Annotated in this window: 51 protein-coding genes (1 of these 51 running past the window's edge); 27 read left to right on the forward strand and 24 right to left on the reverse strand. The window is 43.0% G+C overall.

Features of this window, described 5'->3' with window-relative positions; all coding sequences use genetic code 11:
• Together H6G83_RS15180 and H6G83_RS15185 are read left to right on the forward strand one after the other, a co-directional pair.
• Window positions 1-183 (forward strand): transposase (locus H6G83_RS15180; protein WP_190473691.1); only part of this gene is annotated, 183 nt, incomplete at its 5' end.
• Between the two features lie 898 nt (window positions 184-1,081).
• Window positions 1,082-2,455 (forward strand): NAD(P)/FAD-dependent oxidoreductase, encoded by a 1,374-nt coding sequence (locus tag H6G83_RS15185; protein WP_190473692.1) that lies wholly within the window; start codon window positions 1,082-1,084, stop codon window positions 2,453-2,455.
• Between the two features lie 367 nt (window positions 2,456-2,822).
• On the opposite strand, the gene H6G83_RS15190 is transcribed toward H6G83_RS15185, so the two are convergent.
• Window positions 2,823-4,967 (reverse strand): amylo-alpha-1,6-glucosidase, encoded by a 2,145-nt coding sequence (locus tag H6G83_RS15190; RefSeq protein ID WP_190473693.1) that lies wholly within the window; start codon window positions 4,965-4,967, stop codon window positions 2,823-2,825.
• A gap of 198 nt (window positions 4,968-5,165) precedes the next feature.
• Between H6G83_RS15190 and H6G83_RS15195 the strand changes: the two genes are divergently transcribed.
• The 5 genes from H6G83_RS15195 to H6G83_RS15215 all read left to right on the forward strand — a co-directional run bounded on the left by H6G83_RS15195 (window position 5,166) and on the right by H6G83_RS15215 (window position 9,654).
• Window positions 5,166-5,777 (forward strand): peroxiredoxin, encoded by a 612-nt coding sequence (locus tag H6G83_RS15195; RefSeq protein WP_190473694.1) that lies wholly within the window; start codon window positions 5,166-5,168, stop codon window positions 5,775-5,777.
• A 394-nt stretch (window positions 5,778-6,171) separates the two neighbouring features.
• Entirely contained in the window at window positions 6,172-6,717 is a 546-nt protein-coding gene (locus H6G83_RS15200) for a peroxiredoxin family protein (RefSeq protein ID WP_190473695.1), read from the forward strand.
• A gap of 404 nt (window positions 6,718-7,121) precedes the next feature.
• Window positions 7,122-7,889 (forward strand): class I SAM-dependent methyltransferase, encoded by a 768-nt coding sequence (locus H6G83_RS15205; RefSeq protein WP_199328450.1) that lies wholly within the window; start codon window positions 7,122-7,124, stop codon window positions 7,887-7,889.
• Window positions 7,890-8,115: 226 nt separating this feature from the next.
• Window positions 8,116-8,625, forward strand: a complete 510-nt coding sequence (locus H6G83_RS15210; protein WP_190473696.1) for a hypothetical protein — start codon at window positions 8,116-8,118, stop codon at window positions 8,623-8,625.
• Between the two features lie 606 nt (window positions 8,626-9,231).
• Window positions 9,232-9,654, forward strand: a complete 423-nt coding sequence (locus H6G83_RS15215; RefSeq protein ID WP_190473697.1) for a hypothetical protein — start codon at window positions 9,232-9,234, stop codon at window positions 9,652-9,654.
• Window positions 9,655-10,190: 536 nt separating this feature from the next.
• Here the strand turns inward: H6G83_RS15215 and H6G83_RS15220 are convergent.
• Window positions 10,191-11,552 (reverse strand): NAD(P)/FAD-dependent oxidoreductase, encoded by a 1,362-nt coding sequence (locus tag H6G83_RS15220; RefSeq protein WP_190473698.1) that lies wholly within the window; start codon window positions 11,550-11,552, stop codon window positions 10,191-10,193.
• A gap of 473 nt (window positions 11,553-12,025) precedes the next feature.
• On the opposite strand from H6G83_RS15220, the gene H6G83_RS15225 reads away from it, so the two are divergent.
• From H6G83_RS15225 to H6G83_RS15235, 3 genes are all read left to right on the forward strand, one after another.
• Complete coding sequence (locus H6G83_RS15225) at window positions 12,026-12,775, forward strand: hypothetical protein (protein ID WP_190473699.1); 750 nt, start codon at window positions 12,026-12,028, stop codon at window positions 12,773-12,775.
• A 558-nt stretch (window positions 12,776-13,333) separates the two neighbouring features.
• Window positions 13,334-17,026, forward strand: coding sequence for a chromosome segregation protein SMC (gene smc, locus H6G83_RS15230; RefSeq protein ID WP_190473700.1), 3,693 nt, complete (start codon window positions 13,334-13,336; stop codon window positions 17,024-17,026).
• A gap of 58 nt (window positions 17,027-17,084) precedes the next feature.
• On the forward strand, window positions 17,085-18,065 hold the full coding sequence (locus H6G83_RS15235) for a PRC-barrel domain-containing protein (RefSeq protein ID WP_190473701.1): 981 nt from the start codon (window positions 17,085-17,087) through the stop codon (window positions 18,063-18,065).
• 152 nt (window positions 18,066-18,217) lie between these two features.
• Here H6G83_RS15235 and H6G83_RS15240 read toward each other — a convergent pair whose 3' ends face one another.
• Window positions 18,218-19,354, reverse strand: coding sequence for an AIR synthase related protein (locus H6G83_RS15240; RefSeq protein ID WP_190473702.1), 1,137 nt, complete (start codon window positions 19,352-19,354; stop codon window positions 18,218-18,220).
• Between the two features lie 154 nt (window positions 19,355-19,508).
• Window positions 19,509-21,665 (reverse strand): NAD(P)/FAD-dependent oxidoreductase, encoded by a 2,157-nt coding sequence (locus tag H6G83_RS15245; RefSeq protein WP_190473703.1) that lies wholly within the window; start codon window positions 21,663-21,665, stop codon window positions 19,509-19,511.
• A gap of 162 nt (window positions 21,666-21,827) precedes the next feature.
• Here H6G83_RS15245 and H6G83_RS15250 point away from each other — a divergent pair, with 162 nt between their 5' ends.
• The gene (locus H6G83_RS15250; protein ID WP_190473704.1) at window positions 21,828-22,061 is read left to right on the forward strand and encodes a hypothetical protein; all 234 of its coding nucleotides are present in this window, start codon (window positions 21,828-21,830) and stop codon (window positions 22,059-22,061) included.
• A 65-nt stretch (window positions 22,062-22,126) separates the two neighbouring features.
• Here the strand turns inward: H6G83_RS15250 and cimA are convergent, their stop codons facing one another.
• Window positions 22,127-23,872 carry a citramalate synthase gene (cimA, locus tag H6G83_RS15255; RefSeq protein WP_190473705.1) on the reverse strand — a complete coding sequence of 582 codons (1,746 nt, stop codon included), beginning with the start codon at window positions 23,870-23,872 and terminating at the stop codon, window positions 22,127-22,129.
• 75 nt (window positions 23,873-23,947) lie between these two features.
• On the opposite strand from cimA, the gene H6G83_RS15260 reads away from it, so the two are divergent.
• The 6 genes from H6G83_RS15260 (at window position 23,948) to H6G83_RS15285 (ending at window position 31,302) form a co-directional block, all read left to right on the forward strand.
• A complete protein-coding gene (locus tag H6G83_RS15260; RefSeq protein ID WP_190473706.1) occupies window positions 23,948-24,280 on the forward strand; it encodes a 2Fe-2S iron-sulfur cluster-binding protein in 333 nt (110 codons plus the stop codon).
• 28 nt (window positions 24,281-24,308) lie between these two features.
• A complete protein-coding gene (locus tag H6G83_RS15265) occupies window positions 24,309-24,800 on the forward strand; it encodes a hypothetical protein (protein ID WP_190473707.1) in 492 nt (163 codons plus the stop codon).
• A 170-nt stretch (window positions 24,801-24,970) separates the two neighbouring features.
• Complete coding sequence (gene thiO, locus H6G83_RS15270) at window positions 24,971-26,932, forward strand: glycine oxidase ThiO (protein ID WP_190473709.1); 1,962 nt, start codon at window positions 24,971-24,973, stop codon at window positions 26,930-26,932.
• Between the two features lie 272 nt (window positions 26,933-27,204).
• Window positions 27,205-27,384 carry a photosystem II assembly protein Psb34 gene (gene psb34 / locus H6G83_RS15275; protein ID WP_190473711.1) on the forward strand — a complete coding sequence of 60 codons (180 nt, stop codon included), beginning with the start codon at window positions 27,205-27,207 and terminating at the stop codon, window positions 27,382-27,384.
• Window positions 27,385-27,689: 305 nt separating this feature from the next.
• Window positions 27,690-29,894, forward strand: a complete 2,205-nt coding sequence (locus H6G83_RS15280) for a tetratricopeptide repeat protein (RefSeq protein ID WP_313936212.1) — start codon at window positions 27,690-27,692, stop codon at window positions 29,892-29,894.
• A gap of 382 nt (window positions 29,895-30,276) precedes the next feature.
• A complete protein-coding gene (locus H6G83_RS15285) occupies window positions 30,277-31,302 on the forward strand; it encodes a zinc-dependent alcohol dehydrogenase (RefSeq protein WP_190473713.1) in 1,026 nt (341 codons plus the stop codon).
• A 42-nt stretch (window positions 31,303-31,344) separates the two neighbouring features.
• On the opposite strand, the gene H6G83_RS35940 is transcribed toward H6G83_RS15285, so the two are convergent.
• The 8 genes from H6G83_RS35940 to rimP all read right to left on the reverse strand — a co-directional run bounded on the left by H6G83_RS35940 (window position 31,345) and on the right by rimP (window position 38,654).
• A complete protein-coding gene (locus H6G83_RS35940; protein WP_277876348.1) occupies window positions 31,345-31,470 on the reverse strand; it encodes a hypothetical protein in 126 nt (41 codons plus the stop codon).
• A 203-nt stretch (window positions 31,471-31,673) separates the two neighbouring features.
• Window positions 31,674-31,871 carry a hypothetical protein gene (locus tag H6G83_RS15290; protein ID WP_190473715.1) on the reverse strand — a complete coding sequence of 66 codons (198 nt, stop codon included), beginning with the start codon at window positions 31,869-31,871 and terminating at the stop codon, window positions 31,674-31,676.
• A 6-nt stretch (window positions 31,872-31,877) separates the two neighbouring features.
• A complete protein-coding gene (locus H6G83_RS15295) occupies window positions 31,878-32,489 on the reverse strand; it encodes a low-complexity tail membrane protein (protein WP_190473717.1) in 612 nt (203 codons plus the stop codon).
• 218 nt (window positions 32,490-32,707) lie between these two features.
• Window positions 32,708-35,842 (reverse strand): translation initiation factor IF-2, encoded by a 3,135-nt coding sequence (gene infB / locus H6G83_RS15300; protein WP_190473719.1) that lies wholly within the window; start codon window positions 35,840-35,842, stop codon window positions 32,708-32,710.
• A 138-nt stretch (window positions 35,843-35,980) separates the two neighbouring features.
• A complete protein-coding gene (locus tag H6G83_RS15305; RefSeq protein WP_206758994.1) occupies window positions 35,981-36,220 on the reverse strand; it encodes a hypothetical protein in 240 nt (79 codons plus the stop codon).
• Window positions 36,221-36,330: 110 nt separating this feature from the next.
• Window positions 36,331-36,597: a YlxR family protein gene (locus H6G83_RS15310; RefSeq protein ID WP_190473724.1), complete on the reverse strand. Its 267-nt coding sequence runs from the start codon at window positions 36,595-36,597 to the stop codon at window positions 36,331-36,333.
• Window positions 36,598-36,742: 145 nt separating this feature from the next.
• On the reverse strand, window positions 36,743-38,032 hold the full coding sequence (gene nusA, locus H6G83_RS15315) for a transcription termination factor NusA (protein ID WP_190473726.1): 1,290 nt from the start codon (window positions 38,030-38,032) through the stop codon (window positions 36,743-36,745).
• Window positions 38,033-38,192: 160 nt separating this feature from the next.
• Window positions 38,193-38,654, reverse strand: a complete 462-nt coding sequence (rimP, locus tag H6G83_RS15320; RefSeq protein WP_190473728.1) for a ribosome maturation factor RimP — start codon at window positions 38,652-38,654, stop codon at window positions 38,193-38,195.
• A gap of 136 nt (window positions 38,655-38,790) precedes the next feature.
• Between rimP and H6G83_RS15325 the strand changes: the two genes are divergently transcribed.
• The gene (locus H6G83_RS15325; protein ID WP_190473730.1) at window positions 38,791-38,946 is read left to right on the forward strand and encodes a hypothetical protein; all 156 of its coding nucleotides are present in this window, start codon (window positions 38,791-38,793) and stop codon (window positions 38,944-38,946) included.
• Between the two features lie 119 nt (window positions 38,947-39,065).
• Here the strand turns inward: H6G83_RS15325 and H6G83_RS15330 are convergent, their stop codons facing one another.
• Window positions 39,066-40,487, reverse strand: a complete 1,422-nt coding sequence (locus H6G83_RS15330; RefSeq protein ID WP_190473732.1) for a hypothetical protein — start codon at window positions 40,485-40,487, stop codon at window positions 39,066-39,068.
• Window positions 40,488-40,584: 97 nt separating this feature from the next.
• Here H6G83_RS15330 and H6G83_RS34975 point away from each other — a divergent pair, with 97 nt between their 5' ends.
• Both H6G83_RS34975 and H6G83_RS15335 read left to right on the forward strand, forming a co-directional pair.
• Window positions 40,585-40,728 carry a hypothetical protein gene (locus H6G83_RS34975; RefSeq protein WP_206758992.1) on the forward strand — a complete coding sequence of 48 codons (144 nt, stop codon included), beginning with the start codon at window positions 40,585-40,587 and terminating at the stop codon, window positions 40,726-40,728.
• 273 nt (window positions 40,729-41,001) lie between these two features.
• Entirely contained in the window at window positions 41,002-41,739 is a 738-nt protein-coding gene (locus H6G83_RS15335; protein WP_190473734.1) for a peptidoglycan-binding domain-containing protein, read from the forward strand.
• Between the two features lie 29 nt (window positions 41,740-41,768).
• Here H6G83_RS15335 and H6G83_RS15340 read toward each other — a convergent pair whose 3' ends face one another.
• The gene (locus tag H6G83_RS15340; protein WP_190473736.1) at window positions 41,769-42,665 is read right to left on the reverse strand and encodes an SDH family Clp fold serine proteinase; all 897 of its coding nucleotides are present in this window, start codon (window positions 42,663-42,665) and stop codon (window positions 41,769-41,771) included.
• Window positions 42,666-42,702: 37 nt separating this feature from the next.
• Between H6G83_RS15340 and H6G83_RS15345 the strand changes: the two genes are divergently transcribed.
• Window positions 42,703-42,885 carry a hypothetical protein gene (locus H6G83_RS15345; RefSeq protein ID WP_190473901.1) on the forward strand — a complete coding sequence of 61 codons (183 nt, stop codon included), beginning with the start codon at window positions 42,703-42,705 and terminating at the stop codon, window positions 42,883-42,885.
• A gap of 27 nt (window positions 42,886-42,912) precedes the next feature.
• On the opposite strand, the gene H6G83_RS15350 is transcribed toward H6G83_RS15345, so the two are convergent.
• The 3 genes from H6G83_RS15350 to H6G83_RS15360 all read right to left on the reverse strand — a co-directional run bounded on the left by H6G83_RS15350 (window position 42,913) and on the right by H6G83_RS15360 (window position 44,485).
• Complete coding sequence (locus H6G83_RS15350) at window positions 42,913-43,731, reverse strand: Uma2 family endonuclease (RefSeq protein WP_190473738.1); 819 nt, start codon at window positions 43,729-43,731, stop codon at window positions 42,913-42,915.
• 72 nt (window positions 43,732-43,803) lie between these two features.
• Complete coding sequence (locus H6G83_RS15355) at window positions 43,804-44,253, reverse strand: HNH endonuclease (RefSeq protein ID WP_190473740.1); 450 nt, start codon at window positions 44,251-44,253, stop codon at window positions 43,804-43,806.
• Window positions 44,246-44,485 (reverse strand): hypothetical protein, encoded by a 240-nt coding sequence (locus H6G83_RS15360; RefSeq protein ID WP_190473743.1) that lies wholly within the window; start codon window positions 44,483-44,485, stop codon window positions 44,246-44,248. The genes H6G83_RS15355 and H6G83_RS15360 overlap by 8 nt, the downstream gene beginning before the upstream one ends.
• Before the next feature lie 327 nt (window positions 44,486-44,812).
• On the opposite strand from H6G83_RS15360, the gene H6G83_RS15365 reads away from it, so the two are divergent.
• Window positions 44,813-45,286, forward strand: a complete 474-nt coding sequence (locus H6G83_RS15365) for a hypothetical protein (RefSeq protein ID WP_190473744.1) — start codon at window positions 44,813-44,815, stop codon at window positions 45,284-45,286.
• A 640-nt stretch (window positions 45,287-45,926) separates the two neighbouring features.
• On the opposite strand, the gene H6G83_RS15370 is transcribed toward H6G83_RS15365, so the two are convergent.
• The 3 genes from H6G83_RS15370 to radA form a co-directional block, all read right to left on the reverse strand.
• Window positions 45,927-46,115, reverse strand: coding sequence for a hypothetical protein (locus H6G83_RS15370; RefSeq protein ID WP_190473903.1), 189 nt, complete (start codon window positions 46,113-46,115; stop codon window positions 45,927-45,929).
• A 686-nt stretch (window positions 46,116-46,801) separates the two neighbouring features.
• Window positions 46,802-47,620 (reverse strand): Uma2 family endonuclease, encoded by an 819-nt coding sequence (locus H6G83_RS15375; protein ID WP_190473746.1) that lies wholly within the window; start codon window positions 47,618-47,620, stop codon window positions 46,802-46,804.
• A 97-nt stretch (window positions 47,621-47,717) separates the two neighbouring features.
• Window positions 47,718-49,244, reverse strand: a complete 1,527-nt coding sequence (radA, locus tag H6G83_RS15380) for a DNA repair protein RadA (protein ID WP_190473748.1) — start codon at window positions 49,242-49,244, stop codon at window positions 47,718-47,720.
• 177 nt (window positions 49,245-49,421) lie between these two features.
• Between radA and rpaB the strand changes: the two genes are divergently transcribed.
• Both rpaB and H6G83_RS15390 read left to right on the forward strand, forming a co-directional pair.
• On the forward strand, window positions 49,422-50,150 hold the full coding sequence (gene rpaB, locus H6G83_RS15385; protein WP_067774651.1) for a response regulator transcription factor RpaB: 729 nt from the start codon (window positions 49,422-49,424) through the stop codon (window positions 50,148-50,150).
• A 111-nt stretch (window positions 50,151-50,261) separates the two neighbouring features.
• On the forward strand, window positions 50,262-50,903 hold the full coding sequence (locus H6G83_RS15390; protein WP_190473764.1) for a cofactor assembly of complex C subunit B: 642 nt from the start codon (window positions 50,262-50,264) through the stop codon (window positions 50,901-50,903).
• Between the two features lie 100 nt (window positions 50,904-51,003).
• On the opposite strand, the gene H6G83_RS15395 is transcribed toward H6G83_RS15390, so the two are convergent.
• A complete protein-coding gene (locus H6G83_RS15395) occupies window positions 51,004-52,383 on the reverse strand; it encodes a phytase (RefSeq protein WP_199328452.1) in 1,380 nt (459 codons plus the stop codon).
• Between the two features lie 70 nt (window positions 52,384-52,453).
• Between H6G83_RS15395 and H6G83_RS15400 the strand changes: the two genes are divergently transcribed.
• From H6G83_RS15400 to H6G83_RS15410, 3 genes are all read left to right on the forward strand, one after another.
• Complete coding sequence (locus H6G83_RS15400) at window positions 52,454-52,762, forward strand: XisI protein (RefSeq protein ID WP_190473893.1); 309 nt, start codon at window positions 52,454-52,456, stop codon at window positions 52,760-52,762.
• Window positions 52,763-52,801: 39 nt separating this feature from the next.
• Window positions 52,802-53,320, forward strand: a complete 519-nt coding sequence (locus H6G83_RS15405) for a DUF456 domain-containing protein (protein WP_190473766.1) — start codon at window positions 52,802-52,804, stop codon at window positions 53,318-53,320.
• Between the two features lie 334 nt (window positions 53,321-53,654).
• A complete protein-coding gene (locus H6G83_RS15410; RefSeq protein WP_190473767.1) occupies window positions 53,655-54,518 on the forward strand; it encodes an exosortase-dependent surface protein XDP2 in 864 nt (287 codons plus the stop codon).
• Between the two features lie 442 nt (window positions 54,519-54,960).
• Here H6G83_RS15410 and H6G83_RS15415 read toward each other — a convergent pair whose 3' ends face one another.
• Both H6G83_RS15415 and H6G83_RS15420 read right to left on the reverse strand, forming a co-directional pair.
• Window positions 54,961-55,623, reverse strand: a complete 663-nt coding sequence (locus tag H6G83_RS15415) for a hypothetical protein (protein WP_190473769.1) — start codon at window positions 55,621-55,623, stop codon at window positions 54,961-54,963.
• 482 nt (window positions 55,624-56,105) lie between these two features.
• On the reverse strand, window positions 56,106-57,671 hold the 3' portion of the coding sequence (locus tag H6G83_RS15420) for a pre-peptidase C-terminal domain-containing protein (protein WP_199328453.1). Its footprint extends 900 nt past the window's final position; only the last 1,566 of its 2,466 coding nucleotides appear in the window; the start codon falls outside the window, past its right edge; its stop codon occupies window positions 56,106-56,108.

Raw genomic sequence — 57,671 nt, forward strand, 5'->3', positions numbered from 1 at the left:
TTGTCTATCTCTCAAATTGTTAACGCTTTGAAAGGTGTTTCCAGTCGTAGATATGGACAAGCTGGATATAAAAAACCCCACAAAGAGGCTTTATGGAGTCCTAGTTATTTTGCCGTGTCCGTAGGAGGTGCGCCTTTAGATATCTTAAAGGAGTACATCAGAAATCAACAAAAGCCGTCGTAGAACGACGGGGCTTGTATCCCATTCTTTTGGTCATTATCAATAATAGGACTTACGCAAGTGTCATATTCAAACTAACTGTAGTGGCGTGACCGGACTAATTTTGTGCATTAGCTAACAATCTAACATCTTGTTCATCTGCGTTTATCTGCGTTCATCTGCGTTCGATTTTTCCCCATCTAATGCACTATTTTAGTCCGGTCGCGCTACTATCGTGGCAAGGCTAAAATGTGGCAATAGATTTAATAATATTAACCGCCGATACACGCCGATAAACGCCGATAATAAAGAATTTAGATTTTTCGCTAATGCACAAGTTTAGTCTTGTCACGCCACTACTAGCGCGACCGGGCTAAAATATTGCATTAGATTTAGAGAAAATTGAACGCAGATGAACGCAGATGATCAGATTATATATTGTTGGCTAATGCACAAATTTAGTCCGGTTACGCTACTACTAACTGCATACAAGCTAAAAATTTGTGGAATAGGTATCTTACCTCATATGGGTAAAATGCTTATTCCACAATTATTTTTAGCTTATAAATAACATTATGGTTCTTAATATATTGTGAGTGAATACTCAAAATTTTATAAACTGATTTGTTAGTTATTAATACTCAATAAAAATAAGTTTTTCTAAAAAAAAATAAGAGCGCATTTGTCAAGTATGTTAAAGATGAAAACAAATAAAATGCTGATTATGTAAGGCTTTGAGGATTGTAAATAAATATTTTGGTAACGCATGTATTTAGTAAAAAAGGGCTGAAATCCTCAAATTTGTAACTCTGACTACTTTGATAATTTTCTGAATTGTTCTGAACAAACGGCAACTAACATCAAGATTTTGTTACTTATTTATTAAGAATAGTTACAAAGCTCTTAACACAAGGAAATATTTATGAAAGTAGCTTCACTTGAGAATATTCCACCCCATCAGGTTGTCATCATTGGTGGAGGCTTTGGTGGACTATATACAGCTAAGGGATTAGCTAACGCCCATAATGTAAATGTTACTCTGATCGATAAACGTAACTTCCATTTATTTCAACCACTTTTATATCAAGTTGCTACAGGTGCGCTATCAGCTACAGATATTTCCGCTCCATTGCGTTCTGTCCTCAGCAAGAGCAAGAATACACAAGTGTTGCTAGGCGAAGTCAAAGATATTGATTCAGCAACACAACAAGTAGTTATGGGTGATAAAACAATACCCTATGATACATTAATTGTAGCTACAGGTGCAAAGCATTCTTATTTTGGTAAGGATGACTGGCAAGAAGTAGCGCCTGGCTTGAAAACTGTAGAAGATGCAATTGAAATGCGTCGCCGGATATTCACAGCATTTGAAGCAGCAGAACAAGAAACAGACCCCGAAAAACGCCGTGCTTTGTTGACCTTTGTGATTGTCGGTGGCGGCCCCACTGGTGTAGAATTAGCAGGTGCGATCGCCGAATTAGCATACAAAACTCTACAAGAAGATTTCCGTCATATCGACACCTCAGAAACCAGAATTTTACTACTGCAAGGTGCAGACCGTATTCTTCCCGCACTTGCACCAGAGTTATCCCAAGAAGCAGAAACATCCTTAAAGCAGTTTGGTGTGGAAGTACATACCAAAACCAGGGTGACAAACATTGAAAACGATATCGTTACCCTCAAACAAGGCGATGAGTTCAAAGAAATTGCCGCCAAAACTATATTATGGGCAGCAGGTGTGCAAGCATCACCAATGGCCAAAGTTTTAGCCCAAAGAACTGGTGTAGAATGCGATCGCTCTGGACGAGTTATCGTTGAACCAGACTTAACTATTAAGGGATATGAAAATATCTTTGTTATTGGCGACTTAGCTAACTTCTCTCACCAAAACGGTCAACCCCTCCCTGGAGTAGCACCCGTAGCCAAGCAAGAAGGCGAATATGTCGCGACATTAATCAAAAAACGCCTACGCGGTAAAACTTTGCCAGCCTTCAAATATACTGATTACGGCAACCTAGCCATGATTGGACAAAATTCAGCCGTTGTAGACTTGGGCTTTCTCAAACTGACAGGCTTCTCTGCATGGGTGTTCTGGCTACTAATTCACATCTATTTCTTAATTGAGTTTGATCACAAACTATTAGTCATGATGCAGTGGGCTTGGAATTACCTTACCCGCAAACGTAGCGCTAGATTAATTACAGGTGAAGAATCTTTAGCATTGGCTAATGTTGAGGATGCTAATAGTAACAGCAATTACACACAAACTAACAATAGACAGCCAATCAATGTTTAAGTTGGCTTAAATACTTATCATATCGTTGGGGTTGGTAATGGGTAATTGGTAATTGGTAATGGTAAGCTGAAAAACACTTGGCTTGCATCTTACAATTAAATTAAACTCTTGTGAGGTGGGCATCTTGCCCGCCCTTGTGTATCTTCCTCAGATGAAATGTGTGGTAAGTCATTACATTAAATAGGTAGTTTGTAGGGGCGTACAATTAATATTTGTACGCCCCTATTTATATTAGTTATCAGAGAGTTATAACAAGATAATGCCGATGCAATGCCCACCCTACTGTTGCTATCTTTTGGAGAATTAGTATTAGGAATACCGATATAACAAATTTTTAAACCTATTCCCAATCCCCAATCCCCAATCCCTACAAATGTCGAATCACTTCAGCGACCGACCAAGCTTGTGCAACTGCGCCTCTGGCTCGGTGGGGAGGGTCGCCATCAAAGATTTCGGAAATAGAACCAAGACAAGCATCGTTAAGAAAGTGGTCTAATAAAGGTTGCCAATCAAAAGGTAGTGGTTGCTGTGGGTAAAAACGTTGCCAAGCACGGATGAAAGGCCCAATTAACCAAGTCCAAACTGTACCTTGGTGATAAGCGCGATCGCGTTTTTCGGGATTACCTTCATATTTACCGATATATTCGGGGTCGGCGGGGTCAAGGCTACGCAAACCATAGGGAGTGAGCAAGCGGTAAGTCGCCAAGTCTAATATTTGCTGTCCCTGTTGCCCGGAAAACCCGCAATGGTGTAAAGATAGGGCTAAAACTGCATTGGGGCGAATTTGGGCGTTGCGGCGATCGTCTAAATCAATAGTGTCGTACAAATAACCCAGCTGAGAATTCCAGAACTTTTGCAAAGAACTTTTCACCTGTTGCGCTTGTTGAGCATAACGCCGCCCCTGTTTTGCCAGACGCTCTGCATCACCTAAATCAAGCTGGCTCAAACGTTCAGCCCATTGACTCAGCCAACATAAAGCAGAATACCACAGAGCGTTAATTTCTACTGGTTTACCCGGACGGGGAGTTATCGGTTCTCCCCCTATGACTGCATCCATCCAAGTCAGCGCCACACCGCGAGCATCCCAACCCACTAATCCATCATTAGCATCAACCTGAATGTTATAGCGTGTACCGCCAAAATATGCCTTGTAAATTTGCTGTACAGTTGGAAACTGCTCCGCCAGAAATTCCCAATCTTGGGTAGCTTCCAAATACAGCCCTAAAGTTTCAATCCACCATAGAGCCGCATCAATACTGTTGTAATAAGGCTCACTTTCCACATCCGGGAAAGCATTAGGGATTAAACCGTGGCGACAATAACGCCCAAAGGTCTGCAATAACCCTTTTGCTAATCCAAAACGCTGTGGTACTAAGGCTAAACCCGGTAAAGCAATTAAAGTATCACGCCCCCAATCATTGAACCAGTGATAACCAGCTATCACCGTAGGGCCAGCAATGGAATCACGATAAACAACAAATTGATCCCCTGCTTTGAGTAGTTGCTGGTAGATTGGGGACTGGGGGGATGAGGGGGATGAGGGAGAAAAGGTGTATGAGAACTCTTCCCCATCTCCCCCTACTTCCCCATCTCCCCCCACTTCCTCATCTTCCCCATCTCCCCCAGTCCCCAGTCCCCACCCAAACACCTGAGCCAGCCTTTCTTGCTCTGCTTCCAGGGCTTCTGTGAAGGTGTCGCTGGTGAGGGAATCTGTTGGTTCCACAGGAAAACCCATGCTTGCTTCTAAGGTGACTGTATCTCCAGGTTGGAGTGTCACTGTTAAATAACCAGGGCTATGGAGGTCTTCGCGATCGCCTAATCCCCTTTGTGTCTCTTCTGGTAAGCCATAATGCCAGTACCAAACAGCATTTGCTTGATATTCTCCTTGTGACCACCGCAACTGCCAAGGTGTCCCAAAGCGCCCAGAAAACATTGCTTGCAAGCAAATTTGTTGATCACCCAGAACTTGAGAAAATTGTATATCTGAACTGTGTGTTTGTTGATGGTGAAAATTGCGATCGGCAATTAACAATCGCAGCCTTAATACAGCCGTCTCTCTACCTTCATAACGATATTGAATTAACAACCGATGACAAAATTGTGATTCCTGAGTGCTGAGTAAGAATTTCTTCCCCTGCTCCCCTGCTCCCCTGCTCCCCAGTCCCCAGTCCCCAGCCCCATAGGGCATAACAAGTTGCCGACTTAATTGCCAATCTCCCTCACCCCAAATCCATTTGGGAACTGGGTTAATATCAAAGGAACGTAAGAGCTTATAACCTGTTGGTGTAATCTCACCTGAACCCCAGATATTGGTTCCCAAAGCCACCACTTTACCTGATATTTCCAAGCTAGCTTCCAGGTGCGACAGCAGCAGGGTACGTTCACTAGGTGGATGTGTGGCAGCAAATAGCCAACCGTGGTAGGTTCTGGTACGGATATCCGAAACTGTACCACTGGCAAAACTGCCTAAGCCATTGGTCAGTAACCATTCTCTTGTATCTAAATCATCCATTGGCTACTCAAAATCGTTATGACTATGATATAGTCGTAACAGATCGTAATTAAACTGTGAGACAGCCCTAAAGGACTGCGTACTCCGTAGGGCTGCTCGTAGAGTCCCCGATAGGGTGAAAGCGTGGATGGGTAGTTTATTCCTAACCCAAACTCCAACACCAAGTAAAACGATATAAGTTGAAGGAGAATTAAGTTAATGTCCATCACTTACGGAATAGAAGGCAGCCTCCGCGTTGGTCAACAGGCTCCCGATTTTACAGCAACTGCTGTGGTTGATCAGGAATTTAAGACAATTAAGCTTTCCGACTATCGTGGTAAGTATGTTGTCTTATTCTTCTACCCCCTAGACTTTACCTTTGTTTGCCCCACTGAGATCACAGCATTTAGCGATCGCTACGAAGAATTTAAGAAAATTAACACCGAAATTCTCGGTGTTTCCGTTGATAGCGAATTCTCCCACCTAGCTTGGATACAAACCGATCGCAAGTCTGGTGGTGTTGGCGACCTAAATTATCCCCTAGTTTCCGATATTAAGAAAGAGGTCAGCGCCGCTTACAACGTACTAGACCCAGCAGCAGGTATTGCTTTACGTGGTCTATTCATCATCGACAAAGATGGTGTCATCCAGCACGCTACCATCAATAACCTAGCTTTTGGTCGCAGCGTTGATGAAACATTGCGTACATTACAAGCAATTCAATATGTTCAGTCTCACCCAGATGAAGTTTGCCCTGCTGGTTGGCAACCTGGCGAAAAAACCATGACTCCCGACCCTGTGAAGTCCAAAGTTTACTTCGCTGCTGTGTAGAAGTTATCAGTTATCAGTTATCAGTTAACAGTTATCAGTTAACATCACCTGATAACTGATACAGCTACTAAGCACTATCTAATCAATTCGATTATTGAGAATACTTTTAACTTCTACCCTGCTGACAAAGGTCAAAGTAGGGCATTATCCATACCACATATAAATACAGATAGACACAAATATAAAATCGGTGTTTATTTGGTTGTTTATCTGTGGCATTATTTTTGTTTTTCTTTAATTTATAATTAGTTTATGTCCTAATCTATCTGATAACTACTATAAAATTCCTACTTGATTTTTGAAACATACGTAGGGTGGGCAATGCCCACCATATCATCGTTTTGGTGGGCATTGCCCACCCTACAGTTACTATTGATAATTTAGGAATAAAAATATGCTGACATCAACAAATTTTACTGGCTTATTTAATGAAAGATTCTTTCGTAATTTCGTGCCTATTCCCGCTAGCAATGAATTAAGACTAGATGTAGGAACCCCAGATTTTCAATTACCAGATATTACCAACGGCACAGTAGTTAAGTTATCAAATTATCGAGGTAAACAGCCTGTACTGTTAGCTTTTACCCGGATTTTTACTGAAAAACAATATTGTCCTTTTTGCTTTCCTCATATTAAAGCTTTAAACGAAAACTATGAACAATTTACCAATCGCGGTATAGAAGTTTTATTAGTTACGAGTACTGACGAAAGGCAAAGTCAAATAGTTGTGAGAGATTTGGGTTTAAAAATGCCGTTGTTGAGTGACCCTAGTTGTAGAGTATTTCGTACTTATCAAGTAGGTCAAGCATTAGGCGCACCTTTACCAGCCCAGTTTGTATTAGATAAAAACGGCAGACTCACTTACAAGCATTTGTTTTCATTTCTTGATCACAATGCTAGCGTGGAGAAGTTGTTGGCAGAATTTGCTTTACATAATTAGAAGTATTACATCTAAAGATAACAAAGTTCACAAACAGACAATAGTTTAATTGAAAAATTCTTTGATTATTTGTAGGGCGCTGCACTGCCCACCTTATGATATTTCTATTTGGGAAATGATACTTTTCTTACTCCAGTGAGAGGTAAGAATAATTAAACGCAGATAAACGCAGATAAACGCAGATAAATTTTTACCTCAGCAAACTAGGAAACGCTATATATCAATCTCTACATAATCGATATAGCGAAACCTCATATATAGACGCATACTTGGTTTTGGAAATAGACGTAACCCACCATATCATGGCTTTGGCGATGCACTCCCTACCCTACATATACTGAGATTTTTCAGAAATAAAATCGGATTCCTATAGAATTGGTATTAAATGAATTATAAATAATCTTATGACCGCTAAAAACTCTTGGAATGCCAGCTTATATCAAGATAAACATAGTTTTGTATGGCAATATGGCGAAGATTTATTGCAATTACTCAATCCCCAAGCGGGAGAATTTATCTTAGATTTGGGTTGTGGTACTGGACAACTGACAGAGAAAATTGCCGAGTTTGGTGCTGAGGTGTTAGGAGTTGATAGTTCAGTCACAATGATTGAAAAGGCTAGACAGAACTATCCTCATTTGCGTTTTGAAGTAGCTGATGCGCGGAACTTGCAGGTAGAGAAACCGTTAGATGCGGTATTTTCTAATGCTGTGCTGCATTGGGTGAAAGAACCGTCAGCTGCGATCGCCTGCATACATCAAGCCCTAAAATCAGGAGGGCGTTTCGTGGCTGAGTTCGGTGGAAAAGGTAACGTACAACAAATCTTTGAAGCTTTATGTAACGCTTTAGCCGCCATTGATATTCCCCATCCCCAAACACTAAGTCCCTGGTATTTTCCTAGTATTGGTGAATACGCTAATCTACTAGAGGCACAAGGCTTTGATGTCATCTATGCAGTATTATTCGACCGTCCCACACCTCTAGCTGAAAGTGAAATCGGTATGGCAAACTGGATTAAGATGTTCGCCAGTAATTTTTTAGTAGGGTTATCTTCTGACCAACAAGTACAAGTGATACGTGAAGTAGAAAAATCTTTACAAGCAAAACTCTATCACCAAGGAACTTGGACAGCAGATTATCGACGAATACGTATAGTGGCTACTAAAATTTAATCACAGGTAGTCATAAATCAATATACTTTACTCTCTCTAATATCAAGTTCGGCTAATTACTTATAATATAATTGCTTTGGTCGGTAATGGGTAATAGGTAATTGGTAATCGGAGAAAACAATTACCAATTACCCATTACCAATGACCAACCTTGACGATATGATAAGTATTTAAGCGAACATGATATAACCCCTAGCCTCTACCCTCTAGACTCTTTATTTAAGTTATGCTTAGATACAAATTTTCCTTATTACTAACCATAACTCTCAGCATTATTCCTTTTTTTCCGATTTCCTCGTCACTCGCCCAAACATCAGCAATTCCCCAACCTTCAGAAGCACCTTTAGAATTAGATTTATTAACAAAGCCAAAGGAATTGGTCAATACAGCTAATACTATTAATTTATCAGGATTAAGTACTCCTAGCTTATGGTGGGCAAAAGATATTTCTGAAAACAAACTGTTAGATAATTGGATAGCTTATCCAGCAACTGAAAATGAATCCCGACGAGTAGATTTAATTGTAAATCAGCAAATTTGGAGCTTGTTAGACTACTTAGAACGTTATAACTTTATCAATCGCCTGGGTAGTACTGCTAGAAGGGATGGTTATAACGTCAGAGTGTTTAACTATCAAAAAGAGTTACTAGGAACCTATACCTGTAGCTTTAATTATAGTCCTGCTAACTGTAATATCCAGTTAAATACTCAATATAAGTTACGCCGCTATCAATAGCAAATTATTAGACAATAAAAGTTACAGCAGTTTCGCTATTCGTGAAATACTGTAGAGACGTTATATGTAACGCCTCTACATGGTTTTGGGTTTTACGCTTGTACCTCATTTACCCAAAATATGCTGTATATCAAATTGAAAAAAGAATGCCACAGATAATCGATATGTTGCAAACATTTTCTGCATCCGTATCAGATTACGTGATACTCGGCTGATTTTTCTAACCTCTCTTCTACAAAAAGAGAGGTTTCATTTCTAACTCCCCTTCTCTACTAGGGCTTATTCCGCTAAATTGCAGACATAAACGCAGTTGTTATGTCTAAAAAGTTAGTTGGAAATACTTGATTTATATTATTTCTTCATCAACAATAGAATCAGCCTCTAGAAAATAGTAGGCCATCTTGGTAATAACCTAACCTTATCCAATGTCCTTAGTCCGCGCAAGCGGACTTTATTTATTAAGCTGGTGCTTATCAGTTGTTAATTGTTCTGAACAAATAAAGTTATCAAATACAGGGTAAAAAAATAGGTGATAGATGCTTTTAGCAATTACCTATGTCTACATCTATCGCTACATTGTATTTGGCAGAATAGGTGATATTCACAATGAGTAATATAGGTAAAAAAAGACTAGAAACAGTATTAGCGATCGCCACATATTCCATTGGTAGCGGTACAGCTACAGCCGCGCCAACTCCAGGGGGAGAAATATCCAAGCAAATAGTATTAACTGCTTCTGATGGTTTGATGTATACGAGTATTTGGAAGATTTATTTTGAAGAAGATTTATTAAATAAAGAAATGTTAGAAATATTAGCAGAAATAGGTTTAATTACAGCCAGTGCAGCCGGAACAACTTATGTAGTTAGCAAAGTTAGTACAGCAATTATCAAAGAGATGACAAATTGGACTGGGCCTTTGGGATGGGGAGTGACAGCTGCGATCGCTCTTTCCCTAAGTGGTTTATTTGGTGTAGCCTGGGCGTTATACTGTGATCATCTGTATTGCCAAAGAGAAAAATTAGCCTAAGCAGGCATATTTAAGCTGTATGTAGTAATTGCGATCGCACTAGAGTTACTCATAAAATTGATATGAGGTTACATACCAGAATCAATCATGAATATCCAACTTCAACCGGAAATAGAAAAATAGAAATATTGATGCGGGAGAGCGTTTTGTTGATGAATTTGAAAAGAAATGCAAATATTTAGCTAATTTCCCCAATATGGGACGTAGCTACAGCAACATTAAACCAGAATTGCGATGCAATATTTTAGTCTAGACACGCTACTACGCCAACGCCAACGCCTTTTAGCAAAGGGAGGTTGGGAGGGAGAGGTTCATCGAACTCACGTTAAAAATAATTGTGGAATAAGCATTTTACCCATATGAGGTACGATACCTATTCCACAAGTTTTTAGCTTGTATGCAGTTAGTAGGGTGCGTCAGTATGAGTATTTTTTTGGTATGGCTAGGGTTTCTCTCACTGACGCACCCTACATTTTGGATATTTTTGATAAAGGCTAGAGATGAGAAAAATTTCCCTGTACCCTGTCCCTTATTCCCTAAGCATTTACTGGTAGCCTGTTTTCTGTCGGCTGGTAATGACCGTTATTGTTAACAGTATTCACTACGGGAGAAACATCTCTACCTGTAATCAATCGAGCGCCACGATTACGGGTAACATAATTCCATGCCCACTGAATCATGACGACTAACTTATTGTTAAACTCGATGAGGAAGTAGATATGAATTACTAGCCAGAACAACCAAGCAAAGAAGCCTTTCAACTTCATGAAACCTAAGTCAACAACGGCTGCATTTTGCCCAATCATGGCTAAACTACCATAATCGTTGTATTTAAATGCTGGCAGAGTTTGACCTTGTAGACGTTTCTGCACTAATTTGGCGACGTATTCGCCTTCTTGTTTGGCGACTGGTGCGACACCGGGGAGGGGTTTACCGTTTTGGTGAGAGAAGTTGGCTAAGTCTCCCACGACGAAAATATTGTTATGTCCCTTAATACTCAAGTCTGATTCAACGATAACTCGTCCTGCGCGATCGCATTCTACCCCAGTTTTTTCAGCTAAGACCTTACCCATTGCCGAGGCTTTGACACCTGCTGCCCATAATACAGTCTTTGAAGCAATTTCTTTGACTTCATCGCCTTGTTTGATGCTAACGATATCATTCTCAATATTCGTGACGAAGGTTTTTGTTTGGACTTTCACACCCAACTGTTTCAAAGATGCTTCGGCTTCTTGGGATAATTCTGGCGCAAAGGGTGGGAGGACTCGTTCTAAACCTTCGAGGAGGATGACTTGCGCTTCTGTGGTGTCGATGTTGCGGAAATCTTCTTTGAGGGTTTTGTAGGCTAATTCGGCGATCGCACCAGCTAATTCTACCCCAGTAGGGCCGCCACCCACAATCACAAAAGTTAACCAAGCACGGCGTTTTTCGGGGTCTGTTTCTTTTTCTGCTGCTTCAAACGCCGAAAAGATGCGGCGACGCATTTCAATTGCATCTTCTACAGTTTTCAACCCAGGCGCAAACTCTTCCCAGTTATCCTTACCAAAATAGGAATGCTTTGCACCTGTGGCGACAATTAAGGTATCGTAGGGGATTTTTTCATCTCCCATCACCACTTGTTGGCTTGCTGGGTCAATATCGCTCACTTCTCCCAGCAAAACCTTTGTATTCTTGCTCTTACTCAATACTGCACGCAGAGGCGAGGAAATATCCGATGGTGACAGCGTACCTGTAGCAACTTGGTAAAGTAGTGGTTGAAATAGGTGAAAATTCCGTTTATCAATCAGAGTCACATCTACTTTAGCTTTCGCCAGTGACTTTGCTGCATACAAGCCACCAAAACCGCCGCCGATAATTACGACCTTGTGGGGTGGGGTGTTCTCAAGTGCTTCAACCATAAGAATTATTTCCTTGCGTTACGGGTGCTGTAACTATTCTTAACAAATTTGTATCAAAAATGTCACAATTATTTCTGTTTATTTTGAACATATAAAAAATTGATTAAAGTTGACGAAAATACAGATATAAAGTATTATATGCTACTTAAGGCTACATAGATGAATTGCAAATACTTTTCCATCAATGTAGATGGCAAGGTAAATTAGGATCATTGTTTCGTAAAATTCATATATGTATATTCATCAGAAACTTGGCAAATTATTCAATTATATGAAATTAATAAAAATATACTCTTTTATAAGTATTAACTCAGCCTTGGAAATACATATAAACAATAAATACGGCTATTTTCATATAATACTCATATTCTTTATTTACCTTATAAAATGTATCCCTAATCAGAAAATCAATAATTTAGACTCGGTTCTATACAGTCAATATCTACGATATGAACAAATTCGGGAGGGTCGTTATGAAATTTAAGATAGGAATTTATTTATTTTGTTTAATTTCTTGTTTACCTATTACTATAGATAAAGCTCTTTCAGAGGAAGCAAACACAGATATTTGCATAAAATTGCCTAGAAGCATTTTATGTGAACTCAAACAATCGCAGGAACGTAGCCGCCTAGAGCTTGAAAGAAGACAGCAGGAAATCCAAGAGTCGCAAAAGCAAAAACAAGAAGAAGAAATGAAAAAATTTCTTCTAAGCTTTAAAGATAAATACGGCTACAACCCCCTACTTTATACCATTAAATCTAATATATTCGGAAATACGTTGACCATATTTAGTAGTGGTGGATGGGTGCGGATGACAGTTGATAGTGAATCAGGAGATGTTTACGTTCTTTATACAGAAGCTAATAGAAACTTTTGGACAGGAGGAACAAACTGGTTTGATAAAAAAACTCTCAACCTAACTTTTACTCTTGATCAAAAAGCCTGTGAAAAGTTTTCTCCTGAAAAAATGTGTACATTTTCCGGTACTGATAAAGTCAATCTAGGTAACTTCTCAAAGGATCACGAATTGGTTAAGTATGGAACATGGATGATAACCTATTTAACAGAAGACGAGAAAAAGACACTGGAATTTAGGATACCTCTAAATAAAAAGCCAGAAAGAAGTAATGATGAATTTGAACCTCAGCAATTTAGAAAAGTATATTGCAATCAATTTCCTACGAGTTTAAGCTGTTTATATTTAGAATCAGCTTCTAAATAAGTTGAATTAGTTAAAAGCTTACTTGTGGAAGATAAATAAATTAAAAAAATAGAGAATAATTAAATTCATCATCACTGATATTTGATTATTCTCTATATTCCTGTAATTTCAACCATTATCCTAGTAATTGCTTAAATGTTTAGTAGGCATCGGTGGGATACAACAATATTGCCAAGACTACAAGCATTGGCAGAAAACCACCTTTCACATTCATTTCTGCTTCCGATACTTCTCGAATATTTATTGTATGTTTCATCATTGACGCTAATTAAGAACATAAATAGTTTAATTTTGGTCTGCTTGTCTGTTCATTTCCAACGAGAAACTTGTTTATAAGGTGCATCCACTAAATTTTTTCAGTTATCTGTTGATTACTTCCATTATCTACTGTACATTTGTACTATTAGCAGATAACCATATCAACAAATGCTCTTAGATACTTTGTGGTAAGGGTTCATACTCTAACTGACACATTCTGAAAATATTCGTGCTAACCTGTTGCTAAATTTTGATAAATTGATACACTTGTTCTTCATTAACTGAGTTAACTAGCACTGCATGGTGCATATCAAGCGCGTAGAACTTACCAACTTCAAATCCTTCGGCGGTACTACAGCAGTCCCGTTATTGCCGGGGTTCACTGTCATATCTGGGCCTAATGGTTCGGGGAAGTCTAATATTTTGGATGCGCTGCTGTTTTGTTTGGGGTTGGCTAGTTCTAAGGGGATGCGTGCCGATCGCCTGCCCGATTTGGTTAATAATAATCAAACGGCGAAAAGTCGTTCGGCGGTGGAAGCTATTGTGACTGTGACGTTTGATTTGTCGGAGGAAGTTTCACGCAAAGGCGCAAAAACGCAAAGGGAGGAAGGAGAGGAAGATTCCCAGTCCCCAGTCCCCAGTACCCCTCCGGGTATGCCTTCGGCACGCCAAGGGCGAACGCAGTCGCCTACGGAGGGAAACCCTCCTGCAGCGCTGTCTCACCAGTCCCCGACCGAATGGAGTGTAACTCGCAAGTTGCGGGTGACGCATCAGGGGAGTTATACGTCGAATTACTATATCAATGGGATTTCGGCGACGCAGACGGAATTACATGAGGAGTTGGAGAAGTTAAGAATTTACCCTGAAGGTTATAATGTGGTGTTACAGGGGGATGTCACCAGTATTATTTCCATGAAGGGGAAGGAACGGCGGGAAATTATTGATGAGTTGGCGGGTGTGGCGGCTTTTGACCGCAAGATTCATCAAGCTAAGGGAACTCTGGATGAGGTTAAGGAAAAGGAAGATAGTTGTCGGATTATTGAGAATGAGTTAACTTTACAACGCGATCGCCTCTCCCAAGACCGGGCGAAGGCGGAAAAGTATCAGAAGTTACGCACGGAGTATTTAGAAAAGCAATCTTGGGAAGCGGTGTTGTCTTGGCGTTCTCTGCAAGCGCAGCAGGAGAAGTTAGCCACCCAAATTCAAGCAGGCGATCGCAATTATGCGGAACTCACAACCCAGCTTACCAGTTTAAATACTGAAATTGCTGAGAAAACTGCCCAGTTGGAAGAACTCAACGCCCATGTGAAAGCGATGGGGGAGGAGGAACTGTTGGCGGTACAGTCTACTTTGGCGACGCAGGAGGCGGAACGGAAGCAACTGCAGCGTCAGCAAAGCGAGTTAGAAGCGGCTGTTCAAGCCACTGCTAGGCGGTTGGCGCAGACTGGGGAAGATATTCACAAGCATCAGCAGGCGTTGGGGGAAATTGCCCAAGCTCAGGAGTTAGAGCGCCAATCTATCGTATACTGTCAGCAGCAACGGGATGAAGCCCAACAAGCTTTGGAAAATTCCCGCGAAGCCGCCGCCGAAATCGCCTCAGCTTCGGAAGCTTGGGTACAGCAGCAAACAGCTTTGAACCGTCAAATTGAAACTGTATTGCAAACCCTGGAACCGCAACGGACGGAACAGGCGCAGTTAAGGGAAAGGAATAATCAACTGCAGCAGTTAATTGAGGAGCAAACGCAGTTAATCGCCAGTTTAGAACCACAATTAGCACAAAAGCAGGCTGATTGTACTGGTTTAGAAACACAATTTAATACATCTAGCGAACCCATCCAAGAGTTAGCGCAAAATCTCGCAGCCACAGAACAGGAATTACAAATTCAGCAAGACACCCAAAAGCGGCTTCTGCAAGAACAACGAGATAAGCAACGTCAACTAGATAAAATTGACGCACAAGCACAAGCGCAGCAAGAGGTACAGGGAACTCAAGCCAGTAAGGTAATTATCCAGTCGGGTTTGCCTGGGGTGTGCGGCTTGGTGGTACATTTGGGAAGGGTGGAACCCCGGTTTCAGTTGGCGTTGGAAATTGCGGCTGGGGCGCGGTTGGGACATATTGTGGTGGAGGATGATGGAGTCGCCGCCGCCGGAATTGAATTGTTGAAACAAAAGCGGGCGGGGAGAGCGACGTTTTTACCGTTAAATAAGATTCAGGCTCCTAAATTTACCCAAGATGCCACATTGCGTTTAGCTAGTGGTTATATTAACTATGCTGTAAATTTGGTCGATTGCGATCGCCGTTACAAAGATATCTTCAATTACGTTTTCGGGAATACGGTAGTTTTCGCCAATTTGGAAACGGCGCGGAAAAATCTCGGCTTATATCGCATCGTTACCTTGGATGGGGAATTACTAGAAACCAGTGGCGCTATGACTGGGGGTAGTAGTAACCAGCGTTCAGCGTTGCGGTTCGGGAATACGGAAACCGCCGAGTCAGAGGAAGCGGTTGCATTGAAGCAGCGTTTGGCGGATATAGATCGGATTTTAGACCGTTGTGGTGATGCGATCGCTAATTTAACCATCAAAAGCAAACAACTGTCGCAAGAACTAACAGAAGCGCGTCAAGCAAGGCGGGAACAGCAGTTACAGTTGGAACAGTTGCAGAAGGATATTAAGAGTTTAACAAGTCAGTTAGAAGCGACGCGATCGCAACTCACCCACAACACCGAAAAATTTACCACCGCCCAGTCACGCCTAGAAGTTTTGGATAAAGAATTACCAGGACAAGAAACTCAATTACAACAACTACGTCAAACCCTAGCCGAGTTAGAAGCCTCCCAAACTCCCAGTGAATGGCAACAAATTCAGGCGACAATTAAAACCCAAGAACAACAACTCCAACAACGGGAAACCGCCTTAAGGGAAGCCGAACAACGCCTGAAAAATCTAGAAAATCAACAACAACGCCTCCAAGAACGCATCCAAGAAGGCGAACAACGCATTACCCAATATCAACAAGAACAACAAACCCAACAAAATCAATTATCTTCCCTCAGCAGTCAGCATTCAGCACTGGCGACGCAAATCTCGGAAACTCGTACTAAACTAACCGAACTGGAAAAACATTTGGGTGAGGAGAAACAAAAACGCGACGCTATTGAACAGGAATTGCGATCGCACCTGCTACGTCAGCAACAATTAGAATGGGAAATTCAAAAGTTAGAAGAATCCCAACTCAAGCGCCGAGAAGATTTAACAGTTTTGCAAACTCAGTTACAAGAATTAGTACCTGAGTTACCTAACCCATTACCGGAAGTACCAGATAAGGTAGACTTGGAAGAATTGCAGAAAGAATTGCGATCGCTTGCCAAACGTCTCCAAGCAATGGAACCTGTGAATATGCTGGCGTTGGAAGAATACGAACGCACGCAAAAGCGCCTAGAAGAATTATCGCAAAAATTGGAGACATTAGAAGGAGAACGCACCGAATTATTGTTAAGAATTGAAAACTTCACCACCTTGCGGCAAATAGCCTTTAAAGAAGCCTTTGACGCAGTAAACGAAAACTTTCAATCAATCTTCGCCACCCTGTCCGACGGCGACGGCTACCTGCAACTAGATGATCCCGAAGACCCCTTTAATAGCGGCTTAAATTTAGTCGCCCACCCCAAAGGAAAACCAGTACAAAGACTCGCCTCCATGTCTGGGGGTGAAAAATCCCTCACCGCCTTAAGTTTCATTTTTGCCCTACAACGCTATCGCCCCTCACCCTTTTACGCCTTTGATGAAGTAGATATGTTTCTTGATGGAGCAAACGTTGAAAGATTGTCAAGAATGATTAAGCAACAAGCCCAGCAAGCCCAATTTATAGTTGTTAGTTTGCGTCGTCCGATGATAGAATCAGCCGAACGCACAATAGGCGTTACTCAAGCACGAGGAGCTTATACCCAAGTTTTGGGAATTAAGTTATCATCCTCGAATACATCTGCTTGAGTTTTTGTTAATAATAGTGTATAGATAAACCGGATTCGAGATCAGGACTCCGTATAGAATGACCTCTGAACAGATAATTAGACGTTCCGACATATTAAATACCCAGGTGATCACCCGCGACAATGGCAAACGGTTAGGCATCGTGAGTCAAATCTGGGTGGACATTGATCAAAGAGAGGTTGTGGCTCTTGGTTTGCGAGACAGCCTGATCTCCATCTCTGGTCTGCCCCGCTATATGTACCTTAGCAGCATCCACCAATATGGCGATGTGATCCTGGTTGATAACGAAGATGTCATCGAAGATATCGAAGTCGAAGCCTTCAGTAACCTGATGAACTGGGAAGTCATCACCGAAACAGGTGAAGTTTTAGGTAGAGTCCGGGGGTTTAAGTTTGAGGCGGAATCAGGTAAACTGACAGCTATAGTTATAGCCTCCTTGGGACTACCCCAAATTCCCGACCAGTTTTTAAGCACCTACGAAATATCCATAGAAGAAGTAGTCAGCACAGGCCCCAACAGATTAATTGTCTTTGAAGGAGCCGAAGAACGGGTAAATCAGTTAACAGTGGGTGTATTGGAACGTCTGGGTATCGGTAAAGCACCTTGGGAAAGGGACGCAGATGAAGAATATGGTTATTCTGCACCCCGCGCCGTTGCACCTTCAAATCAACTACCCAGTGGTGTACCCTTACAACCACCCAAGCCCAAAGTCCGTACCCCTGAACCCGTAGCTGAGGAAGAATGGACTGAAGACTACATCGAAGAAGAAAGACCACAGCGCCAAGTCATGAAAGCGCGTCAATACGAATCTATACAATACGAAGAAGACGAAGAAGACAACTGGAGCGAAGCCACAGGTAAAGACAGGTATCAACAGCCTCCCGCCCAACCCTATAAAGCCCCGTCCTACAGCAACGACTACGACGACTACGATGATGATGTAGAAAGTGATGCTTGGGACGACGCACCACCGCAACCTGTGAATATTCCTAAAAAGGTCAAAGAAAGACAGCCAGAATACGAGGAAGAAGGATATTGATCAGTGGTAATTGGTAATTGGTAATTGGTAATTGGCCCTCTCCTTATTTGTAGGGGAGGGTTAATTTAATTCTAAATTTTCTTGTGGGATGGGCATCTTGCCCGTCCTGGTCTTTGGGCGGGCAGGATGCCCACCCCACAAGATGTATGATTTTATGTACCTTTGGCGATACCAAAAGCTTCGCCTTTGAAGGTAATACCAAATGGTGCTACCACAACTTCACGGGTGGGGGATGCTTCAACTTTACCAGCGATCGCAGCAGTCAATCCCTTTTCTTTCGCCAACTGCACAATTCTCTCGCCATCCTCCTCAGTTTCTGTATAAAATGCAAACCCTGCACCGTAGTTAAATACAGACAGCATCATTTCCTTTCCCCCTTCCAGATGGTTTTCTACAAATTGAAAGATTTCTGGCACAGGTAACAATTTTTCAATCACATACCGTAATGGTTTAGCAGACCGCATCAATTTCTGCCAACCATGACCAGTAATATTTTCCATCGCCGTGGGACGAATACCCTCACGTAAAACAGCCTGCACCAGTGGCGTGTAGAGGTGTGATGCAGCATTCATTGCTTCCCACAACTCCTGACCACTGGGTAACTTTGTTCTATACCCATCAGGAAGCGACTCGGCTAATTTCCGCACCGGGGTAAAGCCGTTTTCATGCAGTCCAGTACTTTCCACCAAAACGATCGCATTCCCCGCCGCCAGTCTTGTACCATCAATAGGAGGCACACCAGGAGGCATGACACCAAATACAGAACCCGCAATATCCAACCGTCCCGGAATCATTTTAGTTTTGAGTTGGGGCGTTTCCCCGGAAATGTAAACGCATCCGATACGCCTGCATCCCTCAACTACGCCATCGAGAAACCCATCAAGAAAGGCGGGCGTAAATACGGTTTCTGGGGTGCTTGAGGGCAGATATAGCCCCAGAAGTACAGTTTGCATCCCCGAAGAGGCGGCATCGTTTGTTAAACAGGAGAGTATTTTGATACCAATATTCCACCAAAAGCGCCGCAATTCTTCTTGGGAAAGGTCATCAGGACGAGCATCATCAGCCGTACCCAGCCCTTCAGGGACAAGACTAATAAAAAGTTCAGGGTTTCCCGTCTGTAGGTAGGGAGCGAGGTTGAAACTAAAGGCGTTAGCACTCCCCCCCAGCCCAGCAGCCGGGACACCACCGTAAGATGGGGCAAATTGTAATGTACGTTTTGCCGCCTCAATAAAGCGTCGCTTGGCAGCATCGAGAGTATCATAATCGACTTGATCAACGGCTTGAGTCATTTAGGTAGTGTTCCTTGTTTGGGGACTGGGGACTGGGGACTGGGGACTGGGGGGAGATGGGGGAGATGGGGGAGATGAGGGAGTAGGGGGAGATAAGGAAGAATAACTATTGACAACTGTCACCTGTCACCTGTTCCCTGTCACCTGTTCCCTGTCAACTGTCAACTGTCAACTGCCTAATTACCCCGGTATCAGAATTGAGTTCGGTGAATTGTTGGCGCGATCGCGGTCTGCCTGTGGTGATAGCGTAGTTAATAGCTAATAGTCGTAACCATAGGGCGGGGTTGTGTGTTTCTAGCCAAGGTTTAATCTTTACTAGCAAGTGGGGGAACCATGCACTCAGTAAAGCGTTAACTAAGGCGTGGCGACCGAAGTTCAAATAATTGCCTACCCATCTGATAAAATCTTTAGGGCCTGCTAGTTCCCATATCCACCACACTAAGGCAGGGTTTTTCCTCGCGGCTTTCAGTGCTAGGCGGTTAAAGGTTAACCAGTCACATCTATCTTTTATGAAATTATCGGCTACTTCCGGGGGTTCATCTGCAAGTAAGCCAAAAAATGTGTTCAACATACAGTTGATGCGCTGGGGAGGTAAGAATTTCCCGGTGGGAACCATCATCCCTTTAGAAAAGAGCCAAGTGATAGATACGTTGCTTTGATAGGCGCGAATTAAGTTCAGGTGATGGAACTTTAACAAATCATGCTTGAGGGCTACATCTAATAGAGTTGTTAGCCGTTCTAGGTTACGTACCAAAGAACCGAAACCAGTAAATACTAGGGGTGATTGTAAGGATGCAGCATCACCGATCGCAATTAATCTATCAAAGGCTACGGTGCGATCGCTACTACTCACACTAAAATGCCCCGGAATATACCCAAATGTCGGCTTTTTCCACACCAACTTATCCATATCGCAACGGCGATACTCTGGCAAAATTGTGAAAAAGTCCTCGTACATCTCCAGCAAAGAACCTGGGTTTTGGGCGTTGACTTCGTGGTAGTGAAACAAATATATGGTCAGTTCTTCCCCCGCACCGGGAAACAATTCCCAAATTAACTGCCTACCGCGCGAGATATCACCATGACTATATAGTACGTCTCCATACTGAGAATCCCACACCCCAGGCTCAAATCCTCCATCTACCACTGCGCCCACTGTGGGACAAACACTATCAAAAGCACGACCACCGTTTAATTGCCAAGCAATAGGAGAAGCGGTTCCCATTGCATCTACTAACAGCCGTCCACTTACTTGCTTTTCTTGTTGCGTAGGCAAATACTTGACTGTGACAACAACTTGTGCATCATCGACATCAGCACGAATAAATTCTGTCTCATCCCAAATTTCCCCGCCTGCACTCAACAGCTTCTGCCCACACATTTGTAGCCATTTCTCTGAGTCTAGAGCTATATTTAACACCGTGGGCGTGTGTAAGATAGGCGATCGCAATTTTACCGGATTATTACCATCAAAAAACTTATTAAACCCATCCTTATATTCCCTAGCAATTACCGTTTCTAACTCGGCTGCTGTCACCAAACCCAAGTTCAGCAGAGTTTGCAGTTCATCACGCGAAATATTCCATTCCCGGTTCATCCGCCCAAACGGCAACCGTTCCACCAGCAGCACTTTATACCCCAATTTCGCCATCATCGCCGCATGAATTGCCCCTAGTGCGCCGCCGATGTAGATTAGGTCGTAAGTGGGAGATGAAGGAGAACTTACTAACTCCTGCCTCCTGCCTCCTGCCTCCTGCCTCTGGTTGGTGAGCGTAGTCGAACCACTGCCTTCAACCCTTGAAAACACCACCTGACGCGGCTCCTGCGGATTTCGCACTCCTTCACGCCATCGCTGTTCCCACCAATAGGCGCGTGTGAGGTCATATTCGCCATTGGGCATTTTTTGGAAATATTTTACTGTGAGGGGGTAATAAGGCGCTAAAGCAGTAAAAATTGATTGCTGGGATAAATCAATAGCTGGGGGTTCTGGGTAATGATGCGGAAAGCGCTGGCGAATTTGTCTGGTTAAGCGTTGTAAGACTTCCTTCTCTTGTGGTAATGGCTGTTCTGCCCAACGAAAAACCTTCAGATAAGTAGTTCGTTGGACTGACCACACAAATATAGAAAACTCTTTGGGTAGATTTTCGGTAATTTTTGCCCCATTTACTGTATATTTACTAGATATTTTCAGGCGACAGCCATCAGGGGTCAGTAATTTTTCCCAATCTCCCGGATCAAACTCTGTTTGCAGCCAACTGCGTACAGCAGCCATATCCGTAATTGGCACTTCTAAATACAGAATTTCTTTCATGTTTTGCTGACATCTCCGTCGATCTACTCACTAAGACAGATATGCGAAAGGCAGTAAATGCTATAAAATCCGCCTTATCGGTTTTTATAAAGATTCAGTAAAGACTTTTTAATAATTTTGTCAAAAATTTTTACTCATTTTATCGATTTATAAACCTACGCCATGAATTATCCCATTCCAGATAGCCCCCAACAAATTTTTGCTTTAAAACAACAGCCAGTAGATGAAGAATTAGTAGCCTCAGCGATCGCCGGAGTAATAAAAATAGTGCGATCGCAAGGTCAATCCTTAGAAGACTTAACCGCCCAGCTACTAGCAGATGACCCCCTATTAGACCAACAACAGCGCCGTTGGCTGAGTAAAGTAGTTACCCAAGCTTGGGAGAGTTTTACATGAAGTTTGGGGAATGGGTAATGGGAGAAATCTTTGCCAATTACCAATTACCTATTACCAGTTACCAATCAACTAGATCCCTTCACTGCCGCCTCAGCCTGAGCGTGTAACAATAAACCATATTCCAAACCCTCGACTACTGCCTTATAAGAAGCAGCCAAGATATTTGGTGAGACTCCGACTGTTGTCCAGCGTTGATGACCATTTCCTGATTCTACTAAAGCACGGGTTTTTGCGGAGGTTCCTGTGTGTCCATCCAGAATCCGCACTTTATAATCTGTTAACTCAAAGCTGGCAATTTGCGGATAGAAGTTGACTAAAGCTTTGCGTAAGGCTGCATCCAAAGCAGCTACTGGGCCGTTACCTTCTGCTGCTTCCAAAATATTCTTACCGTTGACAGCTACTTTCACCGTCGCCAAGGCATTTGTTGTTTCTTTGCCTTCCACTAAGTCACAGTGGACTTGAAACCCCTTCACCTCAAAAAACTGCTGTCTTCCCCCCAACGCTTCATACATCAACAAAGCAAAACTCGCCTCTGCTGCTTCAAATTGATACCCTTCACTTTCCAATTCCTTGAGGCGGTGAAGAATTTGCTTGGCTTCGGGGGTTTGTTTGTCGAGTTCAATGCCAAAAGTCCGGGCTTTAGCTAACACATTACTTATACCCGATTGTTCAGATATGACAATCCGGCGACGGTTTCCTACCTGTTCCGGCTGAATGTGTTCGTATGTCAGAGGATTCTTTTCCACAGCAGAGACGTGAATACCACCTTTGTGAGCAAAGGCCGAACGCCCTACAAAAGGGGCGTGTTCATCCGGGGCGAGGTTCACAACTTCACTGACAAAGCGGCTAGCTTCAGCCAATTGCGCTAGCTGGTGTTCTGCGATACAGCCATAACCCAACTTCAATTGTAAATTAGGAATTAATGAACATAAATTAGCATTGCCACAACGTTCGCCATAACCGTTGATAGTGCCTTGTACCATTGTTGCCCCTGCCATAACTGCTGCTAAGGCATTGGCAACCGCCATATCAGAATCATTATGAGTATGAATACCGATTTGGGGAATTGGTAATGGGTAATTGGTAATGGGTAATTGGGTATTATTTATTGCTCCTCTGCTCCCCTGCTGTTTCCCAGTCACGCCAGTTCGCTCAACGGAGGGAACCTCCGCACGCGACTGGCTCCCTAGTCCCCAGTCCCTAGTCACCAGTACCACATCTTGCACAACTTGGCTAACTTCATGAGGTAAAGTACCGCCATTGGTATCGCACAAAACTAGCCATTCTGCACCAGCTAACATTGCTGTTTTGAGAGTCTCCAGAGCATAGTCTCGATTGTGCTTATAGCCATCAAACCAGTGTTCGGCATCATAAATCACGCGCCGCCCTTGAGAACGAAAAAACTCTATAGTGTCGCGGATCATTGCCAAATTTTCTTCTAGAGTCGTTTTTAAGCCCGTTGTGACGTGTAAATCCCAAGATTTGCCAAAAATTGTGACCCAGCGAGAACCCGCAGTCAGGATATCTTGTAGCATTGGCTCATCGGCGGCATGGGTATGGGGGCGGCGAGTTGAACAAAATGCAACAATTTCTGCTTGTTTGAGCGGATCTTCCTGAAGTTGCCAGAAAAATTGAACATCCTTTGGGTTGGCTCCTGGCCATCCACCTTCAATAAAAGGAATCCCTAATTGATCGAGTCTGTGGGCGATGCGTAGCTTATCTTCTATGGAAATTGATAGCCCTTCGCGCTGAGTGCCATCCCGTAGTGTGGTGTCATAAAGCCAAATGTGGGGAGAGGGATTTTTGGTCATAGGACTAAGACTGTGGAGACAACTGTAAAGGCAATGTGCCAAGATACAAGAAAATGCCAATTTGCTGATTAAAATATGCCAAAGGTATTAGCTCAGGGTAAGACAATAGAATGCCATCACGGAGAAAATTTACGCAAAGTTCTGCTAAAAAGTGGTGTTGACCTCTACAATGGCGGTGCTAAGGTAATAAACTGTCGGGGTATCGGTAGTTGTGGAACCTGTGCTGTCAAGATAGAAGGTGAAGTGTCGGCGGCGAATTGGCGAGATCAAGGACGGCGATCGCTTCCTCCTCATTCTCCTACAAAAGACCTGCGTTTAGCTTGTCAAACTCAGGTTTTAGGTGATGTGAAGGTGACAAAATTTGACGGCTTTTGGGGTCAAGGTTCTCAGGTAGTGTGGCAAAGATGAAGGTTAGGTTAACAAGGAGAAAATCAAGATGGGTAGATGGACACCGTTAATTCTTATGGCTGGAGGTATGGCAATTCTCATGGGAACTTTGCTAGGCATTAACTTCCCGATGGGCGGCCAGCAACAAACTGCTAGTAATAATACTCCCACTAGCAGTAACAATCCCACAGGCAGAGCATCGAAAGTCCTGCCAGCTAACATTAATGTTAATAGCTCCTCTAATAATCGTAATCGCAGCACTGCTAATACAAATGAAAATAGAGGCAGTGTAGCTCAGGATAATTTCAACACCAATACTGAAGAAAGAAATACTGAAGAAAGAAATACTGAAGAGAGAAGCACCAGCAATCAAGAAGAGCGCACAAACAACAGCAACAGAACAACTGTAGCGCAAAATAACAATTCCACTGAATCACCTTCTAACAATACATCAGACACCAATACTACAGAAGTGCAATCAACAGACAATTCATCAGGCGACACAAATCAGGAAAAAGAACCAATCCGGGCTTTGTGGTAAGAGATTGCTGAGTAATGAGTTTAAAGTACAGAACACTAATTCCTATTGCCCAGTCCCCAATCCCCAATACCCAATACCCAATCCCCCACTTGTACTAGTCGTTGGTTACAGGTTATGAGTTATTAGTTATGTACTAATGGTAAATAGCTAAGATTAAATACTAATGACTAATGACTAGGGACATTGTAATTATTGGTGGCGGCGCTATTGGCTTGGCGATCGCTGTTGAATTAAAGCGGCGCGGGGCAAAAGTCACCGTGCTTTGTCGTGATTTGCAAGCTGCTGCTTCTAGCGCCGCCGCCGGGATGCTAGCGCCAGATGCTGAACAAATCACAGATGGGGCGATGAAGTCGCTATGCTGGCGATCGCGTTCTCTCTACCCAGAATGGACGCGCAAGCTAGAAGATTTGACTGGCTTAAACACTGGCTACTGGCCTTGTGGCATCCTCGCCCCAGTTTATGAAGCCAGCAGCAGGTCTAATTTCCCCTCATCTCCCTCATCTCCCTCATCTCCCTCCTCTCCCTCATACTGGTTAGATAAGGCAGCTATCCATCAATACCAGCCAGGATTAGGTGCAGAAGTGGTTGGTGGTTGGTGGTATCCAGAGGATGCCCAAGTTAATAACCAAGCATTGGTGCGTGTGCTGTGGGCGGCGGCGGAAACTCTTGGTGTGGAACTTAAAGATGGGATTACAGTAGAAGGATTAATACAACAGCAAGGGCAGGTGTTAGGTGTACAAACCAACATCGGCATCATCCGCGCTGAACATTATGTTTTAGCCACAGGTGCTTGGGCAAATGAGTTATTACCAATACCTGTAAGTCCGCGCAAAGGGCAAATGTTGCGTGTGAGAGTGCCGGATTATGTACCGGAATTGCCCTTAAAGCGGGTGTTATTTGGTGAAAATACTTACATAGTACCAAGGCGCGATCGCTCTATTATTATTGGCGCTACCAGTGAAGATGTAGGCTTTACTCCCCACAATACCCCCACTGGCATCCAAACCTTACTGCAAGGCGCAATTCGCCTCTATCCCCAATTACAAGACTATCCCATTCAAGACTTTTGGTGGGGCTTCCGTCCCGCCACCCCAGACGAATTACCCATATTAGGAACTAGCCACTGTCCCAACCTCACCTTAGCCACTGGTCACTATCGCAATGGCATCTTGCTAACCCCAGTAACCGTCACAATCATAGCCGATTTAATCTGGGAGCAAAAATCTGACCCGCTACTCTCTCACTTCCACTATTCTCGCTTCCAAAAACCGCCATCTACCCCCCCCATGCTCACCCATTACCCAGTCCCCAGTACCCATTCCCATTACCCAGCAACCAATCTCGACTCCCCCCTGATCATTGCCGGGAAATCCTTCCAATCCCGCTTGATGACTGGTACAGGCAAATACCGCAGTATTGAGGAAATGCAGCAAAGTGTTGTTGCGAGTGGTTGCCAAATTGTGACTGTGGCGGTGCGGCGAGTGCAAACCAAAGCCCCCGGACATGAGGGTTTAGCCGAAGCCTTAGACTGGTCAAAAATTTGGATGTTGCCCAATACAGCCGGCTGTCAAACGGCAGAAGAAGCAATTCGAGTTGCTCGTTTGGGTAGGGAAATGGCGAAGTTACTTGGGCAAGAGGATAATAACTTTGTCAAGTTAGAAGTTATACCAGACCCTAAATATTTACTTCCCGACCCCATCGGCACATTACAAGCCGCCGAACAACTAGTGAAAGAAGGTTTCGCCGTATTACCCTATATCAACGCTGACCCCATGCTAGCCAAACGCTTGGAAGATGTCGGTTGTGCCACAGTTATGCCCTTAGCATCACCCATCGGTTCAGGACAGGGGTTAAAAACCACCGCCAACATTCAAATCATCATCGAAAATGCTAACATCCCAGTAGTGGTAGATGCTGGCATTGGTGCGCCTTCCGAAGCCTCTCAGGCGATGGAATTAGGGGCAGATGCTTTGTTAATTAATAGTGCGATCGCCCTCGCCCAAAATCCAGTCGCAATGGCTCAAGCCATGAACTTAGCAACCGTCGCTGGTCGTCTAGCCTACCTCGCCGGCAGAATGCCCATCAGAACCCATGCCAGTGCTAGCTCACCTCTAACGGGTACGATAGGTTAGTCCATAGTCCATAGTCCATAGTTCAAAAAAATGTGACTGTTGTACGGGCGGGTTTAACTGACATATTTGTTTTCGCCATGAATTTCGGGGTAAACCCGCCCCTACTGAGTACGGGCGGGTTTAACTGACATATTTGTTTTCGCCATGAATTTCGGGGTAAACCCGCCCCTACTGACTAATGACTAAATGTAACGATTTGTCTCTGATTGTGTAAGTAAAAGATATATCTCTTTATAAGATTAAATAAAATATTCAGAGCAAGGAACTAATTCATGCCCTATACAAACGAAGAAGGCGGACTTCTAAACAATTTTGCTAAGGAGCCTAAAGTTTATCAAGCAGAACCTCCCACAGCAGGACAAGTACGTAATTACGTCATCTTAGGAGTCGCCGCTACAATTTTGGTTGGCGGTTTAATTTTTGTCGCCTTCTCTGTTTCTAATCTCAGTTAACGATAAACCTTTAAAAAAGTTAATTATCACTACAGGTTCTATTTCTTTGAGAACCTGTTTTATTTTGTAATACAAAAATAAATATTTGTGTGTGATTGTACTTAAGCATTTTAAATATAAAAGTTCTAAATTATCCTGAACAGATTACCAACCCTCTGATTATAGTTAAGACCTTATACCAATTCTCTCTGCAATTGCACCAAATAAATGATGTAGAGACGTTGCATGCAACGTCTCTACGGTGTTCAATTTTTTTTGATAAAGATTATTCCCCAGTCCCCAGTTCCCAATCCCCAACTCTAGCCGTGAATGATACTGGACTACCTGATAATTCTGCTTGGAATAGGCAAGTATATCACCGTCTAAAACTTGCCCTTAGCCTTGGTTTAAGAAGACAACTTTTTTTAGCTGTCTGTGATGATTTACACCTCAGAAATCAAGTAGCAGCCCGCCTGCATTCTACTTTGGCTTATCCCGTGGGTCAGGTGCTGTATCAGCCATCAAGTGGACAGGAAGCGAGTACATCGGCTTATCCCAGGCTAGTTACCTTAAGGTTAAACTTAAATGAACCAAATCCGATAGCTCAAATTAATCAGTGGTTGGCTAATTATCCACCGCCCATTGTTGGGACTTCTAAGGATACGCCAGGTAGACCTTTACCAATACCGACGTTTCAAATTGTAGGTGTGGAACAACTCACCAGGCAAACTGTAGCTAGCCAACGTTTGTTTTTACACTACTTACGTTTAAGTGAAAAGTTTTTTGCCACTCAAGAATCTAGCCGATTTCTGGAATCAAGTATATTGTTATGGGTGTCTCGCCCTTGGTTATCGGCTATTCAGCAGTCAGCACCGCAGTTTTGGCGTTGGCGGACTGGTGTGTTTGTCTTTGCGGGAGAACCCACGCCTACGACACAAAATTTGGGTCAACCAGAACGGTTATCTAATTCTAAAAACGTAAAACTGGGCAATCTTGAACAGTCTGTACTAGATGATTTAGGTATGGAAGGTGAGATCAGAAGCCCATCTAATACAGAATTAAATTTTGGGGAAGACTCAGGTTTACCTACGGAAATATCAGGGAATCATTTACAACCAAAAGAGGAAACTCCACTGTTAATCTCAGAATCACCCACAACTGGGCAAAAGTCACAAGATACTGTTAAGTCTAATACTAATGATAGTCTATCGCTGTCATCTTTATCTTATGTCAGCCAGGAATTAACGGAGTTAGTTCTGGCAACAATTAATACACAAACATCTTCGGAGATAGATGGCGAGTGGCAACCACAGGAACTGCTATTAGAGATTGAGTCTTTGCATTCGCAATCAGCTTCTGGAGATATACTGGCGGCTGCATATCATCAATTGGGTAATTTATACCGTCTGCGGATTGAGCAGGGACAGTCTACTCTAGAAAATATAATGGTAGCAATTATTGCTTATCAAGAGTCAATTAGCTACGATGAAAACTCGCCACAACTGCCGGATATTTTGAATGATTTAGGTACTCTATATTGGATGCTGTATCGCACGCCACCTAATCTAGAAGAGGGGAAATCTTATATTGAGCAGGGTATAGAATTTTATCAGTTAGCTTTAAAAATAATTTCTCCACAAACACACCCGGAAACTTACGCAAGGGTGCAAAATAATTTAGGAACAGCTTACGGGGATTTGGCCAGGTTTGAAAGTCCGGCGGAAAATTGGCAGCAAGCTGTGGTGGCTTATAGCGAAGCTTTACGCCACCGGACTGTGGAATCAGATCCTTTAAAATATGCGGCAACTCAAAATAATATTGGTACTGCTTATTGGCATTTAGCTCAGTATAATCAACCTGTGGAGCATTTGAAGAAAGCGATCGCCGCTTACAAACAAGCCCTAGCTCACTACAACCCCCAAGACGAACCCCTAAAATATGGGATGATTCAAAATAATATCGGCACTGCCTACTGGAATTTGGCACAGTACGAACAACCAGGGGAAAATCTTCAGTTAGCGATTAATGTCTATAAAGAAGCTTTGAAATATCGCACGGCGGCGACGGTTCCTAGTGCTTGTGCTGCAACTGAGAATAATTTAGGTACGGCATATTGGCATTTAGCTAACTTGTCTCAAACTACCAAAGAAGCGCGGCAAAACCTGCTAAATTTATGTATCAGTGCTTATGAAGAAGCGATCGCCCTAGCCCATTCATTAGGTAGTGTAGCCTTAAGTTTTGATTTGTTTGCTACACACAATAATTTGGGACTGGCTCATTATCAGTTAGTGACGGATAATTCTTTTAATGGAGATAAAAATAAGCGATCGCACCACCTAGAAGCTGCACTAGATAATCATTTGCAAGCCTTGAATGGTTTGAGTAAACAACCAGAGGCTTATCAAGCAACCTTTGCCTATGTTGTGAAAACAATTAAAGCTTTTCACAATGAGTTGGGTATTCAAGGGCAGAACCTAGCTTTGTCCAAGGTTCCTGGTCATTTGTTACCAGAAATTTTACCCAAGTTGTAGTTCTGTGGAAGATTGCCAACTATCTCAGGACTTACGCACCAAGGTTATCTGTTAAGACTGGGTGTAAGGGTGTAAGGGTGTAGGGGTATAGGTTTTGAACGCTTACACCCCTATACCCCTATACCCTTGTCCAAACCATTGATTTTTCGTTTTCATGCGTAATATCAAGTTCGGCTAATTACTTATAATATATTTGCTTTGGTCGGTAATGGGTAATTGGTAATTGGTAATCGGAGAAAACAATTACCTATTACCCATTACCAATGACCAACCTTGACGATATGATAAGTATTTAAGCGAACATGATATAAGTCCTCTTCTATCTCCGCAATCCCCAGTCCCTGATACAATTACGGAGATGCTCAATTTTTAAGGTAAAGCTGTGTTAGCCGCCCTGCTTTATGGCCAGGAAGATTTACGTTTAGAACAAGTTGCTGACCCATCTCCCGATGTTGGGGAAGTGGTAATTAAGGTGGGAGTAGCGACAACTTGTGGTACAGACTTGAAGGTTTGGCGGCGTGGTGGTCATGCCAAGATGCTGAAACCGCCTACTTTGTTTGGTCATGAAGCAGCCGGGGAAATTGTCGCATTAGGCGCAGGTGTAACGGGTTGGCAAGTAGGCGATCGCATTGTCGCGAATAACTCCGCACCCTGCATGGAATGCTTTTTTTGTCAACAGCAAGAATATTCCCTCTGCCCTAATTTAACCTGGAATAATGGCACATTTGCCCAATACTTAAAAATTCCTGCGCCGATAGTCCAGCATAACTTATTGCAGGTTCCCGATGAACTGCCGTTAGAATTAGCGGCGATGACCGAACCCTTGGCTTGTGTGTTACATGGAATAGCCCGTTCTGGTATCAAACCTAGAGATAGGGTTGTGGTGTTGGGGGATGGGGCGATAGGGTTAATGTTTGTGGCTGCTTTGGCTGATGCTGTTGAGGTGTTGTTGTGGGGCGGTAACGACCAAAGGCTAGAAATTGGCAAAAAGCTGGGTGCGGCTAAAACTTTTAACTATCATCAAAATCCCGATATCTCTGGGATGGTGAAAGAATTAACTCAAGGCTGGGGTGGAGATGTGGTAATTGAAGCGACGGGAGTACCCAGCGTTTGGGAAACTGCGCTCGCCTGCGCTCGTCCTGGTGCTACTGTGAATTTATTCGGTGGCTGTCCCAGAGATACAACCATCACAGTTAATACAGAACAATTGCACTACAGCGAACTCACCCTTAAAGGTGTATTTCACAACACCCCTGAGTATGTGCGGTCTGCGCTTGCACTTATAGCTAGTCGAAAAATCCCTTTTGAATTACTCATCAGTGAACAGCGTCCATTACAAGACTTAGAACAAGTCTTTTACGATATGAAGGCACGGAAAGTAATTAAAGTAGCAATGATGTGTAGTTAGGGATATGTCAAGGCTAAACGCATTAGCGAAAAATCTAACATCTTATTCATCTGCGTACCCTGCGGGTACGCGGTAGCGTTGCCAAGCATTGGCTTCTCTACGAGACGCTACCGCGAACGCCAACATCTGCGTCCATCTGCGTTCGATTTTTTCCCAATCTAATGCCAAGTTGTGTTTAAAGATGTTTGTTTTAGCAGGAAAGGAAGCAACCCACCCTTAACCCCTCCCAAGAGGGGAACGGGAAGTAGCGGAGAGTAAGATACTATCTTTGACTGCAACTTAGTATTAAAAATTATGAACGAGGCATCAGTATGGTTGTGTTGGTGGGCAATGCCCACCCTACTGTCTCCTGTTACCTTGTGTATGAGGTTTTAATAAGCTAAAGTTTCTAAAGTTTCTCGTAAATAACGCTGTACTTGCTGTTCTAAACGCAATTCTTGGAGGTGAATATTACGTTCTGACTGCCAACGCTGAAAACCAGAACTAGCGGCGATCGCATATTGGAGATTACTCCAAATATTCGAGTCACTAGAAAATTTATAATTACTGGTAGCTGGAATCTTAGCCATAGTTCCTCATTCCTCTGTTTTTATATCCACAGGCAACTGGGGCAAGATTTTATTAACCCGCACCCCTAAAATTGTAAAATCCTGGTTAATCTTCTCTAAAGGTAATGGTTCTATCGCTGCAAATTCTGTGTCATTGGTCACTAAAATCCTAGCAACACTCACGGGAATTTGCAGAAACAGATTACTTGCTAAAAATGTCAAAGCCGCCAGTATTAATCCCAATATCCGCCACTGAGGTAGATGACTTGTAATAGTGACAACTAACGGCGTTGCTTGATATAACTGCCACAACACAAATAATGACACAATTGCTGCCAAAAGTGCCAAGACACGATTTAATTTTGTATTAATTAAACAAAGTATTTTTCTTTGCTGCTCAGTCAGGTTTTCTGGTTTGAGAGCAATTCCTAAAATGGCATATATATAAAAAGGTCGGCGTAACTGCATCCACAAAAGTGGAATTACGCCAGCAGCTGCTACTAACAAAAGTTCCACCCACACAGGTAAAATAGGTTCACCTACGGATAGGAACAATAAACACAGCAACAAGAAGATTGGTAGTGTCGCCAATCCAGCAATGTGAATCCACAGTATTGGTTCAGAGCGAAATGAGGGCATAAAGAAGTCCTGAGTTAACCAATTCAACATTCAAAATTTAAAATTCACAAAGCCATATTTTACAAGAGTTTTTGAGTATGGCTGTGTTGCTGAACTTTAGGGAATTGGTGTTGTGAGTGCTGAGTTATGGATATTAAACCAATTGTATTATTGTTCAATTTGGTATGAGTTGAAAGTTATCAACTCTATACTCATAACTCAGCACTCATGACTCAGCACTATCTTGTTAACGCTAGGGTACGGCGTTTTGTCACCATTTGATAGGCTTCGATGATGTCACCTTCAGCCCAGTCATGGAATTTATCAATACCGATACCACATTCATAACCAGCGTTGACTTCACGCGCGTCGTCTTTCATCCGTTTGAGGGAATCAAGCACGCCTTCGTAGACTACCTTACCGCCACGGCGTACCCGCACTTTGCAGTTGCGGACGAGTTTGCCGGACTGGACGTAACAACCAGCAACAGCACCACGACCAACTGGGAAGACAGCGCGGACTTCTGTTTGACCCAGGGGTTCTTCGACCAACTCTGGCTCTAACAAACCTTCCAATGCGCCTTGAATATCTTCGATCAGTTTGTAGATGATGTTGTATTCGCGGACATCTACACCAGCTTCATCAGCAGCTTGTCGAGCGCCACTGGCGTAGGTGGTGTTGAAGCCAATGATTACGGCTCCACTGGCTGCGGCTAAGTCGATGTCTGTTTGGGTGATTTCGCCAGCCGCCGTTAACAGCATCCGAATTTGTACTTCGTTTTGGGGAATTTGCTTGAGTGATCCCACGATCGCTTCTACAGAACCTTGTACGTCGGCTTTGAGGATGAGGTTGAGTTCTTTCAACTCGCCTTCTTGAGCCTGAGCGGATAAGGTTGTCAGGGTGACACGTCCTTGTAATAGGCGAGATAGGCGTTGTTTGTCGGCGCGGTCTGAAGCCAAGGCTCTGGCTTCTTTCTCGTTGTTGAAGACCTCGAACTCGTCACCTGCGGCGGGTACATCACTTAAACCGAGTACCTCAACGGCAAATGAAGGCCCAGCTGCTTCTACTCTTCTACCGCGATCATCAACCATTGCCCGGACTTTACCAAATGCTGAACCAGCAACGAGCATATCTCCCACATGGAGTGTACCGTTCTGAATCAACAGGGTAGCAACTGCGCCCTTAGCTTTATCTAAGTGAGCTTCGATTACTGTTCCTCTGGCGTTCCGGTCTGGGTTGGCTGAGAGTTCACCTACTTCTGCTACTAGGAGAATCATTTCTAGCAGCGTATCTAGGTTTTCGCCCTTGATGGCGCTGACGGGAACCATGATGGTTTCACCGCCCCATTCTTCTGGGGTCAAACCATACTGGGTGAGTTCTTGTTTCACCCGGTCTGGTTGTGCGCCTTCTTTATCAATCTTGTTGATCGCCACCACAATGGGTACTTCGGCGGCTTGAGCGTGGCTAATCGCTTCTACTGTTTGCGGACGTACACCGTCATCGGCGGCGACGACTAACACAGCGATGTCTGTTACCCTAGCGCCTCTGGCCCGCATGGCGGTAAAGGCTTCGTGACCAGGAGTATCGAGGAAGACGATTTGATGGGGTTGATCATCATGGACGATATCGACGTGGTACGCGCCGATGTGTTGGGTAATCCCGCCCGCTTCACCTGCTGCGACTTTAGTTTTGCGGATGGAGTCGAGGAGGGTGGTTTTACCGTGGTCTACGTGACCCATGATTGTTACAACCGGCGGACGACGAATTAGATGTTCTAAGTCGCCGACTTCAATCATTTCGGTGACTTTCCGCGCTTCGGCTTCTGGTTCGACGGTTTCGACTTCTATCTCTAGCTCTTTCCCTACTAAGGTAATGGTGGGGATGTCGAGGTTTTGAGTGATGCTTACCGCCATGCCTTTCATGAACAGGATTTTGACAATCTCTGTATCGGCTACTGCCAGGAGGTCAGCTAGCTCCTGTACGGTCAAGGGGCCTGTGACTTCAACTTTTTCTGGACGCTCGCGTTTGACTTCTGTTTCTTGGCGGCGGTTTTGGTCACGGTTGTTACTGCTGGACTTCTTGCCACGGGTAGTTGGGCTACTGATGGGCGCGGCTGTTGCTGTTTGTGCAGCTTTAGCAGCTTTGGGCTTGGGAGGACGAGCGATGGATAGACTAACTTGGACGGTTGCGGGTATTTCTAACCCCTCTTCGTCTAGTAGGTCTTCATCTTCAAAATCATCTTCCATGATGGGCTTGACGCGCTTGCCTTTAACGCCCGCCTTGCCAGATTTTTCTTTGATTTCGTCGATGATTTCCTCTTCCTGCCACTTTTTGCCACCTTTGCCAATGCGGGGTGGTGTGGGGCGTTTTAAGTCGAGGAGGTCGGGGGCGATCGCCGCCGGCTCTACGTCTACTCTTTCTCCTCTACCAGGGCCACCGGGCATTGCTCTTGGTGGTGTCGCCACTGGTGGCGCTGCTTCTACTACTGATGGGCGTGCGGGTCTTTGTGGACGTACCCCATCGCCTCCTCTTTCGCCTGGTCTATTGCTGCGCTGTTCTGGTTTGGTTGGCCCTTGACCGGGACGAGATGGTTTTTGTACTGGTGCTGTTGATGCTTCGCCTTGTGCAGCCTTGGCGACTTTGGGTTTACCTTGGTCGCGCTCATCTTCTCGTTTTGGGCGATCGCGTTTGAGAATTGGTTTCTCGGCTGAAGCAATTGTCACTTCCGCTATCAGATTTGGCTTTTCCGCCACTGGTCTGCTTGGTGGTGCTGCCAGTTGGGGTTTTGGCGCTCTCTCCGGCTTGCTTGGTCTTGGTTGAGCGGGTTTTTCTGGCTTCTCTGCTGCTATTTGTTCTGGAGCTTGAGACTTTGGCGCTGAATCAGCTTCTGGTGCAGCTGGTTTTTGTGGGGCCTCAGATGTATTCCGGGGTACAGGTCGAGATGGTGCCGTCGGCTTCATGGGCGAGACTGGTGTGGCAGGCCTTGGAGGTGTGGGAGAATTGGCTTCAGAAGAAGCAATCTGGTTATTAGCAACTGACGCTTCGGGAGCGTTGGAGGTAGTGTTTCTCAATATTTTGGGTTTACGAATTTCCAAAATTTGTTGTTGTTTTTGTGGGGGCGCAGGTCGGTTGCGCGAGCCAGCTATGGCTGAATTTGGTTTATTAGCTGTTGTGCTTAATTCTTTTTTAGATGCTCCATTGGTAGCTGCTAGTTTTTCCGCAGCTGCACGGATACTTTCTGCCTCTGATTCTGAAATAGTACTGCTATGGCTTTTGACCGCAATGTTGAGCTGGTCGCAAATTGCTAATAGCTCTTTGTTATCCAAATTCAATTCCTTTGATAATTCATAAATTCTAACTTTGCCGTTGTTCATCCACTCTTCCCCTTTAAGTTACAGTTTTTTTGCGGATGGTTGCCTGGGAGTGCGACATCTCCATCCTTTGATTACTGTTTTAGGTTGCCCTTGGTGATTTTGCCGGTGCCTCCAATCAGGAAAGAGAGATGTTTCGGGTTAATGCTGGCATCGCCACTGCAAGCGGTGGTTAGCGAACTCCCATAAAAATTTTTTAAATAAAACATTTTTATGATGTCCATTGATGCCGAACTGCGCCTGAGCGCTACCAGGTTGCCATTTTGTAGGTTTTTGTTTTGCTGTTTCTGAGCCTTCCACAACACAATTGAGTGAAATTTTTTGGGAGTAATGCTTTGCTTCCCTTAAATTTTGGCAGAGCCGCTTGCTAACTACACCCATTTACTATTTTGGCACTAACCCCAAAAAATGCAGAGGGTGTGGTCATTGCTGAAATATTCCGCTTGTACCACTTTTCCTCAGTCAAATTACCGCCAAGAATGTTTTTTAGCTTAATTTTGATTTTGGGGATCGTTCTGGGCGAGATGCCACAATGTTTGGTACAGTGTTTCTGGCACTGATGCTTGTAGCGATCGCCCTAAGCGATTTTTTTTCTGAGCCGCTTGTAGGCAACTCACTTGTGGACAAATGTAGGCTGAACGCCCCATGCCCTCATTTAATTGTACATTCCCCGAAGGAAAGACACGGACAATTCGCCAAAAGTCTTGTTTTAGTCCTACTTTGCGGCAACTAATACAACGTCGATAATTAGGTTGCATCGGTCTTCTGTCACTTTAACAGAACTGTTGATGATAGTTAAACTTGACTAGCTCAAGTATGAATTATCTTTAATTGCCTAATTCCTAGTGATATTTAAGACTAATACTAAATTTAATCTTACCAGAAATTTTTTAGGCGGATAAATTACTCATCATCGTTGAGGTCAAAAGACTCTTCTTCTAATTCTTCTGTTTGATTGTCCTCATCCTCAAATTCTGCCAGTTCTTCGGCTAATTCACGCTCTTCTTGCTCTTGTTGGTATTTGGCACGAGCTTCGATAAATTTTGCGTCTTCGGCAGCGTGGTCATACTTGGCTTTATCTTTGATATCTATTTTCCAGCCAGTTAACCGGGCCGCCAAGCGCACATTTTGCCCTTCTTTGCCAATAGCCAAACTCAATTGATCTTCTGCTACCAATACATGAGTTTGTCGAGTTTCGGGATCCATGAGGCGTACTTCGTCCACACGCGCCGGACTCAAAGCGTTGGCGATGTATGTTGCTGGGTCTGGCGACCAACGAATCACGTCAATTTTTTCGCCGCGTAATTCGTTGACTACTACTTGAATCCGCGATCCCCTAGCACCAATACAAGCTCCTACTGGGTCTACATCCCTGTCTAGGGTATCTACTGCTATTTTAGTCCTTGGCCCTACATAGCGGGAAGGGGGGTTTGCCTCCCTAGCTACGGCAACTATCCGTACCACTTCATCTTCAATTTCTGGTACTTCGTTGGCGAATAGATAAACGACTAAACCTGCATCAGCACGGGAGACTAATAACTGCGGCCCCCGTTGCTGTCCTTGGGAAACTTTTTTGAGATAGACTTTAAAGGTGGCATTGGCGCGGTAATTATCGTTGGGTAGTTGTTCGCGTTTGGGTAATTCCGCTTCTACTTCTGGTTGTCCAAAGGTGCTGCTGACTGCCAAAATCACTGATTGACGCTCAAACCGCAACACTCTGGCTTGGAGAACAGTTCCTTCTAAATCTTGAAACTCTTCTTGCACCATTTGGCGCTGTTGATCCCGCAGTTTTTGCGCTAGTACCTGCTTGGTTTGCATGGCGGCCATGCGCCCAAATTCACCTTGATCTGGAGTAACATCTAGTACCACTGAATCCCCTAATTGGGCTTCGGGGGCTACTTGCTGTACTTCATCTAAGGAAATTTGGTGGTCAGTGTTGCTAACTTCTTCAACAATAGTTTTGGTTGAGAGGACGCGAAATCCTTCGTCATCTATATCTAGTTCGACTTCAAAATTATCAAAATAATCTTCATCAAACTGTTTGCGCTCAATGTTTTGAGCGCGGCGATAACGTTCATAACCTTTAAGTAATGCTTCCCTAATAGCTGCTTGCACCGCTAACCGAGGTAAGTTTCGCTCTCGACTGATACTTTCTATTAAATCTTTCAATCCTGGTAAACTAACCATTGACATAAGCATTCTCCTTTATATATTGGGGACTGGGTATTGGGGACTGGGGATTGGGAACATAGAGAAACAGGGTAACAGGGGTTAAGAGGAAAATTACCCTTCATTCCTCCTAGTCCCCAGTCCCTAGTCCCCAGTCCCCAGTCCCTAATCCCCAGTCCCTCGTCTATTGACCCTCACCTAGCAATACCCTAGTAATTTGGTCACGAGGTATTTCTGTAACGCGACCTTTTTGATTTATGTAAACTTTTGTCTCATCTCGGCGAATCAACTGGCCAATCCACTCTTTTTGTCCTTCGTCCGGTGTGGAAGTGGAAACAATGACGGGAAAACCTTTAAATGAGATGAATTCCCTGTCAGTCACCAGTTGCCGCGAAATACCAGGACTGGACACTTCTAAGACATAGGGATCTGGAATGATGTCCGTTGCATCTAAGGCAGCTTCTAAAGCACGGCTCATGCGCTCACAATCATCCAGACCAGTATCCTGTTGAGGATTGCGGATATCTACCCGCAATACTGGTGGTCGTTGGTTAGTATGAAACACAATGCCAACAACTTCCAATCCCAGTTGTTCCGCTACTGGGATTGCCAAATCTGTAATTGGTGGAACTAAAGGATGAGTCATGTGCGATTACAATAAAAAAAGTGGGCGTAAACCCACTTCCTGCGATAGGGATATCTTCCAAGAAGTCTTGTGACGAACCGATGATAGTTCGCCGCTATTTTGAGTGTAGCGCATTTTTTAGTTAGTCAGGTGACAGGTGACAGTTGTCAGTTATCAGTTATCAGTTGTCAGTTGTCAGTTGTTTTTTCTCCTCATCTCCCTCATCTCCCTCATCTTCCCCAGTCCCCAGTCCCCAGTCCTGACAGGTGTAGGTTTTTTACTGGTGTTCCAAAAACCTTGGTTTGGGGTGTAAGGGTGTAGGGGTGTAGGGGTGGATGAAACAATGATTTTCTCGTTAGTTTTATAGTCCTTACTCACTGCTATATTAAAAACCTACACTTGTGAGAGTACCCAGTCCCCAGTCCCCAATACCTACTCCCCACTGGCTAGTCTGGAAGTTTGAGTTGCTCTAATTTGTCTGGTTTGCTCGATTATTTGGTCGATGTCTTCTTGGGATAGGCGTTTGATGTAGTTGAGTTTGACTTCTTCTAGCAGGTCAAACAGTAGGGTTTGGATTTCTGATAGTACGTGCTGTCTCTGAATTTCGGTTCCTAATGCTTGGCTGAAGCTTTCGGTGAGTTTGGCGGTGAGTTTGGCTCCGATGGGATCTTCGATGGCGTTGACTATGGCACTGTAGAGGTTGGTGGTGATTTGGGTTGCTAGTTGTTGGTTGATTTGGTTTTGAGTTTGTCCAACTCCGGGGAAAGCTTGGAGGTTTTTGTAGATGGGGATTTGCTGGAAGGCGTTATCGATGTTGTGTTGTAGTAGGGCAATGAGTTCTGGTTGAATTTTGGGTAATACTTGATAAACGATGGTCTGGATGAGAATAGCTGCGATCGCCTCTACTTCATTTACGTTATTTATATCTATATAAGGACGCAATTTCTCGTTTTGTAGCAGCCACCTTGTAATTTCACCCCTGGTAATTGACCCCTGAATTTGGTTAATGACTCTGACAACGACAATTTCTGTTAGTTCTTCGGCAAAGTTGGCTACTAGTGCTTGGTTGACTTGTTTACTAATTGGTTGAAGATTGACTATACGTGCTTGGTCTAGGCGAATGGCGACGGGTATAATCCGCAACCACCGCAAGAAGGGAATTAATAAAAATAAGTCATACCAACGCCAAAAAAGCGCATTTAACCAACTAAAACCCGGATGACGACTTTTGATATATTTTACACGGGCTAATAATTCTAGGGCAAATAATAAAACGAAGGCTAAATCAATTCTCCACCAAAAATTATCTATAAATTCTCCATTTTCCCCAATTCTGCGGTAGTAGTTGGTAGCAATTAAGGGACGTACTTTTTGATTAAAAAAGTTAATTTCTTGTATCCAGCCTCTTTTACTTAAGTAAGGCTGGCTCCAAAATGTAGCGAAAGACTCTTTTGCGGAATTGTTACCGATGCGATCGCGCATCCGGTTTTTGATTCTCTCTAATGTCCCGCTTTTACCCACGGCTGCAAATGGGTTGCTATCAATCATTTCGCTACTCAGGCGACGGATTTCTTCTAATTGTGTCTTAACTTGGGGTGATGTTAAACCTGTCTGGCTGACTTGTTCTTGTAGGGCTTTAACTTTATCTAGATATTTTTGCGTTTCCCTGTGTTTTTCAATACCTTTTATCGGGTCATAAATCTGAGTGATTTGCGGTAGTCTTCGCAAGTAAAAATCTCGCCAAGGTACGTAGCTTAAATCAAATATTACTAAGCATAAATTAATGGTGGCAATAGTTGCCATCAATCTTTCAAAGTATAAATTTGGCTTTCTGATTGGTTTGTGGTTAGCCATTTGTCGTTACATATTATACTAATTTTTGTATTTCAGAGTTGATAATAAATAAATTTAACAGTGAAAAGTTAGTAGGGGCGGGTTGATTGAGAAATTCATGGGAAAAACAGATATGTTCCTTAAACCCGCCCGTACTCAAATCCTTGGGGAAACAGCAAACCAATTAGTGGAAGGCGTATTTTGGTTTTGGCGCTACTTTATCCCCCAGCATACGCTGTCAGGACTGATAACTGATAACTGATATAGCAGGGGACAGGTGATAGGTGACAGGTGACAGGTGAAGAAGCTTTTCTCTGTAAGGATTTTATGATTCGTTAATGTCCGCGCCCTATGTCTCGCTTGCTATAACTGATTTAAATTTATTACTGGCGGCAGAAGATAGTAAGATTTTTTGAACTATCAATAAGATTTATTCAAAAATCATGAAAGCTAAAATAAAGATGGCAAAGCAAAGTAAAATATTTGATTTGTCAAGCTTTATCATTTTGCTGATTTAAGCCGAAGGAGTTTCTTTATGTGGTGTGGATTTGGAAAATCAAGCATGGCAATTGCTGCTACTTGCTTAATTACTTCTACTGTAGTAATTTCTAATACAACTTTTGCTGCTCGTCAACGTAATTATACTCCACAACAATTCCGTGCTGTGTTAAGAGGTTTGGGCTATAACGTAAAAGTCACAAATACTCCCCTGACTGATGCAGAGACAAAAAAAGCAATTACTGAATTTCAAACGGGTTACAAACTAACTCCAGCTGATGGGATAGCGGGGCCAAAGACTCAAGATTATGCTGCAAATATCATTCAAATATTGCAAGCAAACTTAAATGCGGTGCTGAAGCCAAATCCTCCTCTGCCCCGCGATCAATTTTACGGCCCCAGAACTGAAGCTGCTGTTAAGGAATTACAAAAAAAGTACCAGTTACAAGAAACTGGTATTGCTAATTTAGCATTCCGTCAAAAACTGAACGAAGAAGCTAAACAAGTTATCAGTCAGCCATCACCAACACCAACGGCATCGCCCACAGCATCACCCACAGCATCGCCAACGGCAAGACCGACCACAAGACCAACTACAAGACCAACTACAAGACCGACTACAAGACCAAACAGAAGACCAAATACAACACCAACGGCAACACCAACGGCAACACCAACGGCAACACCAACGGCAACACCAACGGCAACACCAACGGCAACACCAACGGCAACACCAACGGCAACGCCAACGGCAACACCCACAAAGTCACCCTAAGCATACTCAAAGGTTTTGATTCTTCAGTCTTAAGAATTAGCCTGAGTTGGTTCTTCTAAAGGTCTACCTTTTGGTGTAGGTAGTCCGGGACGACCACCATCGTAAGGCATAGGAATATACTGTACGCTGGGTCTACCGCCTTGGGGTTGGGGATATAAATCCATTAGTGCGTAGATAGAATGGGGCAGTCCCACTGTTATGGGTAGCCCCATTTCTGTTGCTTCTTCTACGGTGATGGGGTAGTCGTGGGTAACTCGCCCAGTTGTCAAGGCTTCAATGATGGGTTCGATATTTTCTGGACTAACTTTTTGTTGGGGCATACTATCTTTAAGCAGAGTCCGCACAAAGCGCTGTACTTGCTGAATAGCTTTACCTGCCATGTCTGCCATAATTACGGTTTGGTCGTCAACTTCGCCGATGGGTTTATCTTTGACGACTTTGAGAATGCTGGCGGCGGGATAGTTACCTAATTGGGGGTCAACTGGGCCTAAGACGGCGTTGGCATCCATGACTATTTCATCGGCGGCGAGGGCTAGCATGGTTCCGCCACTCATGGCATAGTGGGGTACAAAGACGGTGACTTTGGCAGAGTGACGAATTAAAGCTCTAGCGATTTGTTCGGTGGCTAAAACTAAACCCCCTGGTGTGTGGAGAATTAAGTCGATGGGTACGTCGGGGGGTGTGAGGCGAATGGCGCGGAGTATTTGTTCAGAGTCCTCGATGGTGATGTAGCGTGAGAGGGGGATACCTAGTAGGCTGATGGACTCTTGACGATGTATTAAGAGGATGACGCGGCTTTTGCGTTGTTGTTGAAATTCTTCTAAGGCACGCAGACGACGATATTCTATTTGGCGCTTTTGCCAGAGGGGTTGTAAGGAGGATAGTAAGAGAAAAATCCAGAATAAATCACCAATACCAAATCCCATATATTTTTTTGTCCTAAAATGAGCAATCGCCCTTATTGTGACAATTTTTAGGCGATCGCAGTTCTATCCACGGGTTTATCTGGGGAATGGGGAATGGGGAATGGGGAATGGGGAATGGGGAATGGGGAATGGGGAATGGGGAATGGGGAATGGGGAATGGGGAATGGGGAAAAAGAAAACCCTACACCCCTACACCCTTACACCCAGTCTCAACAGATAACCTTAGTGCGTAAGTGCTGTAAGATTTTTATACCTCATCAGGGTTTACTCCTAATTGGCGCAAACGTTCTGCTAGTTGTTCGGCTTTTCTTTTGGCTTGTTCGGCTTCTTGTTTTGCTTCCCTAGTTTCTTGTTCTGCAATTATCGCTCGTTCTGTGGCTACAATAACTTCTTCTGTCGGTTCAAGAATTAATTCTCCTGCTAAGGTAAACCAGCGTAACCATAGTTTTTCAATATCTCGAAAAACTCCCTGCCATGTACCTAAACTTAAACCCAACTCTGGCATTAATACTCTTCCTTCAGTTAAATTTATCGGTTCATAATGACCGCCTACTAACTGAAATGCTCTCAGTTCGTTGGTGTAGCGGCTGAAAACAATGTAATAGGGAATGCGGAGAATTTTTTCGTAAACTTCCCATTTACTAGGAGGTTTATTTTCTGTTTTTTGACTATTACCTAAATCTTCGTCTTCTGTACCTGGGGATAATAATTCCACTACTACAAATGGGTTAGCTGGTTCTTGCCATTTGACATAACTTAAACGTAAATCTTCACCTTTATATAATTTTTGTACACCTACAACACCAAACCAATCAGGGCGTTTGTACCATAATGGATGTTCGACATCGTAGTAAAGATTGAGGTCGGCTGCACTGTAAACTAATTCAGGATGCCAATTAGTTGGTTGAAAGGTTAAGTATAAAAGTAAAGGTTGTAAAAAATGAAAGTCGTCTGGCAAACCTGGTTCCTCTGGGTTATCGCTGGGTAAATCATACATTGTGGGTAGGGTTTCCCAAGGGGGACGAGGCGGTTCAGATTGGGGAATATATTTAGGAAAGGTAGTCATATATTATGTGGTGATGGTTTTGATATCAACTAAATTTTAGATGTTCCTGCTGTTTTTATTATCTCTTACTGATTAATTTTCTTTTGGATCTTCACTAGGAGGATGTAACCCAGCTTGAACCCAATAACCCCGCGCACTCTGAATAGAGTCATCTTCTGGATAGCGTTCATCGTTAACATCAAGTCGTTGACAAGTGGCTCTACCAATTGGTGTAACGCCAATAATTGTCCTACCATTGGCTGACCATATAAAATGCTCTGACCAAATTTGTTGACGAGGATTAAATAGGGGTACTATTGCTTTTGTCTCTGGGTCATATCCCGCAACAAAATTATAACGACGCTCATTACATCGACGACAAGACAAGGCTAAATTACTGAGTTCATCAGAACCACCAATAGATTTTGGAATCAAATGGTCTATTGTAAATCTTGTGGTAGAAATGCGTTCTGGAGAATGACAATATTCGCACAAATAATTGGCGCGTTTTCGCACAATTTCTTTAGTAACGTCATCAATCATTGTTTTGAGCTACTAGCATCGCATTGATATGGGTAAAAATTCTATCTAGCTCTCCAATTTCTTCAAGTTCGATAACTTCTTCTGTTGTTAATAAATCAGCTTTTTTGCGCTCTAAAAGTTCTTCCATCCGTGCTTGTAGTTCTTCATTAAATTTGAACAGTTGAAATTTATCTACTTTTTCTATTTTGATACTACCAATTAAAGATGAAGGTCTAGCAATTATGGTTGTCATAGAACGATATGTATGATTGATAGATAAATTTTGATATAAAAATATTGTATCAAGGAAAAGTTCTATAAATTCTCGTTTCCAGAAGCAAGTCTAGTGATTATAACTACTCGCTGGTTTTGTGTGGCAAAATTTAAGAACATCATCGTCGGGTATACCTTGATTTGATTGTAGTATTTTGATTATTCAAACTTGTTTAAGGCTGGTAATCAGTAAAATATCGTTTGTTCAGTGGTATAAAAAAAATCCTTAATTGCCTTATAACTAACTATGGCTGACTAACTGAATTGGGGAATACTGAAACTAAGTACAGTTAAAGGTGTATGAAAAATGCCAGAATCTAAAATTAGTGCCAAACTTACCCCAGCAGACAGGGAAGCAGTGATGCAAGCAATTAATACTATTAAAGAAAAGCTCCCATTCTTGGTAGATTTGACAACAGAGGAGCGGAAATCTTTACCTAAGCTGGGTGATAAGAGTCGCGCGTTTGTGAGTAAGGCGTTGGAAATGGCTACACAAAACCCTGATTTTTTACCGCGCTCTTTTGACTTGGATGAAATGCGCCGAGATGTAGAATTGTTTGAAGCGCTGTATCCGATTTTGCTGTCGTTGACACAACTGCATGAACTGGTGGATGATACATCTGTGGCTGTGGGCAGTGAAGCTTATGCTGCGGGGTTGATGGTCTATAACTATGCTAAAGCTAGTGGTAAAGGTGCTGGTTTAGATTCAATGGTTGATGATTTAGGACGAAGATTTGCACGTAAATCGAAAAAAGTGCAAACAGAAGGGTCGTCAGTTTAGATATTAACTTGGCGATTTTAGCCGAAAACCTCAAGTTTGAGCTTCTGAGCTTGGATGTTTCGGTTTAAAGTGAAAAGCTTTGAGTTCAGAGGTTAAACTTTGCGGTTGTAAGTGAGAACGTTCTTGTTTTAAACGAGAACGTTTTCGTTTGAAGTGAGAATGTTCTGGGTTGAAGTGAGAATGTTCTGGGTTGAAACGAGAATGTTTTGGGTTGAAGTGAGAATGTTGTCGTTTCCAGTTAAAATTTTGGTGTTGAGAACTAAACAGTTGTAGCTGAAAGTGCGATCGCTACTCGGTAAAGGTGATGATTGCTCTCTCTATCCGCATCTAATTTACCGAAAAACTGGGTTTAAAGCCCCGCCCTTCTAGGGCGGCTTTTGTGGTAGTATAACTAATGGCGGTAAAGCGCACAAATAAAAGACGAAGTAGGTCAAGCGGACTGCTCCTGATCCGGAACCCTGGTAGTATAAATCCGCGCATCTTGTACAAATGTGGGAGTAAACGCAAAAATTAAAAACCTTTTCAAACGCGGTCGGGCAGTCCGTGTGAGCTTGTGGACGTATCCAAACAGAGAAAGTTGAATACTAGTATTCAGATTTCTAGAGAGGACGGATGAAGCAAGAATCCTCCCTCCGGGACGCTAACGCGAACGTCTCTTTAGAGCGAGGAGTGTCAACTGCAAGTAGTGAATTGTACTGGTGACGGCTTTGGGGGAACCTATCAATAAATGCTTGATGGGTTCTCTGTTGGCTTGTGGCTGTTGTGTTGGTTGGTTGAGGCTTGATGTATCTAAGTTCTCACCCAAATATTGTTGTAATTGTGCCATCATTGTATTTATCTCCTGAATATGGGAGCCAATAAAGGCGATCGCACAATTCTTGGTCGGATGAGGCGATCGCCTTTATCATGCTGATTTTATATTAAAGTATATTTTTATACGTGTCAATAGTATTTTTAAAATTAGCTAAGTTATATTAGAAGGGCTTTGCGAGGTTGGTATGGTGTTTGTTTGGGATAGTTATGTTTTAAAAGAGACTTTGGTTGACCTCACCCTCCCGGCCTCCCTCTCCTACGAGGAGAGGGAGGAGTAATGTAATTGTTGGTTTTTAAAGCCTCTCCCCGCGTCGGGGAGAGGTTTGGAGAGGGGTCAAATGTTATCTATCTCGCGTAAAAAAACGTGAGTTCGACCAGCGTTGTTTTGACCTCTCTCCCAACCCCTCTCTCTTGAAAAGTTCTGAACGCCGGAAGCTGGCGCACCCTACGGGTTCGCGTAGCGTCTCGTTAGAGAAGCCAGCTACAGACTTTTCGCTCCTACGAGGAGAGGGGTTGGGGGTGAGGTATTTTTTCGTTTCTCCTCCCTCTCCTCGTAGGAGAGGGAGGTTGGGAGGGTGAGGTTTATCGAACTCAGATTAAAAAACAACTGAGAACTGACACACAGTGCAAATAAAAAAGCTAGACTTAGCAGGTTTTGAGCTAATCTAGCAGGCGATCGCATTTTCAATTTTGAGCAAAAACCTAATCTTGGGGTTCAATTCCCGCAGCACGGAGTTGTGCTGCTAATCTTTCAGCACGTTGGCGTTCTTGTTCAGCACGTTGGCGTTCTTGTTCAGCGCGTTGTTGTTCTTGTTCAGCGCGTTGTCGTTCTTGTTCAGCGCGTTGTCGTTCTTGTTCGACACGTTGGCGTTCTTGTTCGACTAACTCTGAACCCCATAATAATAGTTGTCCGCTTTCATCCCACCAGCGTAACCAATTACCTGTACGATTTTCTCGCGTACCTTGCCATACACCAAGGTAAAGATTCATTTCCTCTATCCAGTAACGTTGGTTTTCGTTGGGGGTATGTAGGTTATATCTACCTGTATCTTGATCTAGGACATATACTTCTAAGCCCCCACTGTCTGGTTCAAAGATGGCGTAATTTGGTACTTTTAATATGCTCTCGTAAAAGAACCATTTACCAGGGGGATAAGTAAATTTGATGGAATATTCACTACCCTCTGGATCAGACAAAAATTCCATGACAATTACGGGGATATCTCCTTCTAGTTGAGGAGTATAACTGCGGATGACTTCTTCTCTGCTGACTTTGATTTGAGGAATATATGCCCAGTCTGGGGCTTTAACGACAGTTTTGCCGTTCAAGGTGGCGCAAATGCCGTAATTTGTGGTAGTGAGGGCGCTGGCGGGTAGTTTTCCTGCAAGTTCTAAGCTTTCAGTCAGCGCGGCGGCGAGAAATGGTTGGTTGATGTTGTCCACTGGGTCGTCTGGTAGCTTGTAATCATCGGGAAGTTTTTCCCAAGTGATTTGATAGTCGGGGGTGATGATGGCTGTCATGTTTATTAGGGGTGTAGGGGGTGTCAGTTAACAGTTATCAGTGAACAGTGAACACAACCTGACAACTGATAACTGTTAACTGTTAACTGATTAATACCTACTCTTCATCCATATCTAAATCGTCGCTAGTCAATTCCTGATGGGGGATGGCGGCGATAATTGCGTCTATGACTTTGGAAACTGGGAGAATTTCGATGTCAAAGTCGGGGTATTTTTGACCCTTGGGAACGATCGCACGTTTAAATCCCAGTTTAGCGGCTTCTTTTAACCTGAGTTCCATCTGGGAAACGGCGCGGACTTGTCCACCTAAGCCGACTTCGCCTATCAATACTGTACCAGGGTCAACGATGCGATCGCGGAAACTGGCAACAATGGCTATAGCGATACCTAAATCGACGGCTGGTTCTTCTACACTTAACCCCCCAGCCGAGGCGACGTAGGAATCTAGTTTGGACATGGGTATACCTACGCGCTTTTCCAATACAGCAAGTATCTGCACTAAACGATTGTAATCTACACCAGTGCCGGCACGTCTGGGTGATGGGTAACTGGTGGGGCTGACTAAGGCTTGCAATTCAACTACAATTGGGCGTGTACCTTCGCAAGCAACGACGAGCGCTGTACCCGGTGCGGGGTCATCACGGTTGCCGATAAATAACTCGCTGGGGTTGGAGACTTCACGGAGTCCGTTCTGCACCATTTCAAAGATGCCGATTTCGTGAGTTGCACCAAAGCGGTTTTTGACTGTACGTAATAACCGATGGGAGGCGAAGCGATCGCCTTCAAAATATAGTACCGTATCTACGAGGTGTTCTAAAACTTTCGGCCCAGCGATCGCCCCTTCCTTGGTAACGTGTCCAACAATCAACATGGTAATATCTTCATGTTTTGCCACTTTCATCAAGGCGGCTGTACATTCCCGCACCTGGGCGACGGAACCGGGTGCAGAGGTAAGGGCGGGAAAAAATACGGTTTGAATACTGTCAATAACTGCTACATTGGGTTTAAGCGAATCGACCTCACGGAGGATTTCTTCTAAATCTGTCTCTGGCAAGACGTATAAATCTGCGCCTACACCTTCAATATGTTGTGGTTGAGATGCTGCTTGACCATCCTCAGCTTTGCCATCTTCATCACCTACCACACTTAGCTGTTTGGACACACCCAAACGGGAAGCCCTTAACTTGACTTGCTGTCCTGATTCTTCACCGGAAACATAGAGGATGCGATATCTCTGCGCTAATTGGTTGGAGACTTGGAGTAATAGGGTAGATTTACCGATACCGGGGTCGCCGCCAATCAGTACCATAGAACCCGGAACTACGCCACCGCCGAGTACCCTGTCTAGTTCTCCGTAACCAGACTCCCATCGAGTGACTTGGCGATCGCTAATTTGGTCAAATGTTAATGAAGCCCGTGGTTTTGCCGGCTTCGCTACTGGTTTACCATTATTTTGCGCTGCGTGCCAACCACTGACACCCCCTTTCGGTACATCTACGGAGGATTGGATAGTAATTTGTTCTTCTAAGGAGTTGTAAGTACCACAGGCAGGACACTTACCAAACCATTGGGGAGATTCTGCACCACATTCGTTACAAATGTAAAAGGTTTTAGGCTTTGGCATTCTTAATTCTTAACTAATATTAAATATCTTAATTTTTCCTTAATTATTGCCCAATTGAAGATTCAACTAATAGCAAGAGTTACAGCATTTTCCAAATCATTTGAGGGAATGATATCTTAATATTATGGTATTAAAAATTAATCATGAGAAATTTTTAGTTAAGGAGCGTTGAGAAACTTGGAAACTCATAAAGAAAAAATCCTGGTAGTAGACGACGAGGCTAGCATCCGCCGAATTTTAGAAACGCGCCTTTCAATGATTGGCTACGATGTAGTGACAGCAGGCGACGGCGAAGAAGCTTTAGATACTTTTCGCAAGTCTGATCCCGACTTAGTAGTTCTGGATGTGATGATGCCAAAGCTAGATGGCTACGGTGTATGTCAAGAACTACGTAAGGAGTCAGATGTCCCTATCATTATGCTAACAGCCCTGGGGGATGTTGCCGATCGCATCACCGGGTTAGAGTTGGGTGCTGATGACTACGTAGTTAAACCATTTTCGCCCAAAGAACTAGAAGCGCGAATTCGCTCAGTATTGCGTAGGGTGGATAAAACCGGGGCTTCGGGAATACCCAGTTCGGGAGTAATTCATGTCGGTAATATCAAAATCGATACCAACAAGCGCCAAGTATACAAGGGTGATGAACGTATCCGTTTAACAGGCATGGAATTTAGTTTACTAGAGTTGCTAGTCAGCCGCTCTGGCGAAGCATTTTCCCGTTCGGAAATTTTACAAGAAGTTTGGGGTTACACTCCAGAGCGCCATGTAGATACCCGCGTAGTAGATGTACATATATCTCGGTTACGGGCAAAATTAGAAGATGATCCTAGTAACCCAGAACTAATTCTCACTGCACGCGGTACTGGCTACCTGTTCCAACGCATAATTGAACCAGGAGAAGAGTAAAAGTTGACAGTTAACTGTTGTACGGGCGGGTTTAATTGACATATTTATTTTCCCCATAAATTTCTTGCTGAACCCGCCCCTACTGGACAAATGACAAATGACAAATGACTAATGACAAAATCTGATCCCAATCGAGTTTTACGGCGCTTACCTCTAGTGGTTGGAGGACTAGGCGCGACACTTTTGCTGATTAACCGTTTGTTGACACCAGAACTAACCAACTCCCAAGCGCGGGGTGATGTATTGGGGGTGATTTTGAGTGCCGTACTGATTTTAACGGGTTTAATTTGGCAACAGGTGCAGCCGCGATCGCCGGATGCTGTAGAACTAATTGGTGAAGAAGGTTTTGAGTTAGCAGCAGATTTACCAGAAGCCGTGAAAACAGAACTAGCTTGGGCATCCCATTTGTTATTGACTAATACGGTAACGCGATCGCTGGTGGTTTACTATCAAGGCAAAGTTTTGTTACGTCGCGGTATTCTGGCCCCCAAAGCAGAAGTCACACCAGGCCCAATAGTTAAACGAGTTTTAGAAAAACAACAACCAGTTTATCTAGTAGCTTTAAATGTCTACCCAGGACGGATTGAATTTGATTATTTACCAGAAAATACCCAAGGTGTGATTTGCCAACCAATTGGCGCTCAAGGATTATTAATATTAGGTGCAAATGCCCCTAGAAGTTACACCAAACAAGACGAAAATTGGATTGCAGGAATTGCCGATAAATTAGCAGTGACTTTCAAATCTATCTAAAAAGTTACTTATAAAGGCAATAAAGCGAGAGGAAAATCTACACCGATTTTTGCCTCTCTTACTTATAGTTTCTTGATGAACCTGCAAAAGTCAATCAAGCTTAATGATTATGAGTGCGAGGATTCCAACCATCAGGTTCAATTTTTAATGTTGGAGAAAACGCCTTAGCAACGGACTGCCAAGGTGTAAATTTGAAGTTAGTGTTGGCTCGTGGTTCACCCTGAACATCTAAGACTTGTGGCGTATTATCACCATCTTGAGTCACCAATAGACCCTGGGGAAATTCTCTGCCTAATGGCACATTAATCACAGCAGCTCCGTCTGATTCTTGCACTCCATCTACTGTTGCAGAGTCAACCAGGGCAAAACTACCTACAAAACGATGGTTATCTTGCCGTTCGTAGACAGCAAAGGTATTGTCACCCTGACTAGATGCGAGCAAGTAACCCTGATTATTTCGATTTGCGTAGTAGATGGTTAGTCCTTCCACATCCGCCGAAAGGTGTTTGCCGCCATAACCTGGATCTCTACTAAAATCAATTTGGCATTCTTCTTCTACCGAGTCATAGGTATAAGGCACACCAAACTCACGAACTTTATCTAAAAGGGTAGGAGTGCTGGAGTCTAATGGCAATCTAATCTTCCAAATGCCGACATCTTCTTGCCCTGCATAAAGTATGCCTAATTCTTGATCTACAACCATCCCTTCTACTTGGGGAAGTTCGCCCGGATCTAAACAAGGAGTCCAGGTTGTACCATTGGGCAAACTAAATTGACTAGGAAGCTCAATTTGTTGCAGTTTACGATAAGTAATCTGTCCTTGATTCGGTATTAACTCAACTACAGCAATGGCTGTACGGTTTCGCTGACTAACAAAAGCAAATGACCTTCCTGAATTACGCTCCTTGTACAAGGCTAGCCCATAGGCGGTTGCTTGCTCATTAACTTGAGCTTGACTGTTGGAAAATATGAACGGTGCATTAGCATCTGTCACATCAGTTAGCGCTGGCTGATCTGAAGATGCGGCTTGGGGATTGATACGGTAAATCCGCAGTTTATCAGAACCGCGATCGCTCACCACGGCTAAATCAACCTTCTTACCATTGAGAACAAAACCGTAGACTAAATCAACGTTATTGAAACGCCCTGGTCTATCGTTAGGGGTTGGAGCTGGAGGTGCGGCGATCGCTTGTACTTGCACCCCTTGGAGATTATAAACTGCTAGTCCAGCGTCTTTGAGAGTACCCACAACCAAGCTCTTAGCAGTTGAAGATGGATGTACCCAAATAGCCGGGTCGTCAGCATCCGCATTGCCACCAGCATCATCATCAAAATTTGCCGGAGTTTCTAACTGCGCCTGAACTGACACTAGAGGAATTTTGTTGCCAAACACACCAACAGATGGGATAAAAAAGCTAGTAACCAATGTCAAGATAGCAGATGCTCTAGTTAGAACATTTCTCTTATTTTTGAAATTCACTTTCGTTTTTATAAAAATTGTTTACGGGTACAAATGTAGCAACCAAATGTAAATTTAAGTTTATAAATAGATTAAACAAAATCTAAATTGCGATGATTCTAACCCATGTAAAACCAGCAAGCTAGCTGTTTCCTCACTTATTTTTGATAATGAAAATGATCATTATCAACTAACATATGTAGGTTGGCAAGGAAATAAACGGGTATTTGGCCCCGTCATACATTTTGATATTCCAAATGGGAAAATCTGGATTCAGTATAATGGTACAGAAGCATCCTTAGCAAAAAGGCTGGTAGATTTAGGTGTACCCACATTAGATATAGTGATTGGCTTTCACTCTCCTTTTAAACGCCAATTTACTGGTTATGCTGTTGAATAAATATTACTATAAAAAATAGTTAATTACTAATTACAAATTATGCAAATCATCTACTGGCTACTCGTTGCTGTCATGCTTGTAGGGGTTGTTGGTGCAGTAGTTCCTGCCATTCCGGGGACGAGTTTAATTTTAATAGCCGTCATCATTTGGGGAATTGTCAGCAGTTCCTTTGCAGCGATTAAAGTTCCCTTAATTGTGACAGTGATTGTTTTGATTTTAAGTATTGGAGTTGATTTCTTGGCTGGATATTTAGGTGCAAAACAAGCAGGTGCTAGTAAGTGGGGACAAATTGGTGCATTTGTTGGGTTGGTGTTGGGGTTTTTGGGATTGTTACCAGCTTTACCCTTTGGCGGCCCCTTGTTAGGAATTTTGTTTGGGCCTTTGCTGGGTGCAATTGTTGGCGAGTATATATATAGACGTGAATTTTGGCTTGCGGTGAAAGCTGGTATCGGTATTGTTGTCGGTACTTTGGTAGGAAATTTAATTCAAGGAGTGTTGGCGATCGCTACTGTTGCAGTTTTCCTTTTTACAACTTGGCCGCAAGTATTTAACCAGTAAGTTTTATTTGATAACACCATCCAAAAGGTAGATTTAAGTTAATCTACCTATTTGTTTTTTAAGTTTAAATAATAAATACAAGCAATATTTAAGTAATATTAACTGTATATTAAGTAATTTCGCGCTTTACTGAAAGATAATCATGGTAATATCAGCGTTGATAATCCCATGTTTCGATACCTCTTCATGTAAAAAACACATAATTTACTGTCAAATTTATACAATTTTCAACAAAGACATCTTACGTAAGTATTTTTTTGCTGATAGACTCTGTATTGTAAGTAAAAGCCGCATTGGTAATTTCACCAATACTCAACACATACAGGAATAAATAATGATAGCTAAAAATTTACTACTTTCTACAGGAATTGCTTTGAGTGCAGTTGTAGGCGTATCTGGCGCTGCTCAAGCTGCTAGCTTTACAACCAATCTTGGTGCAGGTTCTAATCCTCCAAAAGGGAATGTTTTCTTGCAATCTATTGAGCAGAATGGTCAAACATTTACATATGGTACTAATCTTTTTCAAGTAACATCGGTTGACATCATCAGTAATACAGGGGTTTCTGCTTTTTCTGCTGGTGGAGCTGGTGCAGATGCAGGTGATAATGCTACTAAACCTAGCCCCAACCGAGATAATCTAGGTACTGATACTGCAAGTGACGTAAAAGCTACTCAATACTTAGGTAACAACAATTTAAACAACATCATCGATACTGAAGATAATGGTGCATTTGATATAAATGTGTTCTTTGGAGACGAAGGAGTTGGTAGAAGTTCTGAAGGATTCGACAACCTATTCTTCTACGAACGTGGTAAAAACAGCAAGATTCGAGTCCAAGCCTTAGATGTTGATGGAAATCTTATCGGTACTGCATTTACAATTACCGAAGATTTGTGGGGCGACGCTGGCTATAGTATCGATACCCTAGAAATTACAGGCGCTCAAGAAGTTGGTTCCTATGGAGTTAGCTTCGATCAGTTAGGATTAGATGACAGCGTAAATAGAATTTACGGTCTTAAATTGACAGCTCTAAACGGCACTGGTGATAATGCCTTCAATGGCCCTGATTTCAAAGTGTTTGCTGGTACTTATGTTGCAGGAACTGTACCTGAGCCTACCACTATTCTCGGCTTAGGTTCAGTAGCTGCACTTGCTTTAGTGCGCCGTCGTCGGCTAAAGAAAGTTTCTTCTCTATAGTCTTCTTGTTAGCAAACAATCGCGGCTTCACACTCTGCTAGCCCATAATTGTTAGGGTTAGATATGAGAGTGATTATAATTAACCGCAGAGATTAACTCTGTTTCTAAAAAGAAGTATTTAATAAATTTTTAACCCGCTTCGGCGGGTTTTGTATTTATTTAAGAGAATGATTTGCGAAACCTTAAGATGTTATTTATAAAGTAAATATTAAGTAGTAGCTTGGTAAGGCTAAAATGTTGCATTATTCTTTTCTTGTGGGATGGGCATCTTGCCCGTCCGGTGCGGGCAGGATGCCCACACCACAAGAGTTATATTTATGCAATATTTTAGCCTTGCCAGTCCACTACAATTTAAGGTTTACTTTATAAATAATCTCTAACTCCTTTCTCCTCAGTTTTAGATTTACTTTATAAATAACCTCTTAAGTGCTAATCGCTATAACTAACTTAAATTTTTTCTGTTGGAAATTATTTTTGTCGAAAATCCTAAAGCTAACAATCCTATAACTGTAACTGCACCTGTGGATCTAGGTTCAGGAATTGGAGTTGGACTACAACAAATATTAGCAAGAGTTAAAGAAAAATTATCTTCACTACTAGTATTTTTGATATAGTTGATTCTGAATAATCCAACTTGGAAAAATTCGCCCACATCATTGATATATTTACCCTCAAAAACTGAGAATATTTGAGGATTATCATTAGCCGAATATTTAGTAACCTCAAAAGGATTGGCAATCTCGAACTTTGAGCCATCAGTGAAGCTAATGAATGGTACATCGGGAACTCTAGCTATATAGGATTTAGTTTCTGAGCCTATTGTGAATGATTTATGTAGAAATCTTAAATTGATGTTAGCTATAGAACTAGCTACCAAACCCTGAAACAGTCCGCTTGATGATTTAGTTTTAAAAGACCCAGTGAATGAAATTACTTCATTTGTGAGTGCTGTTTCAGTCACGTTGCTGATGGTAGCTTTACCAGTGATTGTAAGTTCTGCTGCTTGAGTAGATGAAGTGTTTGATGAAATAGCCAAAGCAGAGCCTAAAGTGAAAGCACTAGTAACTAAGACTATTCCACGTTCTAATGTATTAAAATCTTTCATCGAATTGAGAATTTAAAGTTGATGAAGATTATGATATACCGTAAGCTAGCAAATAACAGACATACTCAAGTAATATAAAATTTCTGGCGTTGCTGAATTGAAATATGAAAAGAGAAAATAAACTTCCTTTTTCTTTATAACTTTGCGTCTCTGCGCCTTTGCGTGAAACCAATTCATATCTTGATTCAGCAACGCCAAATTTCTTATACTCTGGAAATGCTGATAAACATTACAGAGAAAAATTTCTCTTAGTGTATCCTAACAAAATTTTATAACTACAATAAAATCCCCTCCTGTTTACGCACTGGAGGGGATTATACTAAAAATTAAAGTTACTCTTTCAGGACTTACGCAACTAGCATAATGGTAGGGTGCGTCAGATATGGAAAATCCTTGAATCTGTACGAAATGATTGAGGCTGACGCACCCTACAGTTAGTTTGATTATGACACTTGCGTAAGTCCTATATTTGTTAACTCAGTTTAAGCGATGCTAATTCCGTAATTCAAAGACTGGATAAATTCATCAAAGGATAAATCGATGAATCCATCATTAGTACCGCTCAAAGCCTTACCATCTACTCCCCAAGGATTTCGCACGGTAACCCGTTGCTCACCACCACTTTTAACATAGACATTTGTTACTGAATAAGCGTGGGCAGTGACAATATATGTGCTGTCAGTACTACCTACTCTTGCTGCTGTGACTGCCTGACCATTTTTTAAAGCCGTTTCTAGAGTTGAAAAAGTTAATTTGCTGGCATCATAGTTAGTAGTCTGTTTTCCTGTAACATACCGAAGAGGATTAGAAAGAGTGCTTCCATTACCTATTGCATCATAACCATTCACACCCGTTCGCCACTCCATCCATTGAGCGTAAGCTTTTTCGACTAAAGCCACCCAAAGAACATTGTTATTTCTTTTAGCAGCTACACCTGTGGCGATACGACGGTCAACAGTTACGTATTGTGCTTCACCAGGATCATTAAATGTTGTTGAGTAAAAGCGTATCGTGTAGGTGTTATCACCATTGTCGGTAATCATACTATTGATGATAGAGCTAGAAGTATTCCCTGAATCATCAGACTGACGACCAAAGGTTGCACCCAAAGCTGATAAGAATGCACAATCACCTAATGAGCCTTGGTCAATATCACCAATTCTTGCTTCGTTAGCACTGCCATAAAGAGTACCATTGACTACAGTGTAGGTAAGAGTTTTATCATTAAACGTAGCTGTTGGTGCTACTGTACCTAAAAACCAACGACCAACGAAATCAGACTCAAAATTAGTAGCGCTCATACCCGCAGATGCACCATTAGCAACCTGTTTCGAGAGCCATTTCACAGAGTCTTGCATAGTAAAAGGTGTACTTGCACCCACCAATGCTCTTAGACCTGTGACTTCGTTAGCATCAATAGCCGAATTATCTTGTGCATTTCTGAAGATATCCAGCATATCCTCACGACTCAAACTACCGTCAGCTGCGAGGTTGCGCGTTAATCTAATCAGTCCCTGGTCAACAAGATTTTGGCTGTACCAGTCTTGAATAGTTGTTGTTGAAGTCGCTATTGTAAATGTCTGTCTGACTGTATTACTAGCACCGCCAGCTTTGTCGTAAGCTATGCCTTCGAGAGTATAACTACCAGCAGTTAGATTCAAGCTATTCAGAGACAAACTGTAGCTAAAAGTTGCCCTATTTGCAGTCTTCAGATCGGCATTAAAGCTAGTAACATCAGCTACATCTAACCAAGTTCCGTCTGCTCTTTGAATGCGGAAATCTACTTTGGAAAGGTCGCTAACACCGTTGCTATCCGATACCCCAGCATTAGCGACTCTGAGATTGTCTGTTGTGGAGAAGGTGGTAGCGTTAAGCTTAAAGTCTAGAGAAGTTGGGGCAACGTCTTGCCATACTTTGAGATTGTAATTGGTATTGCCACTTTGTGAATAGACTCTAATAAAATAGTTGCCAGTATTTAAAGTTGTACGAATAGATTCACTGCTTGTGGCGGTCTTGTAAGAACCTGTGACAACCTCACCACCATCAAA

This window comes from Anabaena azotica FACHB-119 (genome assembly GCF_014697625.1).
Taxonomy (GTDB): domain Bacteria; phylum Cyanobacteriota; class Cyanobacteriia; order Cyanobacteriales; family Nostocaceae; genus Trichormus; species Trichormus azoticus_A.

Coding starts and splice junctions, on each gene's coding strand:
- H6G83_RS15185 (WP_190473692.1), top strand. CDS start 1,082: ATGAAAGTAGCTTCACTTGAGAATATTCCACCCCATCAGGTTGTCATC.
- H6G83_RS15190 (WP_190473693.1), bottom strand. CDS start 4,967: ATGGATGATTTAGATACAAGAGAATGGTTACTGACCAATGGCTTAGGC.
- H6G83_RS15195 (WP_190473694.1), top strand. CDS start 5,166: ATGTCCATCACTTACGGAATAGAAGGCAGCCTCCGCGTTGGTCAACAG.
- H6G83_RS15200 (WP_190473695.1), top strand. CDS start 6,172: ATGCTGACATCAACAAATTTTACTGGCTTATTTAATGAAAGATTCTTT.
- H6G83_RS15205 (WP_199328450.1), top strand. CDS start 7,122: ATGACCGCTAAAAACTCTTGGAATGCCAGCTTATATCAAGATAAACAT.
- H6G83_RS15210 (WP_190473696.1), top strand. CDS start 8,116: ATGCTTAGATACAAATTTTCCTTATTACTAACCATAACTCTCAGCATT.
- H6G83_RS15215 (WP_190473697.1), top strand. CDS start 9,232: ATGAGTAATATAGGTAAAAAAAGACTAGAAACAGTATTAGCGATCGCC.
- H6G83_RS15220 (WP_190473698.1), bottom strand. CDS start 11,552: ATGGTTGAAGCACTTGAGAACACCCCACCCCACAAGGTCGTAATTATC.
- H6G83_RS15225 (WP_190473699.1), top strand. CDS start 12,026: ATGAAATTTAAGATAGGAATTTATTTATTTTGTTTAATTTCTTGTTTA.
- smc (WP_190473700.1), top strand. CDS start 13,334: ATGGTGCATATCAAGCGCGTAGAACTTACCAACTTCAAATCCTTCGGC.
- H6G83_RS15235 (WP_190473701.1), top strand. CDS start 17,085: ATGACCTCTGAACAGATAATTAGACGTTCCGACATATTAAATACCCAG.
- H6G83_RS15240 (WP_190473702.1), bottom strand. CDS start 19,354: ATGACTCAAGCCGTTGATCAAGTCGATTATGATACTCTCGATGCTGCC.
- H6G83_RS15245 (WP_190473703.1), bottom strand. CDS start 21,665: ATGAAAGAAATTCTGTATTTAGAAGTGCCAATTACGGATATGGCTGCT.
- H6G83_RS15250 (WP_190473704.1), top strand. CDS start 21,828: ATGAATTATCCCATTCCAGATAGCCCCCAACAAATTTTTGCTTTAAAA.
- cimA (WP_190473705.1), bottom strand. CDS start 23,872: ATGACCAAAAATCCCTCTCCCCACATTTGGCTTTATGACACCACACTA.
- H6G83_RS15260 (WP_190473706.1), top strand. CDS start 23,948: ATGCCAAAGGTATTAGCTCAGGGTAAGACAATAGAATGCCATCACGGA.
- H6G83_RS15265 (WP_190473707.1), top strand. CDS start 24,309: ATGGGTAGATGGACACCGTTAATTCTTATGGCTGGAGGTATGGCAATT.
- thiO (WP_190473709.1), top strand. CDS start 24,971: ATGACTAGGGACATTGTAATTATTGGTGGCGGCGCTATTGGCTTGGCG.
- psb34 (WP_190473711.1), top strand. CDS start 27,205: ATGCCCTATACAAACGAAGAAGGCGGACTTCTAAACAATTTTGCTAAG.
- H6G83_RS15290 (WP_190473715.1), bottom strand. CDS start 31,871: ATGGCTAAGATTCCAGCTACCAGTAATTATAAATTTTCTAGTGACTCG.
- H6G83_RS15295 (WP_190473717.1), bottom strand. CDS start 32,489: ATGCCCTCATTTCGCTCTGAACCAATACTGTGGATTCACATTGCTGGA.
- infB (WP_190473719.1), bottom strand. CDS start 35,842: ATGAACAACGGCAAAGTTAGAATTTATGAATTATCAAAGGAATTGAAT.
- H6G83_RS15305 (WP_206758994.1), bottom strand. CDS start 36,220: ATGGGTGTAGTTAGCAAGCGGCTCTGCCAAAATTTAAGGGAAGCAAAG.
- H6G83_RS15310 (WP_190473724.1), bottom strand. CDS start 36,597: ATGCAACCTAATTATCGACGTTGTATTAGTTGCCGCAAAGTAGGACTA.
- nusA (WP_190473726.1), bottom strand. CDS start 38,032: ATGTCAATGGTTAGTTTACCAGGATTGAAAGATTTAATAGAAAGTATC.
- rimP (WP_190473728.1), bottom strand. CDS start 38,654: ATGACTCATCCTTTAGTTCCACCAATTACAGATTTGGCAATCCCAGTA.
- H6G83_RS15330 (WP_190473732.1), bottom strand. CDS start 40,487: ATGGCTAACCACAAACCAATCAGAAAGCCAAATTTATACTTTGAAAGA.
- H6G83_RS34975 (WP_206758992.1), top strand. CDS start 40,585: ATGGGAAAAACAGATATGTTCCTTAAACCCGCCCGTACTCAAATCCTT.
- H6G83_RS15335 (WP_190473734.1), top strand. CDS start 41,002: ATGTGGTGTGGATTTGGAAAATCAAGCATGGCAATTGCTGCTACTTGC.
- H6G83_RS15340 (WP_190473736.1), bottom strand. CDS start 42,665: ATGGGATTTGGTATTGGTGATTTATTCTGGATTTTTCTCTTACTATCC.
- H6G83_RS15350 (WP_190473738.1), bottom strand. CDS start 43,731: ATGACTACCTTTCCTAAATATATTCCCCAATCTGAACCGCCTCGTCCC.
- H6G83_RS15355 (WP_190473740.1), bottom strand. CDS start 44,253: ATGATTGATGACGTTACTAAAGAAATTGTGCGAAAACGCGCCAATTAT.
- H6G83_RS15360 (WP_190473743.1), bottom strand. CDS start 44,485: ATGACAACCATAATTGCTAGACCTTCATCTTTAATTGGTAGTATCAAA.
- H6G83_RS15365 (WP_190473744.1), top strand. CDS start 44,813: ATGCCAGAATCTAAAATTAGTGCCAAACTTACCCCAGCAGACAGGGAA.
- H6G83_RS15370 (WP_190473903.1), bottom strand. CDS start 46,115: ATGATGGCACAATTACAACAATATTTGGGTGAGAACTTAGATACATCA.
- H6G83_RS15375 (WP_190473746.1), bottom strand. CDS start 47,620: ATGACAGCCATCATCACCCCCGACTATCAAATCACTTGGGAAAAACTT.
- radA (WP_190473748.1), bottom strand. CDS start 49,244: ATGCCAAAGCCTAAAACCTTTTACATTTGTAACGAATGTGGTGCAGAA.
- H6G83_RS15390 (WP_190473764.1), top strand. CDS start 50,262: ATGACAAAATCTGATCCCAATCGAGTTTTACGGCGCTTACCTCTAGTG.
- H6G83_RS15405 (WP_190473766.1), top strand. CDS start 52,802: ATGCAAATCATCTACTGGCTACTCGTTGCTGTCATGCTTGTAGGGGTT.
- H6G83_RS15410 (WP_190473767.1), top strand. CDS start 53,655: ATGATAGCTAAAAATTTACTACTTTCTACAGGAATTGCTTTGAGTGCA.
- H6G83_RS15415 (WP_190473769.1), bottom strand. CDS start 55,623: ATGAAAGATTTTAATACATTAGAACGTGGAATAGTCTTAGTTACTAGT.